Raw genomic sequence first — 56,653 nt, forward strand, 5'->3', positions numbered from 1 at the left:
CGTTGTTGTGTTGTGAAGGTGTGAGCGTTTCCGAAGGCCCTGAAGGGCTCTTGTGGATTCCGTGCGTTGCGGCTCCGGCGATGAGGATGACCGCTAGCCTTGCGATAATCAAGAGTCGTCGGGATGCTCGCAGTTGCGAAGGCTACGCTTGGGAACGAAGGCCAACCCCACCGCTGTCATGCCCCGGCTCGACCGGGGCATCCAGTACGCCGCAGCGGATAGGGTGGGAGCGTGCTCTTCAACGTAAGCCTCTGGAATACTGGATCGCCCGGTCAAGCCGGGCGATGACACCTTCGAATGGTTCGCGCATTCGCCGATCGCTCTCAATCTCAAAACAAAACCCCGGAGACGTCGCCATCTCCGGGGCTTCTCATTCTTTAGTCGTGTGCGCCGTTCAGTGCCTCAGGACTTCGCCCGCATCCGGGCCATGAAGCTGTCGTAGCTCAGCTCCGCCACCTGGGTCCACGGCAACGAGTCGTTGCGGAACGCCATCATGCTCGCATGCATCTTGCCGAAATGCGGATTGGTCTTGGCCAGGTCCGCATAGATCTCGTTGGCCGCGTTGTAGCAGGCCTCGAGCACTTCCTGCGGGAAGCCCTTGAGGATCGCCCCGTTCACGATCAGCCGCTTCAGCGCCGGCGCGTTCACCGCATCGTATTTGCCGGTGATCCAGGTGAAGGTGTCGCGCGACGCCGCATCGACCGCCGCCTGGTAGTGCTTGGGCAGCGTATTCCATTTGTCGATGTTGATGATGTTGTGGCCCTGGCTCGTGCCTTCCCACCAGCCGGGATAGTAATAGTACTTCGCGACCTTGGCGAAGCCGAGCTTCTCGTCGTCATAGGGGCCGACCCACTCGGCCGCATCGATCGTGCCCTTCTCCAGCGCCGGATAGATGTCGCCGCCGGCGAGCTGCTGCGGTACGCAGCCGAGCTTGGCGAGGATCGTACCCGCGAAGCCGCCGATGCGCATCTTCAGGCCCTTGAGATCCTCGGTGGTCTTGATCTCCTTCCTGAACCAGCCGCCCATCTGCGCGCCGGTCGATCCGGTCGGGATGCCGTAGACGTTGTGCTCCTTGAGGAGGTCGTTGACGAGGTCCTGTCCGCCGCCCCACAGCAGCCAGGAGATCTGCTGGCGCGTGTTCAGCCCGAACGGCAGCGCGGTCGCGAAAGTGAAGGCGGGATTCTTGCCCCAATAGTAATAAAGCGCGGTGTTGCCGATCTCGACGGTGCCGTTCGACACGGCATCGAGCACCTGCAATCCCGGAACGATTTCGCCGGCCGCAAACGGCTGGATCTGAAATTTGTTGTCGGTGATATCGGCGACCTTCTTGCAGAAATATTCGCAGCCGCCATAGAGCGTATCGAGTGCCTTCGGCCAGCTCGTGGCATACCGCCACCTGACCTCGGGCGAGCCTTGCGCGATCGCGGGTGCGGCGACGGCGGTGCTGGCAGCCAGGCCAGCGCCTGTCACCTTCAGGAAATCACGACGTTTCATGCGTATCCCTTCCATTGCATCGATGCGTCGACCAGGGAACGATCTTGGTGTCGTCTTGTCTTCGTCGAGGATCGACGTTCTCTTGTTGAGATTGTTTTGAGCGTTTCCGAATGGCCCTGATGGGCTCTTTTTGCTGGAAGCCGGGCGTTGCGGTTCCGGCCTGAGGATGACCGGGCGCCCCAGGAGAATCAAGCCTCATGCGGTCCTTGCAGCCGCGAATGCGGGCCAGACGCAAGTCGCGACGGCCGGGGCCCTGCTAATTCCTGAGGCAAAGAACAAGCAGAATGGGAGGCTCGCGCATGACGGGCAAGAAGGTCGTGGTCGCCGGGGCGACCGGCCTCGTCGGTAACGCGGTGTTGCGACACTTCGGCACAGACGAGCCTTGCGAGGTCGTCGCGCTGTCCCGCCGCAAGCCGCGCAACCTCTACGGCGCCCGACACGTCCCCGTAGATCTCACCAGCGAAGCCGATTGCGCCCGTGCCGCGGCCGGGCTCGACGGCGCTACGCACTTGGTCTACGCCGCGCTCTACGAGGCGCCGCAGCTCGTCGACGGTTGGCGCGACCCGCAGCAGATCAGGACCAACGATTTCATGCTGCGCAATCTGATGGGGGCGCTGCAGCCGGTGGCGCCTGATCTCAGGCACGTCGCCCTGTTGCAGGGCACCAAAGCCTACGGCGTCCACGTTCGACCGTTGACGGTGCCGGCGCGCGAAGGCCGTTCCGAGATGTACGAGCAGCCCAATTTCTACTGGGCCCAGGAAAACTTCCTGCGCGAGCTTCAGAAGGGTAAGGCCTGGCACTGGAGCATCCTGCGCCCCGTCCTGATCGTCGGCCTCGCCATGGGCGGCGCCATGGACCTGATCCCGCCGCTCGGCGTCTACGCCGCGATGCTGCGCGAGCAGGGCAAGCCGCTCGATTTCCCCGGCGGCGCGCCCCGCGTGTCGCAGGCCGTCGACGTCGATCTCCTCGCGCGTGCGATCGCCTGGTCGGGCGACGCCAGGGCGGCGCAGAACGAAGCCTTCAACGTGACCAATGGTGATGTCTTCACTTGGGACAACATCTGGCCTGCGGTCGCCGATGCCCTGGAGATGAAGCCCGGCAAGCCGGTGCCGCTGTCGCTGGCGAAGGAATTCCCGAGCTGGGTCACTCGCTGGGACACGCTCAGGCGGAAACACAATCTCGTGTCGCCCGATCTTGCCGACTTCGTCGGCCTGTCATTCCAGTACGCCGATTACAGCATGCGCTACGGCCAGACCGAGTCCGGCCCGCCCTCGATCGTCTCCACAGTGAAGATCAACCGCGCCGGCTTTACCGAGATGATGGACACCGAGGACATGTTCCGGAAGTGGTTCAGGCAGGCGCGGGACGAGCGGCTGTTGCCTTGAAGCGTGACATTCAGGTCGATCGCCTCCAAAAACCCGCAGTGGCGTGAACAACATCGCCAGGATGATGTGGGTGGGAGCGTTTTGTGTTGCGGTGCGGAACCGCTCGGCCACGGTGCCGGCGCACGATGCGCGAGAAGTCCGCCGCCCAAATTGAAAAATTAAGATGCTCGGAGCATCTTGATCCCATGATTTCGATTTTGATTCTTGTGCTGGCCATTGCCGCAATCGTGCTGACGGAACGCAGCCCTCAACATCTGCCGTTTGCGGTCGCAGCGCTTCTCTTCAACGCTGCCGTTCTGCTGGTCCTTCTTGGCGATGTCGAGAGAGCGATCCTGCTGTCTGGCATGCTGGCAGTCGCGATCGCCGGCATATCAATCGTCAAATTCAATCACAGCGCGCTCAAGCTGACCGTTTCCGATCTGCCTCTGGCGTTTGCGGGCACAGTGCCGTTTTTCGTGCTGCAATACCCGCGCATGATGCTGGGGGTTCTGGCAGGAAGCGCGGTGTTCGTTTTTGCGTCGAGCGCGGTTCTGCTCTACGCGGCTGGATCTCCGATTCCTGTCGCGTTTCGAATTCTTGTGTTCGCTCTCGCGCTCATTGTCTTTGCAAAGGCGTCCGCGTCGAAGGGCGCCACCTCTTTGCGGCTGAACCTGACGCAAGGGCGGTGCTTCTACGCGACCTTCATGGCCTCGCTGGGTGACCCCACCTGCTGGCGACAGTTCGGCGAATTGGCTCTGAGCGATATTGCGAACGAACGGCTGCCGCTGAGGGAGGCCACCCCTGCGCGTTCCGCCTGTTCTCCAGACATTATCGTCATCCAGCACGAATCCGTCTTCGACCCGCGTATTTTTGGGCTACCGGTCGAGCCAGTCGTCGAGAGCTTCCTGTCCCCGCCGGACGGGGAGTTCGGACGCCTGAACGTCGACATCTTTGGCGGAGGTTCATGGCAATCCGAATTCAGCCTGCTCACCGGTCTTTCAAGTGCCAGCTTCGGTTCGAGCGCCTACTACCTCTTCAAGAAGGGCGCCGGCCGTTTTCATAGCAGCCTGCCACGTTCGCTGGCTTCGCTCGGTTACAAGACAACCCTCATATCCAGCTGTCGCCGCGGATTTCTCAGTTACGACAAGTTCTACGGTTCGATCGGCATCGACGAGCGAATCTTCGTCGACGAACTTCCGCCGCCATTCGACGCCCAACGTTTCGAGACGACAAATTCCGATGCGATGTTTCTGGATGCGGTCATCGATGCGCATACCAGAGGGATCGCTGACGACCCGACACCGAGATTTCTCTATGCGCTGACCAACTTCAATCACGGTCCGCATGATCGACAGCTAGTGCCGTCAGGTCAATTTGAGCGGGAGCGGGCTTTTGCCACGGCGAGCCTCCCCGATGCCGGATACGCCGAGTACTACACGCGGCTGGCAGAGACCGCGTCCACCTGGCAAACGCTCAGAGCTCGGCTGGCAAGCAGCTTCCCCGAGCGGCCGTTTCTCATCGTGCATTACGGGGACCATCAACCCGTGTTGACGAAACAGATCGATCGACAGCTGAAACGCTCTGGCGACGGGCGGAGTCAGTTTGGTACATTCTATGCGATCGAAGCCTTGAATATCCCCCATTTCAGCCCCGGCATCGGCGCCGACCTCGATATCGCCTTTCTGGGAACCGTTGCCCTGCAACGGGCAGGCATCGCGCTTGACCCGATCTTCGCCACGCGCGCGAGCCTGCTGGATGATTGCGGAGAAGCCTACTTCGCGTCAGCCTCCGAACGGAAACGTCGCTTCCATCGCACCCTCGTGGATCTCGGCCTGATAGACCTGATGCCCAACGCCAGGCAAGCTCGCTAGCTCAGAGTGCTCCGCCGCGACACGAGGATGTTGGCAGCGCCCTCGGTCCCGTAGGGTGGGCAAAGGCGCGATAGCGCCGTGCCCACGATCTCACCGATGCAGGCAGAATTGGTGGGCACGCTCCGCTTTGCCCACCCTACGAGAGTTGCGCTCGGCGGGCTGCCTCTCCCGCAACCGGAAGAGGTGAGGCCGCCTCCAGCTCCAATCCTTTCCCTACCCCTCCTTCGCGAACGCGGTCTCCATCGCCTTCCTCGTCCTGATCGTCTCGTTGTTGGCGTCGAACTCGACGTCGCTCCAGCGCACGATCTCGCCATGGCCGACGTCGTGCTTCAGCTTGAGGCGATGGGCCAGCCCGATCGGCAACGCGTCCGCCTTCAGGCTCGCGGCCGCCGGGACCAGCTTGCCCCACACCGTGTAACCGCCCTCGCCATCGAGCATCTCGCCGGCGCGCAGATTGCGCTTTGCCACGGACGCGACATCGCCGCGGAAGCCGTAGGGCTGTCCCGTCGGTTCGCCCCGCAGCGCGGCCGAGAGCACCGAGATGTTCAGCTCGAGCCCGATCAGATGATAGGGCTTGTACATCGCAGCGAAGCGTCCGCTGCCGTCGGTCTTGAGGCCATATTGCTTGAAGCAGTCGGCGGCATAGTCGTTCGGTGCCTCCAGCACGACATAGACGCCCCAGCGCAGGTCGCGAAACACCGGCCTTCCGTCGCGCTCGAGGGACGACACCACTTCGACCACGCCTGATCGTTCCAGCACGCCGCCCTTGTCGCGAGGGCGCATGATATGCGGCAGATCGTCGACGCCGCAGGGCGGAAACAGCAAGCCGCCCGCGGGCACGTCGAGGGCGCAGGCGTTGGCGATTGCGGCCATCTCGATCGCGGACTTGGTGCCGTCGAGGAAGGAATTGAACATCTGGGGATTCATGCCGGCCGACTGCGCCTCGCCCGCCGTCAGTCCGTAATGCTGCCAGACGCCGTCGGGCGTCACGTCGTGATAGGCCGGCAGATATTTCGTGCCCTTGCCGGCGGCGACCACGCGAAACCCGGTGGCGCGCGCCCAATCCACCATCTCCGCCGTCAGCGCCGGTTGGTCGCCATAGGCGAGCGAATAGACCACGCCCGCCTTGCGGGCTTCTTCGGCGAGCAGCGGGCCCGCCAGCACGTCAGCCTCGACGTTCACCATCACGATATGCTTGCCCGCGGCGATCGCGGCGCGGGCGTGCTTGATGCCGACGGCGGGATTGCCGGTCGCCTCCACCACCACATCCATCGCGCCGCCGGCGATGGCGCGCGCGCCGTCATCGGTGAACACGGTCGCGGCGATCCGCTCGGCGCTCCAGCCGACCGTTCGGCACGCCTCTCTCGCGCGCGTGCGGTCGATGTCGACGATGATGGGCACCTCCAGCCCCGGCGTGTGCGGCACCTGCGCCAGAAACATCGATCCGAACTTGCCGGCGCCGATCAGCGCGACGCGAACAGGCTTGCCGGCGGCCGCGCGGGCCTGGAGGAGGCGGAAGAGGTTCATGTTGTAAATATCCTGCGGAATGACCGTGTCCCGGACGCGGTGCGGCGCGAAGTGCCGCTCCGCAGAGCCGGGACCCAGAGAAAAAACTATCCGTGTCGCATGGGCCCCGGCTCAGCAGCGCACCGCTTGCGCGCTGCGCTGCGTCCGGGGCACGAGACCTGTTTACTCCGCCGCCTGCCGCGGCGCCCGCGCAAGCCGCACCAGCGCATCATCCTCCACCGTCTGGATCGGCGCGAAATCGCGATGCGCGATGTAGTCCGGCCGTGTCGGGGTGCGGATGTAGTTCGAGACCGCGTTCAGCGTCAGGTACACGATCTTGCGCGGATAGGGCGTGATGTTGCCGCTGGAGCCATGCACGAGATTGCCGTGGAACATCAGCATGCCGCCGGGCTTCCCGGTCGGCGCGACGATGCCGCCCTGCTTGACGAGGCGCGTCACCGTCTCCTCATCCAGCGTCCACAGCGGATAGGACGTCGTGGCAAGGTCATGCGAGGCCTTGAGATCGCCGGCATTCTGGCTCTGCGGCACCAGCATCAGCGGACCGTTGATCGGCATCACCTCGTCGAGGAAGATCGCGATGTTCATCGCGCGCGGCTCCGGCATGCCGTCGTCGCGCTTCCAGGTGCCGTAATCCTGGTGCCATTGCCAGACGTCGCCGGTGAACGCCGATTTCGCATTGATCTTGAACTGGTGCATGTAGACGGGCTCGCCGAACAATTGCTCGACCGGGTCGATCATGCGCGGATGCGCGCCGAGCACGCCGAAGGCCTCGTTGTAGAGATGCGCGGCAAACGCCGTGCGCGGCGCGCCGCTCTTCTCGCGCCAGACCTCCGGCCGGTTGGCGTCATAGATGCCGACCGCCTCGCGCGCGAGGAAGTCGACCTCCTCCTGGCTGAACAGCTCGGGCAAGAACAGCCAGCCCTCGCGATGGAAGAACTCCAATTGTGCCTCGGACAGTTTCATGGGACATCCTCCTGTTTTTGTTTTGTTGTCTCTCTCGTCATGGCCGGGCTTGACCCGGCCATCCACGTCTTTGCTCCACGCTTCGGAAGAACGTGGATGCCCGGGACAAGCCCGGGCATGACGGCGAGTGCGTTTCTAGCTACGCCGCCGCCTCGTCCGTCGCCCTCAATCTCTCCTCGGTCATCCGTCCCGCCGTCTGCGCATGCGCCAGCGCGGCGCGTTCGGCGGCCTTCGCCTCGCCTGCGAGAATGTGTTTGGCGATGTCAGCATGCTCCGTCCAGGCGCTGCCGCGATAGTCGAGCTCGGAGAGCACCGTCGCCATCGAGCGGCGCATATGCGGCCATTGCGGCGTCATCGTCTCCTCGATCACGGGATTGCCGGCGAGCTGGTAGATCGCGCGGTGAAAATCGACATCGAGTGCGATCAGCTCGGCAAGCGACGTGGTGCGGTCGATGCGGCGTCCCGCGGCGAGGGCCGCGTCGAGCCGCGCGCGTCCCGCCGCGTCGGTGCCGGCGCGCTGGGCGGCGAGCCGCGCCGCGAGCGCGTCGATCGCGCCGCGCACTTCGTAGAGCTGGCGGATGCGCGAGGGATCGAGCTGGGTGACTTCAAAGCCGCGCTTGCCGCTCTCGGCGACGAGCCCCTGCCGGTGCAGCAGATGCAGCGCATGCGACACCGGCTGACGCGAGACGCCGAGCTTGTCGGCGAGTTCGTTCTGGCGGATGCGCTGGCCGGGCTGAAGCGTGCGATCGGAGATCGCCTCCAGGATCCGCGCATAGACCTGGTCGATCAGGTTCGGAAGCGGGTCGAGAGGGATCACGCCAGCAACTCCGAAAGTTAAAACGGAATACGGAATTCCGTATTCGAAAGTACTCCTTGAGGGAGTGGGCGTCAAGAAGAGGCGGGATCACTTCCAGGCCCCCTCCAAGCCATTGATATCGCTAGGCCCCTCTACTGTGCATGGGGTTGTTTTCGCGAAAAATGTGCGGCGTTGCCCGCTACGCCGCCAAAAACCTGCTCACGACGTCGCCGAACTCCAGCGGCGCCTGCTCGAACATCCAGTGGCCGGCATTCGGGATCACCGCCGTCTGGCTGCCTGCGATGTGCTCGGCCAGCACGCGCCACATCACCGACAGGCTGCCGGTGGTGGCGCCGCCGCCGATCAGCAGCGTCGGCGTCCTGATCGCTTGCGCATCCGCCAGCGTGTAGGGCCTGCGCTGCTCGTTGATCTGGCCGAGAAAGGTGAGCGTGTTGTCGCGCAACTGCTGCTTGGCCGCTGCCGGCACGCGCCGCCACGAGCCGTCACCCTCGATGCCCTCGTAGAAATTCTGCAGCGCGCCATCGAGGTCGCCGGCGCGGATCATCTCGACAGAGCGCGCCGTGCGTGCGGCGAGCGGTGGATGCGCGGGCGTGCCTTCGGGCAGGGGCAGGCTGGCATCGAGATCGCCGCCCGGCTCAGCCAGCACCAGCTTGCGCAACAAATCGGGCCGCGCCTGCGCGACACGAAACGCGATATGCCCGCCGCGCGAATGGCCCATCAGGTCGACCGGGCCGGGCTTGACCTGCTCGATGAAAGCGATCGTGTCGGCAACATGCTGGGCCATCTTGTAATCGTCGCCGACGGCATCCCACTGCTCGGGAAAGAAGTGCCGCAGGCTGACCGAGATCACGCGATGCTTCTTCGACAGTGGCCCGAGCACGGAATACCAGGTACGGAAATCCCCTAATGTGCCGTGCACGCAGACCAGCGGAGGGCCCTCGCCGACTTCGAGATAGGCCATGTCGTAACCGTTGACGTGAAAGCTCTGCATGATCAGCTCGCCAGGAAGTCGAGAACCACTTCGGAATATTTCTGCGGCGCCTGCTCGAACATCGGATGCGTCGCGTTCGGGATGATCGCGGTCTTGGAATAGGGCACGTGCGCGGCGAGCGCATGCAGCACCTTCGGCAGCAGGCCCTTGGTCCGAGCGCCCAGGATGAACAGCGTCGGCATCTTGATCGCTTCCGCATCTGCCTTCGAGAACGGTGGGCGGTTGTCGCGGACCTGGCCGATCAGCGTCGTGGCGTTGTCGCGCAAATTCTGCTTCACCATCGCCGGCAGCCGCGGCCAGGTACCGGGTCCCTCCAGCGTGTCGATAAAGACGGCAAGGCCGCCGTCGACATCGCCGGCCGCGATCTTCTCGGCCGAGGCGGTAAAGCGCGCCAGCAGCGGCGAGGGGCCGCCGACATAATCCGGATCGAGGCTGGCATCGAGCTCGCCGCCGGGCTCGGCCAGCACTAGCCGCCGGAGCAAATCCGGCCGTTGCTCCGCCACGCGGAAGCAGATGTGCCCGCCGCGGGAATGGCCCATGAGATCGACCGGGCCGAGGTCGAGCTTCCCGATGAAGGCGATCACGTCCTGGACATGCTGGGCGATCGAATAGGTGTCGCCGACACCATCCCATTGTGCCGGGAAAAAATGCCGCAAGCTGACAGTGATGACCCGGTGCCGCTGCGTCAGCGGCCCGAGCACGCAGCCCCAGATGCGGAAGTCCGAGAGCGATCCGTGCACGCAGACCAGCGGCGGGCGGTCTCTGTCCTCGCCCACGTCGAGATAGGGCATGTCGTATCCGTTGACGTGGAGGCTTTGCATTCTTGGTCTCGCGAAAAGGGAGGCGGAACTCCTGTGCAAGATTCCCGGAAACCGGGTGGATCGCAACTATTTCCAAGCCTAGATTGAAGCCGAGATCACATTGGGGGCATGCGACGAAGACGCCACCCAGGAACCACACCATGACCGACCAGCATTTTGCCCTGTTCGACACCAGGATCGGCCTCTGCGCCGTCGCCTGGGGCCCGCGCGGCATCAACGGCACGCAACTGCCGATGGGCGGGGAGGCAAAGATCCGCACCCGCATCACCCAACGCCAGGCCGATGCCACCGAAGCCGAGCCGACCGTCGAGGTGCAGCAGGCGATCGACCGCATCGTCAAGCTGCTCGCGGGCGAGCCTGACGATCTCACCGACATCCCGCTCGATCTCGACGGTGTGCCCGACTTCAACCGCGGCGTCTACGCGATCGCCCGCGCCATTCCGCCCGGCAAGACCATCACCTATGGCGACATCGCCAAGCAGCTCGGCGGCGTCCAGCTGTCGCGCGATGTCGGCCAGGCGCTTGGCCACAACCCGTGCCCGATCGTCGTGCCCTGCCATCGCGTGCTGGCGGCCGGCAACAAGCCCGGCGGCTTTTCGGCAAATGGCGGCGTGGTGACGAAGCTGAAGATGCTCGAGATCGAAGGCGCGCTGGTGAACCACACGCCGAGTTTGTTCGATTGAGATTTCGTAGGGTGGATTAGCCGAAGGCGTAATCCACCGCTGTCTATCTCTGCAGCAATAGAAGAGGTGGATTACGCTTCGCTAATCCACCCTACGAAGCCGACTAAATCTTCGCCGCCACCTTCGGCCAATATTTGTCGCGCAGATGCCGCTTCACCAGCTTGCCCGTGGGCGTGCGCGGCAGCTCGGGTTCGAAATCGATCGAACGCGGGCACTTGATCGCCGAGAGACGCGTCTTGCAGTACGCGATCAAATCGGCCTCCAGCTCCTTGCCCGCACGTTTCATGTCGTGCGGCTGCACCACCGCCTTCACCTCTTCACCCATCTCCTCGTTCGGCACGCCGAACACCGCGACGTCGGCGATATCAGGGTGGGTGATCAGCACGTCCTCGGTCTCCTGCGGGTAGATGTTCACCCCGCCGGAGATGATCATGTAGGACTTGCGGTCGGTGAGGAACAGGAAGCCGTCCTTGTCGAGATAGCCGACGTCGCCGAGCGTCGACCAGCCTTTGGCGTTGTAGGCTTTCTTCGTCTTCTCGGGGTCGTTGTGGTAGGTGAACGCAGGCGCGTCGGCGAAATAGACCGTGCCGATCTCGCCTGTCGGCTGCTCCTCGTCGTTCTCGTCCAGAATCTTGATCTTGCCGACCACGGCGCGGCCGACGCTGCCGCGATGCTCCAGCCATTGCTGCGAATTGCAGACGGTGACGCCGTTGCCTTCCGAGCCTGCGTAATACTCGATCAGGATCGGTCCCCACCATTCGATCATCTTCGCCTTGACGTCGACCGGGCAGGGCGCGGCGGCGTGGATCGCGCCCTTCAGCGTCGAGACGTTGTATTTCGCGCGGACCTCGTCCGGCAGCTTCAGCATGCGCACGAACATGGTCGGCACCAGCTGCGACTGCGTGACTTTGTACTTCTCGACGAGCTTGAGGAAATCCTCGGCGTCGAAATGCTCCATGATGATGGAGGTGCCGCCGAGCACGATCGCCATCATGTTGAAGCGCAGCGGAGCGGCATGATAGAGCGGCGCCGGCGAGAGATAAGTGCTCTCCGCGTTCATGCCGCACATGTCGGCGCAGAGCACGCGGAGGAACGCGTTCGGTACGTCGATCTTGTTGCCTTCGAAGGCCTTCTTGATTCCCTTGGGGCGGCCGGTGGTGCCCGACGAGTACAGCATGTCGTAGCCGGCAACCTCGTCCGCGACCGGCGTGGTCGGTTGCGCAGCGGCTTCCTTGTCGTAGGAACGGAAGCCGGCTTGCGGCTCGTCGACCATGTAGAAGATCGGCTCGCCCGGCGCACTCTTGACCAGATCCTTGGTCTGGTCGGCACATTTCGGCGTGGTGATCACGACCTTGGCGCCGCAATCGCCGATGATGTAGTCGATCTCGTCCTGCTTCAGATAGCGGCTGATCGCGGTGTAATAGAGCCCGCTCCGTTGCGCGGCCCAGCAGATTTCCATGAAGGCGAGCCGGTTCTCCATCAGCAGCGCGATGTGATCGCCGGCCTTCAGGCCGAGCGAGCGGAACAGGTTTGCGCCCTGGTTCGAGAGCTCGTCGAGCTCGCGATAGGTAATCGCCTTGCCGGTCCCGGCCATCCGGTAGGCGATCTTGTCGGGCGTGGAGCGGGCGTAGATGGAGGGGTGAGTCATGAAAGTTGGTCTCACAACAACAACGGTGTCATCCCGGCGAAAGCCGGGATCCATAGCCACCGAACCAAATTGTTGAAACGTGATGTCGCCCCAGCTCGCCTCAACCACGAACGTTTGTGGTTATGGGTCCCGGCCTTCGCCGGGACGACACCATTTCTGTAGTGACGTCTCGGCCTACAGCCGTTCCACGATCGTCACGTTGGCCATGCCGCCGCCTTCGCACATGGTCTGGAGGCCGTAGCGCTTGCCGCGCTGATGCAGGGCGTGGACCAGCGTCGTCATCAGCTTGGTGCCGGAGCCGCCGAGCGGATGGCCGAGCGCGATGGCGCCGCCATTGACGTTGAGGCGGGCCGGATCGGCGCCGGTGGTCTTCAGCCAGCCGGTCGGCACCGAGGCGAAGGCTTCGTTGACTTCGAACAGGTCGATGTCGTCGATCTTCATGCCGGCCTTTTCCAGCGCCTTCTTGGTGGCGTGCAGCGGCGCGTCGAGCATGATGACGGGATCGCCGCCGGTCATGGTCATGTGGTGGATGCGGGCGAGAGGTGTCAGGCCAAGCTGCTTGAGGCCGCGCTCGTTGACGACCATGACGCCGGAGGCGCCATCGCAGATCTGGCTGGCGCTGGCCGCGGTCAGCTTGCCGTTCTCGGCGATCAGCTTGACGCCCTTGATGCCGTCGAGTGTGGCGTCGAAGCGGATGCCCTCGTCGATGTGGTGGGTGTCCTTGCTGCCGTCGGCGCGGGTGATCTCGAGCGGCACGATCTCCTTCTTGAAGTGACCGGCTTGCGTCGCCGCGATCGCGCGCTGATGGCTGTTGTAGGAATATTCGTCGAGATCGTTCTTCGACAGACCGTACTTCTCGGCCATCATCTCGGCGCCGGTGAACTGGCTGAACACGATGTTCGGATATTTGGTCTCGATGCCCGGGCTCTTGTAATTGCCGAAGCCGTTCTTGGCCGGAAGCTGCGAGGACAGGCCCATCGGCACGCGCGTCATCGATTCCACGCCGGCCGCGATCACCACGTCCATCGTGCCGGACATCACGGCCTGCGCCGCGAAGTGCAGCGCCTGCTGCGAAGAGCCGCACTGGCGGTCGATCGAGGTGCCCGGCACGCTCTCCGGCAGCTTCGAGGCCATGATCGCGTTGCGCGCGACGTTGTTGGACTGTTCGCCGACCTGCATCACGCAGCCCATGATCACGTCCTCGACCAGTGCAGGATCGATCCTGGTGCGATCGACCAGCTCGTCCAGCACCTTGGCGGAGAGATCGGCCGGATGCCAGCCGGCGAGGCGGCCCCCCTTGCGCCCGCCCGCGGTACGCGCAGCGGCGACGATGTATGCCTCGGCCATTTCGGTCTCTCCCATGATTGTTCTGAATTGGGTTGTCGGGGCGGATTTAAGGGACGCGATATCGTTTAGTCAATCGATCAATTAACTCTTGTGATGAGGCGCTGCTTCGGCTTATCTGCGGCCGCTTCAGGCGGCGAGAGCAGGGATATCCGTGACTACCAGCGTACCGAACAGGCTCCCCAGCGCAAAGAATTCCACAGCAGAGAAATTGCTCGTGGCCGCGAGCGAGCTGATGATCGAACGCTCCTCGATCGAGATCTCGCTCTCCGACATTGCCCAGAAGTCGGGCGCCAACGCCGCGTTGGTCAAATATCATTTCGGCAACAAGGACGGCCTGCTGCTGGCGCTGCTCGCGCGCGACGCCGCGACCGAGATGTCCAATCTCGAGTATCTCCTGGCGCAGCCGATCGCATCGACCGCGAAGCTGAAGCTGCACATCGCGGGCATCATCCGTGCCTATCACCGGTTCCCTTACATGAACCGGTTGATCCACTATCTCCTGCACGAGAGCGTGGCGGGCTCCGCGGATGAGGTCTCGAAATTCTTCGTCGCGCCGCTGCTCGACTTTCATCGCCGCCTGCTCGCCGAGGGCGTCAGCCGCGGCGAGTTCCGTGCGACCGATCCGGTGCTGTTCTACACCAGCCTGATCGGCGCCTGCGATCATCTGTTCTTCGGCCGGCACGCGATGTCTCGTGCGACCGGCGTCGGCCCGGTTACCGACGACGTCTGCCGGCAATATATCAAGCACATGGAAACGCTGATCTGCGGTGGCATCCTCACGCAAGCCGGGGAAGCCGCCGCGGCCGGATAATCTGGCCCGAACTATCAAAGTCTAGAAAAGAAACGCCCAAGGAAAGGTAGCCTGTCATGGAATTGAAAGACGTAGCCGTTCTCATCACCGGTGGTGGTTCGGGTCTCGGTGAAGCGACCGCTCGCGCCATGGCCGCCAAGGGCGCCAAGATCGGCGTGATCGATCAGAACAAGGACAATGCCGAGAAGGTCGCCGCCGAAGTGAAAGGCGTTGCGCTTCATGCCGACGTCACCAGCGAGGAGCAGATCAAGGCCGCGATTGCCAAGGCGGAAGCCGCGCATGGCGTCGCCCGCGTGCTGATGAACTGCGCCGGTATCGGCGGTTCGCAGCGCATCGTCGGTCGCGACGGGGTCTATCCGCTCGAAAAGTTCGCGCGCATCATCAACGTCAATCTGATCGGCACCTTCAACTGTCTGCGTCTGTTCGCCGAGCGCCTCGTCACGATCGAGCCGGTCGGGGAAGAGCGCGGCGTCATCATCAACACCGCTTCGGTGGCGGCCTATGAAGGCCAGATCGGCCAGATCGCCTATTCGGCGTCGAAGGGCGGCGTTGTCGGCTTGACCCTGCCGGCCGCGCGCGACCTCTCCAGCCAGAAGATCCGCGTCAATACCATCGCGCCCGGCTTGTTCCTGACGCCACTGCTGATGGGCCTGAACGAAGAGTCCCGCAAGAGCCTCGGCGCCCAGGTGCCGCATCCGTCGCGCCTCGGCGATGCCAAGGAATATGGTTCGCTCGCGGTGCACATCGTCGAGAACGCGATGCTGAACGGCGAAACCATCCGTCTCGACGGTGCCATTCGTATGGCTCCGCGGTAAGCGGTGCTATTCTTACCCTCCCCTGGAGGGGGAGGGTCGATCGCGCGCAGCGCGAGCGGGGTGGGGTGATCTCTCCACTCGGGCACTGTTCGATGCGGAGAGACTGTCACCCCACCCCGTCTCACATTTCGCTGCGCGCAATGTGAGCCGACCCTCCCCCTCCAGGGGAGGGTGGGAGACGGTTTTCGTGTGGCACCAAAGTACGAGGCCTCGCATGTCCCAACCGCTGCTGATCGAGCACAACGACGGCGTCGACCGGGTGACGCTCAATCGTCCCGACAGTCTCAACGCGCTCGATCCCGCACTGATCGATGCGCTCAACGTCTATTTCCAGGGCCTGCAGCGCAACCGTGACACGCGCGTCGTCGTGCTCAGAGGCGCCGGCAAGAATTTCTGTGCCGGCCTCGACCTCAAGGCGGCAATGACACGCCGTGCCGGGCAGCAGGAGCCGCCTGGCGTCACGGAGTCGCTGGACTCGCAGCGGCGCATCGCCGACATCGTGATGCTGATGCGTCGCTGTCCGCAGCCGATCTTGTCGCTGGTGCAGGGTGCGGCAGCCGGCGGCGGCTTTGCGCTGGCGCTTGCGTCCGACATTCGTATCGCGACCAGGTCGGCGCGAATGAACTGCGCTTTCATCAAGCTCGGGCTTGGCGGCTGCGACATCGGCACCAGCTATTTCCTGCCGCGGCTCGTCGGCGTCTCCGTGGCGTCCGAGCTGATCCTCACGGGACGCTTCATCGGCGCCGAGCGCGCGCTTGCGGTCGGACTGGTCTCCGAGATTGTGGACGAAGACAAGCTCGATGCGGCAGCCGGGCCTTATGTCGATGCGATGATGACGGCTTCGCCCGTTGGGCTGCGCCTGTCGAAGGAATGTCTCAACATGAGCGTCGATGCCGGATCGTTGGAAGCTGTGATCGCGATGGAGGATCGCAACCAGGTCCTGTGCAGTCGCTCCGAGGAATTTTCGGAGGGCATCAGGGCCTTCCTTGAGAAGCGAAAGCCTGTCTATATCAAGCGCTGAACGACAAAGATCCGCCAAGGACAAAAATTCCGGGAGACGCAAAATGAGTGGGAGCGCGGCGGCGGTGATGACAAAGCCCGCCTTTCGCAAGGTCGAGTGGCTCGCGCGCGACATTGATGTCGAGCGCCGCGCCGACGGCACGGTGGTGCTGAAGTCGCGCATTCCGCTGCAGGCTTACGAGACGCATCTTCCGGCCTCGCTGGCGAAATGGGCCAAGGAGGCGCCCGAGCGCGTCTGGCTCGCGCAGCGTGGCGGTCCCAATCGCGATTGGCGCAAGGTCTCCTACGGCGAAGCCAAGCGCACTGTCGATGCGCTGACGCAGGCGCTGCTCGATCTCAAACTCGACGGACGCCCGGTCACGATCCTCTCCGGCAATTCGATCGAGCATGCGCTGATGACGCAGGCTGCGATGCAGGCGCGCTCGCCTGCGGCGCCGGTGTCGCCGGCCTACTCGCTGATGAGCCATGATCACGTCAAGCTGAAGTATCTGTTCGACCTGATCAAGCCGGCCGTGGTGATGGTGCAGGACGGCCCGACCTTCGAGAAGGCACTGAAGGCGCTGGATCTCACCGGCGTCACTGTCGTCCACGTCGTGCGCCCTTGCGAGGGGATCAAGAGCGTCAGCTTCGCAGAGTTTGCCGCAACGCCGGTGACGAAGGACGTCGAGGGGTCGATCGCAAAGATCACGCCCGACACCGTCGGCAAGCTGTTGTTTACGTCCGGCTCGACCGGCATGCCCAAGGCCGTCATCAACACGCAGGAGATGATGTGCGCCAACGCGGCGCAGATGATGCAGGTGCGGCCCCGCACCGCGAGCGGCCCGCTCGCCACTGTGCTCGACTGGATGCCGTGGAATCACACCATGGGCGGCAATGCCGCGTTTCATCCGGTGCTGGTTGATGGCGGTACGCTCTACATTGACGACGGCCGGCCGATGCCGGGGCAGCTCGAAGAGACCATCAAGAACCTCCGCGAGATCTCGCCGACCTATTACGCCAACGTCCCGGCCGGCTATGCCGCGCTCGCCGCCGCCATGGAGAAGGACGATGCACTCTGCCGCTCGTTCTTCAAGAACCTCTCGATCATGGCCTATGGCGGCGCGCGCCTGCCGGACGATCTCTACGACCGCATGCAGGCCCTCGCCGTGAAGACCACCGGCGAGCGCATCGTGTTCTATACCGGCTGGGGCTCGACCGAGACCGCGCCGACCTCGACCGGCACCTATTGGGACACCGAGCGCGTCGGCCTGATCGGCCTGCCGTTCCCCGGCGTCGAGTTGAAGATGGTGCCGTGCGGCTCGAAATACGAACTGCGCCTGCGTGGCGTCAATGTCACGCCCGGCTATTTCGGTCAGCCGGATCTGACGAAGAAGATGTTCGATGAGGAAGGTTTTTACTGCATCGGCGACGCCGGCATCTTCGTCGACGACGCCGATCCGGTGAAGGGCATCATCTTTGCCGGCCGCGTGGTCGAGGACTTCAAGCTCACCACCGGCACCTTCGTCCATGTTGGCTCGCTCCGAACCGATGCGATCGCGGCGGCAACGCCCGTCGTGCATGACGCGCTGGTTGCGGGGCAGGATCGCGCCTTCATCGGCCTCTTGGCCTGGCCCAATTTGCACGCCTGCCGCCAGCTCGTCGGCAATGCCGATCTCAGCTTCGAGGATGCGGTGAAGCATCCCGACGTGATCGCCTGCTTCAGGCGCGGGCTGGAAGCGCATAACAAGGAATGCGAAGGCGCCAGCAGCCGCATCATCGCCCGCGCGATGATGATGGCCGAGCCGCCGTCGATCGACGGCAACGAACTCACCGACAAAGGCTATATCAACCAGCGCGCCGGCCTCGAGCGCCGCGTGGCGCTGGTGGAGCGGCTGTATGCGGACAGACCGGATCAGGATGTGATCGTGCTGCGATGAGTGCACAACTCTCTCACGTCGTCATTCCGGGATGGCCCGAAGGGCCAGGCCCGGAATCCATAACCCCGGCTGGTGGCTATGGATTCCGGGCTCGCGCTGCGCGCGCCCCGGAATGACGGCATCAATGAAAACGACGAATAAACAAGGGTAAGCCGCCATGAATTTCGATTTCTCCGACGACCAGAAACAGCTCCGCGATCAGGCGCGCAAATTCCTCACCGAAAAATGCTCGCCCAAGGCGGTGCGCGTCGTGCTCGACGGCAAGGCGCCCTATGACAAGGATCTGTGGAAGGGCCTTGCTGAGATGGGCTTTCTCGGCGTCGCAATCCCCGAAGAATTCGGTGGCGCGGGCGCTGGCCATCTCGAGCTTTGCGTGATCGCGGAAGAGATGGGCCGGGCGAACGCACCTGTGCCGTTCTCCTCGACTGTCTATCTTGCCGCCGAAGCGCTGCTGATCGCGGGCAGCGACGCGCAGAAGAAGAAATGGCTGCCGGCGATTGCTTCGGGCGAGGCCATCGGCACGCTGGCGCTGTTCGAGGGCAAGGGCAATCCGTCGCCGAAGAACGTCAAGCTCACGGCCGCGAACGGCGTTCTCAACGGCGTCAAGAAGCCGGTCGCCGATGGCGCGATTGCCGACTTCGCGGTGGTCGCCGCGCGCACGGGATCGAGCGGGCGCGACGGTGACGTCTCGTTGTTTCTGGTTGATCTCAAGGCCGCGGGCGTCGAGATCAAGAGCCTTACCAATCTCGATCCGACCCGCGGGCAGGCCGAGATTACCTTCAAGGACGCTAAAGCAGAGCCGCTCGGTGCGGCCGGCGAAGGCTGGAGCATCTTGACCCAGGTGCTCGACCGCGCCGCGGTGTTGTGTGCGTTCGAACAGGTCGGTGGCTCCGACCGTGCGCTGGAGATGGGCCGCGACTACGCGCTCGACCGCATCGCTTTCGGCCGTCAGATCGGTTCGTTCCAGGCGGTCAAGCACATGCTCGCCGACATGTATGTGTCGGCGACGCTGGCCCGCTCCAACAGCTATTACGGCGCCTGGGCACTCTCCACCAACGCGGGCGAATTGCCTGAGGCCGCCGCTGCCGCGCGCATCAGCGCCACGCAGGCGTTCCAGCACTGCGCCAAGAACAACATCCAGGTTCATGGCGGCATGGGCTTCACCTGGGAGTTCGACTGCCACATGTACTACCGCCGCGCCAATGCGATGGCGCTCGGGCTCGGCAGCCTGTCTTACTGGGAAGACCAACTGATCGACCGCATGCGCAAGAAGAACGCGGCGTAATCCGCCGCTCGTGTCCCGGACGCGATGCGGCATGTAATGCCGCTTCGCAGAGCCGGGACCCAGGGGCCGCAATGGACCCCGGATCTGCAGCGCATCACTTCGTGCTGCGCAGCGTCCGGGGAACGAACCGAGAGATGAGACCATGAACTTCGACGACACCCCGCAGGAAGCCGAATTCCGCAGCCTCGCGCGCGCCTGGATCGGCGCCAATGCACCCAGGCAGTATGAGGAGGATCTGCGCAAATCCTCGCTCGGCCGCACCCAGCTCAAGAATGCCAACATTCTCGACGTCGCAAAGGCCTGGCAGAAGAAGAAGGCCGATGCCGGCTGGGCCTGCCTGCACTGGCCGAAGGAATATGGCGGCCGCGGCTCGTCGCCGATCGAACGCGTGATCTGGCAGCAGGAAGAAGGGCCGTTCGGCCAGCTGTCCCGCATGTTCATCATCGGCCACGGCATGTGCGGGCCGACCATGATGGCGTTCGCGCGCGAGGAGCATAAGCGCACCTATCTGCCGCCGCTCGCCTCCGGCGAAAAGGTCTGGTGCCAGCTGTTCTCCGAGCCCGCCGGCGGCTCCGACGTCGCAGGGCTCCGCACACGCGCCGAGAAGGATGGCGACGACTGGGTCATCAACGGCCAGAAGATCTGGACCTCGGGCGCGCATTATTCCGATTACGGCATTTTGCTCACCCGCACCGATCCGACCGTGCCCAAGCACAAGGGCCTCACCATGTTCTTCCTGGACATGAAGAGCGAGGGGGTCGAGGTGCGGCCGATCAAGCAGGCAAGCGGCGCGTCCGACTTCAACGAGGTCTATTTCACCAATGTCCGCATCCCCGATCATCAGCGCCTCGGCGAGGTCGGTGACGGCTGGAACGTCTCGCTGACCACGCTGATGAACGAGCGCAGCGCGATCGGCGCGGCGGTCTCGACGGGTTTCCCTGAGCTGTTCGAATATTGCTCCAGTGCGATGCTCGACGACGGCCCCGCGATCGAGGATCGCGCGGTGCGCTCCAAGCTCGCCAACTGGGCGGTGAAGGCGAGCGGGCTGAAATACACCAGCATGCGCGCAATCTCCGCGCTGTCGAAGGGCGAGCGTCCCGGTCCGGAAAACTCCATCGGCAAGCTGGTGGCGGGCTCGATGATCCAGGACGTCGCGACCTACGCGCTGGATTTGCAAGGCGCGAGCGGCGTGGTCAGCGGCGAGGATGCCGAGCTGGCCGGCCGATTCCAGGCGATGCTGCTGCGTGCGCCCGGCACCCGCGTCGAAGGCGGCACCGACGAGATCATGCGCAACATCATCGCCGAGCGGGTGCTGGGCCTGCCTGGCGATATCCGTGTCGACAAGGACGTGCCGTTCAACAAGATCCCGACCAAGGGAAGATGAGTTCGTGTCCCGGACGCGATGCAGCACGCAGTGCTGCTTCGCAGAGCCGGGACCCAGAAAGCTACAATGGGCCCCGGCTCTGCAGCGCACCGCTTTGCGCTGCGCAGCGTCCGGGGCACGAGAGAGGAGAGTTCGAAGATGAATTTCGACGACACCCCGCAGGAAGCCGCATTCCGCGAGACCGCGCGCAAATGGGTTGCGGCCAACGCGCCGAAGGAGTTCGAGGAGGAATTGTCAAAATCCTCGCTCGGCCGCATCCGGCTTGCCAAGCACGACATGGTTGAGGTCGGCAAGGCCTGGCAAAAGAAGAAGGCGGACGGCAACTGGGCCTGCCTGCACTGGCCGAAGGAATATGGCGGCCGCGGCGCCACGCCGATCGAGAAGGTGATCTGGCAGCAGGAGGAGGGCGTCTACGGCAAGTTGACCCAGCCGTTCCAGATCGGCGAGGGCATGTGCGGCCCGACCGTGATGGCCTGGGGCAGCGAGGAGCATAAGCGCCGCTATCTGCCGAAGCTCGCCTCCGGCGAGGAAATCTGGTGCCAGTTGTTCTCCGAGCCCGCCGGCGGCTCCGATGTCGCGGGCCTTCGCACGCGCGCGGAAAAGCAGGGGGACAACTGGACCATCAACGGCCAGAAGATCTGGACCTCCGGTGCGCATTACTCCGACTACGGCCTCCTGATCACCCGCACCGACCCGAACGTGCCCAAGCACAAGGGCCTCACCATGTTCTTCCTGGACATGAAGAGCAAAGGCGTCGAGGTTCGGCCGATCAAGCAGGCCAACGGCATGCAGGAGTTCAACGAGGTCTATTTCACCGATGTCGTGATCCCCGACAGCCAGCGTCTCGGCGCGATCGGCGAAGGCTGGAGCGTATCGCTGACCACGCTGATGAACGAGCGCATGTCGATCGGCGCACGGCTTGCGACCGGCCTGCCGGAGTTGTTTGAATTTTGCTCGAACCTCATGCTCGAGGACGGCCTCGCGATCGACGATCCCGCCGTGCGCTCGAAGCTTGCGAGCTGGGCGGTGAAGTCGAGCGGGCTGAAATACACGAGTTACCGTGCGATCTCGGCGCTGTCGAAGGGCGAGCGGCCCGGGCCCGAAAATTCCATCGGCAAGCTGGTGTCGGGCGTGATGCTGCAGGATATCGCGACCTACGCGATGGATCTTCAGGGCGCTGCCGGGTTGCTCACCGGGGATGCGGAGGAAACCGTCCAGGGCCAGTTCCAGCAGATGCTGCTGTCCTCGCCTGGCATGCGCATCGCCGGCGGCACCGACGAGATCCTGCGCAACATCATCGCCGAGCGCGTGCTGGGCTTGCCCGGCGACATCCGCGTCGACAAGGACGTGCCGTATAACAAGATCCCGACCAAGGGGCGGTGATGTGGCATTGTAGGGTGGGTTAGCGAAGCGTAACCCACCACTTTAATCTCCGCAGAGACAGAAGAGGTGGGTTACGCCTTCGGCTAACCCACCCTACGAAGAGAAGAACGCGAGCTGATCCATGGACGCTAAAGTCAACCAGAACGACCGCATCGGCGTGCTCGAAGAGCTCCTCAACGAGCGCTATTCCGTCCGCGCCTTCCTGCCCAGGCAGGTCGATCGCGCGACCATCGAGCATGTGCTGACCACCGCGCAGCGCACGGCGTCATGGTGCAACAGCCAACCCTGGCAGGTCCTGATCGCCAGCGGCGATGCCAAGGAACGGTTTCGCAAGGCGATCTATGCGGAGGCTGCCTCGGGCGCAGGCGATGATCACGATTTCACGCCGCCGCGCGAATATGTCGGCGTCTATCAGGAGCGCCGTCGCGAAAGCGGCTTCCAGCTTTACAACACGCTCGGAATCGCCAGAGGGGACAAGGCGGCTTACGGTAAGCAGGCGCTGGAGAACTACAATTTCTTCGGTGCGCCGCATGTCGCGATCATTCACACCAACGAGCCGCTCGGCATCTACGGCGCGATCGACTGCGGTGCCTATGTCTCCAATTTCATGCTGGCGGCGCAGGCGCTCGGGCTCGGCACCATTCCGCAGGCCGCGCTCGCACGCCATTCCGGCCTGATCCGCCGCCACTTCAACCTGCCGGACGACCGTCGCGTCGTCTGCGGTATCTCATTCGGCTACGCCGACAATGCGCACAAGGTCAACAGCTACCGCACCTCGCGCGCGAGCGTGGCCGACACGGTCACCTTCGCGGACGAGTGATTTCGGCACGTGAAAAGGCGGCCGCAGAAACGGCCGCCTTCACATCTTGTCTCGGATCGATTGACGCCGATAACTATCCGCCGCTGCCGCCGATCACGGCGCGGATGGTCTCGTCGGGTCCGAAATCCTCGGCGCCGTCGACATAGAGCAGGGCTGCCAGCTTCGAGCGCGCGCGATTGACGCGGCTCTTGATGGTGCCGACCGCACAGCCGCAGATCGAGGCCGCGTCCTCATAGGAGAAGCCGGAAGCACCGACCAGGATCAAGGCTTCGCGCTGGTCCTGCGGAAGCTTCTCCAGCGCACCGCGGAACTCCTCGAACTCGAGATGCGCATTCTGCGACGGCTGCGTCTTCAGCGTCTTGGCATAGTTGCCCTCGGCATCCTCCACCTCCCGCCGCCGCTTTCGATAGTCGGAGCGGAACAGGTTGCGAAGAATCGTGAACAGCCACGCCGGCAGGTTGGAGCCGGGCTGGAACGAGTCGATGTTGGCGAGCGCACGCAACAGCGTTTCCTGCACCAGATCGTCGGCGCGGTCCGCATTGCCGCTGAGCGAGATCGCGAACGCGCGCAGAGAGGGCACGGCCGCGAGGATATCGTCACGAAGGGAGTCCGTGAGAGGCATTAATCCCTCCCATTGTTGTTGTCGTTGGAGCCCCCGTCCGTTTCCACCTGGGGTGCGCCTCCCGGCGCATCAAGCTTCTTGATCAGTTCCGCGAACCGGTCCGGAACCCCCTGTCGCACCACGTCATCGTACATGGCACGCAGCTGGTGGCCGATCCGGGATTGAATTTCCGGAGTCAGGCCTCCCTTGCCGGGGGTCGTGCTTTTGCTGGCTTGAGACTTGAGATCTTTCATGACCTGTTCCACGTTTCCCCGAGTTAAGTAACTGTAAAATCGAGAAGTTCTCTCAACCGGGAGCCGTTCCCTGGACGAGTTCAATTCCAGGTTCGATAAAAAGTTCCGCTTGAAAGGGAACTTTTCTTATTCTGAGGCGTCGTCAGCCTCGGTAGGGGAACCCGGGCCTCCCCTCGCAGTTCCCGATTTTTAAGGTTTGGGCCCGAAATGAATGGAGTGGGGATGTCCCGTTCGCAGCTTGTTGCTGAGCACTTGCCGTTGTTGCGCCGGTATGCGCGCGCCCTGACGGGCAATCAGGCCTCGGGCGACGCCTATGTCGCAGCCATGTTGGAAGCCATGCTGGGCGATCCGGCCGTGCTCGACGAGAGTCATGGTCCGCGCGCCGGCCTGTTCCGGCTGTTCACGCAGATCTGGAATTCGGTCTCCGTCAACGACGACGCCGAAGTCGCGACCTTGCCGATGCCGCCGGAGCGGCGGCTGTCGAACATCACGCCGCTGCCGCGGCAGGCGTTCCTGCTGCTCTCGCTCGAGGGATTCTCGGAGGAGGAAGTCGGCTTTGTCCTCGGTACCGACGTCGCCGAGACGCGCCGGCTGGCCGACGCCGCGGGGCGCGAGATGGCGGCCGAGATCGCCACCGACGTGCTGATCATCGAGGACGAGACCTTCATCGCCATGGACCTTGAGAGCCTGGTGAAGAATCTCGGCCACAACGTCGTCGGCGTCGCGCGCACCCATGCCGATGCGGTGGCGCTGGCCAAGAACAGGCGGCCGGGCCTGATCCTTGCCGACATCCAGCTCGCCGACGGCTCGTCGGGCCTCGACGCGGTCAACGAGCTGTTGCGGACGTTCGAGGTGCCGGTGGTGTTCATCACCGCCTATCCCGAGCGCTTCCTCACCGGCGAGCGGCCGGAGCCGGCGTTCCTGATCTCAAAGCCGTTCCAGCCCGCAATGGTGTCTGCGGTGGCGAGCCAGGCGCTGTTCTTCCAGCGCAACTCCCGCAACCGCACGCCCAAGGCGCCCGCAGCCTAATAAGGCGCCCGCGGCCTAATAAGGCGCCGGCGGCCTGACAAGGCGCCGGCGGTGTAGGCAGGCGCCGTTTGGCGCAGTGATTTGATCCGGCGTGCTGCAAGGCACGCCGGATTTTGTCGTGCCGGTTGCTGCGCTTGACGGCCATCGTTTTCGCCGCTCATACCTCCTGCATTGTTCCCAGCCGGAGATGTGTCCATGGACCAAGCGCTGCTCGATCGCCTCGCCATCCGCGACCTCGTCGAGAACTGGGCCGTCTGGCGCGACGCCGGCGATTGGGAGCGCTTTGCCACCGTCTGGCACGAAGAGGGCTGGATGTCCGCGACCTGGTTTCAGGGGCCGGCGCGGGATTTCATGCGTGTCAGCCAGGAAGGGTTTGCCAAGGGTGTGCGCATCCTGCATTTCCTCGGCGGCACCAGCATCGACCTTGCGGGCGAACGGGCCATTGCCCAAACCAAGATGACGATCTCGCAGCGTGCGCCGGTGCATGACGTGGTCTGCGATGTCGTCTGTACCGGCCGCTTCTACGATTTCCTGGAGAAGCGGCATGACCAATCAGGCAATGGAAAATGGGGCATCGTCCGCCGCCAGCCGATCTACGAGAAGGATCGGATCGACCCGGTCGATCCCGCCGCAGAGCTGCAACTCGACCAGACGGCGCTCGCCGTGCTCCCCGAAGGCTACCGTCATCTCGCCTACATGCAGGGATTGATCGGCTACAAGGTCAAGCGCGACATGCCGGGCCTGACCGGTCCCGAGGTCGAGAAGCTCTATGGCGAAGGGCGGGACTGGCTGGCGGGGAAGGCGAAGTAAACGCCAGACAAAAGTAAGGCGCGACTGGCATCACCACAGTCGCGCCCTACGTCGCCGGCTTATGGGGCAGGGGGGAATAGCCGGCTGTTGAGACGACTCGCATGCGCTGGAGTCGTTCCAGCGAGTTACGAATTTTTTTCGTACGATCTTCATATGCGGCCTGCGGTGCTTTGCGCACACGGTTAAGTGATCTTAACCCTTGAGAACTTGCTGTCGTCTCCCCGGTTGTTCCCGCGATCGCCATGGGGCGAGGGGTCGACAGCCATGTCACAGATTCAAAAGGTATTTTTGGGCGCCGTCGCGATCGCCGCGACGATTGGCGCCGTTCAGGTTGGTGCCGTGCAGCTGGCCTCCGGCCATGATCTGGCTGACCGGTGGCAGGCGGTCGCCGTCACGGCGGACAAGTCCGGCCAGAATGTAAATCGCACCGGCAAGTCCGACCGTCTGGCCGACATCAAGCAGGGAGTTCCCACCCGCACCGTGTCGATGCGGCTGAACGACCTTGCCGACACCTCGGTGCTGCTGCGCGTCCCCGCGGTGATCGAGACCGGCAACGCCAAGCGGCCGTTGACGCTGCAGAACCAGACGCAGGGCCGTAAGAGGCCGACGATAGCCTGCGAGCCGATGGTCAGCTCCCTGACCGAGGTCGCAAAACTGCTCCAGCCCGGCCGCTGCGTGACCTGATCCGCCTGGCGAGCTCACGGACAATCGCCCTCCTTCCGGGAGGGCGATGTTTCCTGTCCACTTGATCCCCATCCCATCGCGTTATATCCCCGGCTTTCTTCCCCTTTTGGATTGACCGGGTAAACGCATGACGACGTCAGACACGGCCGCGCATACGCAGCCATTCCAGGCCGAAGTTTCCGAGCTGCTGCACCTGATGGTGCACTCCGTCTATTCGGAGACCGACATCTTCCTGCGCGAGCTGGTCTCCAACGCCTCGGATGCCTGCGACAAGCTGCGCTATGAGGCGATCGCCAGCCCGGCGCTGCTGGGCGAGGGCGACGCGCTCAAGATCCGGATCATCCCGAACAAGACGGCCGGGACTTTGACGATTGCCGACAACGGCATCGGCATGGAGCGGCAGGAGCTGATCGACCATCTCGGCACCATCGCCCGCTCCGGCACCAAGGCTTTCGTGTCGAAGCTGAAGGAGGCCAAGGACGGCCTCGGGCTGATCGGCCAGTTCGGCGTCGGCTTCTATTCCGCCTTCATGGTTGCCGAGAAGATCGTCGTCGTCAGCCGCCGCGCCGGCGAGAGCGACGTCTGGACCTGGACGTCCTCCGGCGGCTCCGGCTTCGAGATCGCACGGGCCGGTGACGAGGATGCGGCGCGGGTCGCACGCGGCACCGAGATCGTCCTGCACATGAAGGACGATGCGAAGAAATATCTCGAAGCTTTCGAGATCGAGCGCATCATCGGTGCCTATTCCGACAACATCCTGTTCCCGATCGAGCTGGTGCCGGAAGAGGGCGAGCCGCGCCAGATCAACTCGGCGAGCGCGCTGTGGCAGCGCTCGAAATCCGAGCTGACGCCGGAGGACTACAAGAAGGCCTATCAGCAGATCGCCTCCGCCTTCGACGATCCCGCGATGACGCTGCACTATCGCGCCGAGGGCCGATATTCCTATGCCGTGCTGCTGTTCGCGCCCTCGACGAAGCCGTTCGACCTGTTCGAGCCCTCGCGCAAGGGGCGCGTCAAGCTCTATGTCCGTCGCGTTTTCATCACCGACGACGCGGATCTGCTGCCTGGCTATCTCCGCTTCGTCCGCGGCGTCGTCGACAGCGAGGATCTGCCGCTCAACATCTCACGCGAGATGCTCCAAAACAATCCGCAGCTCGCGCAGATCCGCAAGGCCGTGGCGACGCGCGTCGTGTCGGAGCTCGAAAGCCTCGCCGACAAGGATCCGGAGAATTTCGCCAGGATCTGGGACGCATTCGGTGCGGCGCTGAAAGAGGGCATCTACGAGGATTTCGAGCGGCGCGAAAAGCTGCTGGCGCTGTCGCGTTTCACCACGACTTCGGGCGAGAAGCGCTCGCTGAAGCAAATCATCGCCGATTTCAAGCCGAACCAGACCGAGATCTATTATCTCGTCGGCGACAGCATCGAGCGGCTGAAGTCCAACCCGCGGCTGGAAGCTGCAACCGCGCGCGGCATCGAGGTGCTGCTGCTGTCCGATCCAGTCGATGCGTTCTGGACCTCGATGCCGACGGAGTTCGACGGCAAGCCGCTGAAGTCGCTGAGCCAGGGCGACCTCAACCTCGAGCTGATCCCGCGCACGGACGAGGCGGAGGACGCGAAGAAGGACGAGCCCGAAGCCGACGAGGCCGCCACCATCGCGGTGATCAAGGCTGCGCTCGGCGAGCGCGTCAGCGACGTCAAGGCCTCGACGCGTCTCACCAGTTCGGCCTCCTGCCTCGTCGCCGACAGCCAGGGCCCGAGCCGCGAACTCGAGCGCATCCTCTCGCAGCAGAACCGCGGCATGCGCACCAAGCCGATCCTCGAGATCAATCTGCGCCATCCGCTGGTCACGGCGATCACGAAGGCACAGGCCGGCTCGCAGTCTGTCGACGATCTCAGCCTGCTCCTGCTCGAACAGGCGCAGATCCTGGACGGCGAATTGCCGGAAGACCCGGCCGCGTTCGCGGCGCGGTTGAACCGGCTGGTGTTGCAGGGGCTCGGCTAGCGCCGCTGCGTTCGGTCGTTATGCGCAGGGGGCGAAGGTGAGTGCGTCGCGACAGCGCACCTCACCTTGCCGTCATCTGTCCTCAGGAACAGTCGCCTCCGGCGTGGTGTTATGTCATAGGAAGCTGCCGGCATCAGATCTGCCGACGCCACCGATTCGAGGATGAAGTCCATGCGTTTGCCGATTCTGACCCTGACCGCGATTGCCACACTGTTCGTCGCGGCAGACGCCAGCGCCCAGACCTACGATCCGCGCTACCCGGTGTGCATGCATGTTTACTCGCTGGGCGGCCGCGGTGGTGGCGGCGAGTTCTTCGACTGCTCGTTCACCTCGATCCCGCAATGCCAGGCCACGGCGTCGGGCCGCTCCGCGAGCTGCGACCTCAATCCCTATTACGCCTTCGACGAACCGCCGCCGCCCCCGCGCAAGCGCCACAAGAAGCCGCAGCACTGATCCATGCGGCGGCGGGCGGGAGCATTCGTCATGCGTAGCTCACTCGGCCTCACCATGGCGGTCGGCGCGTTGTTCGTCGCCGCGCCGTCGCATGCGCAGACTTTCGATCCCCGCTATCCCGTCTGCATGCACGTCTATTCCGGCGCGAGCGGAGGGGGCGGGGACTGGTACGACTGCTCCTTCACCTCGCTGCCGCAGTGCCGGGCCACGGCCGCAGGACTCTCCGCGAGCTGCGATCTCAATCCGTACTATCCGCTCAACGTGCCGCAGCCGCGCGTGCGCCACAGGCGAAGCGGCTAGCAGCGGGCGACTGCTCGCCCGGAACGATCGGTCGCCTTGCGAACCGACACTCGTCCTTCCTGACCCCCGACAGCTCCACCACCTTGCGCCAGCGGTCGGTCGCGGCCGTCAGCATGCCGCCGAATTCGCCTGCGTCGATGCGCATGCCGATCCCATCAGCCTGGTAAAGGATCACTAGAGTTAATCGCGTCCTAACCGGGTTTTACCTTGTCTCTTAACACCTGGGCAAAGCGCGCCGACTAAGCTGCCGGCAACCAGCAGACACGTTCCGAAAGAATGAACGACATGACCACCGGCGTCATCGAGCAACCGAAGGCCGCGCGCGCACCTTCAGCGTCAAAGATCTGGCTGAAGGCGATCGAGCTCACCGCGCGGATCGAGACGCTGCCCGGCCGGTTGTTCGCCGACGTCGTCGACGATTGGGCGCGGCGTCAGCCGGACCGCATGGCGCTGGTGACGGATGACGCAAGCCTTGGCTATGACGGCCTCTCGAGGCGCATCAATCGCTACGCGCGCTGGGCGCGCTCGGCCGGTGTGGCCAAGGGCGATGCGGTTGCGCTGATCATGCCGAACGGCGTCGATTATGTCGCGGCCTGGCTCGGCATCAGCCGCGTCGGCGGCGTGGTGGCGCTGATCAACACCAAGCTGGTGGGACAGTCGCTCGCGCACTGTATCGACGTCGCCAAGCCGTCGCATGTCGTCGTCGCGCATGAATTGACGGACATGCTGGAGAGCGCCACGCCGCATCTGACAGCGCAGGCCAAAGTCTGGACCCATGGCGACGCCCGCAGCGAGCGCGCCATCGACGTCGCACTTGCCGCCCTCGACGACGGTCCGCTCCAGCCGGAGGAGCGCGGCAACGTCACGATCAACGACCGCGCCTTGCTGATCTACACATCAGGGACCACCGGCCTGCCGAAAGCCGCCAGCATCAGCCATCGCCGCATCCTCAATTGGGGCTTCTGGTTCGCCGGTCTGACTGGAGCCACGCCGCAAGACCGGCTCTACGACTGCCTGCCGTTGTTCCATTCGGTCGGCGGCATTGTCGCGCCGTGCAGCATGCTTGCCGCGGGCGGCACGGTGGTGATCGCGGAAAAATTCTCGGCCTCGAATTTCTGGCCCGACATCGTGCGCCACGACTGCACGCTGTTCCAGTATATCGGCGAGCTCTGCCGCTATCTCCTCAAGGCGCCGCCGTCGGAATATGAGAACCGGCATCGGCTGCGGATGGTCTGCGGCAACGGCCTGCGCGGCGACATCTGGGAGGACTTTCAGGGCCGCTTCGCCATTCCGCGCATCCTCGAATTTTACGCCGCGACCGAAGGCAATTTCTCGCTGTTCAACGTCGAGGGACAGCCGGGCGCGATCGGGCGTATTCCGCCGCTGCTTGCGCATCGTTTCCCGGCCAATCTCGTCAAGCTCGATCCTGACAGCGGCGCGCCGCTGCGCAATGACGAAGGCTTTTGCCTCGCCTGCGCCCGGGGCGAGGCCGGTGAAGCCATCGGCCGCATCGGCCTAGCGGACGAGGGCGGCGGCCGCTTCGAGGGCTACACGGATGCGGGCGAGACCGAGAAGAAAATCCTGCGCAATGTCTTCGCGAAGGGCGATGCCTGGTTTCGCACCGGCGACCTGATGCGTCTCGACGACAAGGGTTTCTTCCATTTCGTCGATCGCATCGGCGACACCTTCCGCTGGAAGGGCGAGAACGTCGCGACCTCGGAGGTCAACGACGCCGTGCGCGATTTCACCGGCGTGATCGACGCGACCACCTACGGCGTCGGCATCCACGGCACCGACGGCCGCGCCGGCATGAGCGCGATCGTCGTGAACGAAGGCTTTGATATTGCGGCCTTGCCCGTGCATCTGGCGCAGCGCCTGCCGGCCTATGCCCGCCCGGTCTTCGTCCGCATCTCGCGCGAGCTCGATGCGACCGAGACCTTCAAGCAGAAGAAGGGCGATCTGGCCCGCGAGGGCTTTGATCCGTCAGTGATCATCGATCCGCTGTTCATGCTCGACCCGAAGTCCGGCACCTATGTTGCACTCGATTCAGAGACGTTTACGAAGATTATCGACGGCACGACCCGGCTCTAGCCGCGCGAAAATACAGAGATAGGTCCAATTTTATCCGAATTGTCCAAGAAGCCATTTACTTCTGTCGGGTAAACAAACGGCATTGGGGAGGCGGTCATCAAGAACCGCCGTCACACGAATATCGATAACAAGAGCGAGCCAGCCATGTCGGTACGGTCCAAGGTCATTGAAGCGATCCAGCAGATCGCCAAAGAGCAGCACGTCACGCTTCCCGCCCTCTCGGACGATCTGTCCCTGCACGAGACGGGCTTCGACTCGCTCGCCTTCGCCATTCTCGTCGCGCGTCTCGAGGACGAGACCGGTGTCGACCCCTTCACCATCTCCGAGGACGCAGCGTTTCCAGCCACCGTGGGCGATTTCGTGCGGGCCTACGAAAATGTCCCCGCGTGAGATCTTCGCGCTTCGCGACTATCTGAGCCCGGAGCTCGAGGGCCGCACGATCTCCGACACCCATCATGTGGTGTCGCTGACGGGCGTCCTGTCGCATACGGTTCTGGGCGGCCGCGTGCATGAACTGGCAGGCCGTTCGGTCCTGCTGAAATTGTCGGACCAGCTCCGCTCGGGCCTGGCCATGATCGAGCTCGACGGCATTGCCCGTCGCATGCTGCTGTGTCCACCCGATCTCAATCCGGCGCATCTCGACGCGCTGATGGCCGATGCCGGGGTCGATGCCGTCGTCACCGACGAGCCCGGTCGCTGGGACGCGACCGGCGTACCGCTCGTCGTTACCGCTCAATTGCCGCTTCAGGCCACTGCGCCGGCGAAGACCGAGCGCGCCACCGAATGGCTGATGCTGACTTCGGGCACCTCAGGCGTGCCGAAGATCGTCGGCCATACGCTGGAAGCGCTCACCGGCGCCATCGTCGCCGAAGGTCCCGCGCGCGGGCCCGCACCGGTCTGGGCGACGTTCTACGACATTCGCCGCTATGGCGGCCTCCAGATATTCCTGCGCGCCGTGCTCTCCGGCGGCTCCATGGTATTGTCCGATCCGCATGAGGCGCTCGGCGATCATGTCACGCGGCTGAACGCACGCGCCGTCTCGCACATTTCCGGTACGCCCTCGCACTGGCGCAAGCTTTTGATGAGCGGTTCGGCCGCGCAGTTCGCGCCGGGTTACGTCCGTCTTTCCGGCGAGATCGCCGACCAGGCGGTGCTCGACGGTCTCAAGGCTGCGTTCCCCAATTCTTCCGTCGGCCATGCCTACGCCTCGACCGAGGCCGGCGTCGGCTTCGCCGTCAATGACGGGCTTGAAGGCTTTCCGGCCGACTATCTCGGCAACCGCAACGGCGTCGAGATGAAGGTCGTCGACGGTTCGCTGCGTATCCGCTCGACGCGCACGGCCCACGCCTACATTGGCCGCAACGCGGCCGCGCTCACCGATGGCGACGGATTCGTCGACAGCGGCGACATCGTCGAATTGCGCGGCGACCGCTATTATTTCGTCGGCCGCCGCGGCGGCATCATCAATATCGGCGGGCTGAAGGTCCACCCCGAGGAAATCGAGGCGGTGATCAACCGTCACCCTGACGTACGGATGTCGCGGGCGAAATCGCGGAAGAGTCCGATCACCGGCGGCATCGTCGTCGCCGATGTGATCCTCACTGCGGGCACCGATCAGGGGCGGGTCAAGGAAATCCGCGACCAGATCCTGGATCAGTGCCGCACGCAGCTCGCATCCCACAAGGTGCCGGCGGTGATCCGCTTCGTCGAGAAGCTCGACGTCACCCCGGCCGGCAAACTGGCGCGCACCGATGCATAATGTTCTCGTCACCGGCGGCAGCCGCGGTATCGGTCTTGCGATCGGCAAGCGGCTGGTGGATGCCGGCTATAACGTGATTGCGGCCGCGCGCCGTGAGAGCGACGAGCTCAAGGCCGCGATCGCCGCCTCCGAGGGCCGGCTGCATTTCCGCGCCTGCGACCTTGCCGTGATCGACGCGATCCCGGCCTACGCTAAACTCGTGCGCAACGAATTCGGCCCTACCTACGGCCTGGTCAACAATGCCGGCCTCGGCACCGAAGGCCTGCTCGCCACCATGCACAATTCGGAGATCGAGGCGCTGGTGCAGCTCAACGTGCTGTCGCCGATCATTCTCACAAAGTATGTCGCGCGGCAGATGATGGCCGATGGCGCCGGCCGCATCATCAACATCTCCTCGATCATTGCGACAACGGGTTATAACGGCCTGTCCGTTTACGGCGCGACCAAGGCCGCCGCCACTGGCTTCACCCGTTCGCTGGCGCGCGAGGTCGGCAAGCTCGGCATCACCGTGAACGCGATCGCCCCCGGCTTCATCGACACCGAGCTCACGCATAATCTCTCCGACGAAAGCCGCAAACGCATCGCCGGCCGCAGTGCGCTGCGCCGCCTGCCGGAGACCGACGACGTCGCGCGCATGGTGGAATATCTGCTGGGCGACGGCGGTCGCAACGTGACCGGCACCGTGTTCACGGTCGACGCGGGCAACACGGCGTAAAACGGAACCCGGCCGCGACAATTGCGTTGATCCGGGTCAATGTCATTTCGCCGGATTTGGTCGTAAGATGCTCCGCAATCGATTGGGTTATGTCAATCGATCTGCCCCAATTGACAGGGAGCAGTCCATGACCACGCCGCACATGACCGCTTCAAATCAGAGCCGGACCGAGCAATCTCGCGCGAAGCCTGATGATGTCCACTGCCCGCCGATGGCCAATCAGAATTCCGGCAGTCACGGCTACGAAATGTATCCGCAGCAATTTGTGCGGCTGGTCGGTTGCGATGACGCCGCTCTCGAGGCCCTGCGCAAGCGCGAGGACGAGAAGCTGCATTGAGGCGCGCCGAGTTGCTTCGGCAGGTCAATCCGTTCGTTTAGAGGTCCGGCGGCCCTGGTGCGGTGTTGCCGCGCCGCGCGATCTTGTTGTCGGACGCCATTTCAGACAATGATCGGGAATTGAAAGGTGCGCCGCCCGGCGAACCCGGATCGATCCTGCCTCGTACCTTCCTCGGACGCGCTTCCCAACCATCCGGCCTCACCCGATGACATCTGGCGACTCCTTCTACGGCGGCATTCTCGTCTTTCGCGGCTTCACCAGCCTGATGGATCCCGCGCTTTATGCGCCGCTGCCGGACGACTGGAGTGTCGGCGTTGCCGACATCGTCGATTCCACCAAGGCGATTGCGGCGCAGCGCTACAAGGCGGTCAACATGGCCGGCGCCGCCGTGATCGCGGCGGTGACCAATGCACTCGAAGGCCGCGAATTTCCCTTCGTGTTCGGTGGCGACGGTGCGAGTTTTGCCGTTGCGCCTGATGATCTCGCGTCCGCCCGCGAGGCGCTGGCCGCGACCGCGACCTGGGTGCGGGAAGACCTCGATCTGGAGATGCGCGTCGCGCTGGTGCCGGTGAGCGCGATCCGCGCGCAGGGCCTCGACGTGCGCGTCGCACGCTTCGGCCCCTCGGCCAATTTGTCCTATGCGATGTTTTCCGGCGGCGGCCTTGCCTGGGCCGACGCCGCGATGAAGCGCGGCGAGTTCGCGATCGCCGAGGCGCCCGACGGCACGCAGCCCGATCTCTCCGGCCTGTCCTGCCGCTTCGAGGTCATGCCGGCTGCGCGCGGCCTGATCCTGTCGGTGCTGGTGATGCCGGCGCGCGGCGCCGATCCGCATGCTTTCCGCAAGGTCATTGAGGACATCATCCATCTCGTCGAACGCAGCCCGGATGGCGGCCGCCCGGTGCCGCTGCAGGGGCCGCCGCTGACATGGCCGCCGCAGGGCTTGGAGTATGAGGCCCGCACCAAGCGCGGTGGTCCGCTGGTCGTGCGCCGCGCCCGCGTGCTGGCCTATACGCTGTTCGTCTATCTGATCATGCGGTTCGACCTCAATGTCGGCGGCTTCGTGCCGAACATCTACAAGCGGCAGGTGGTCGAGAACTCGGACTTCCGCAAATTTGACGACGGCCTGCGCATGATCCTCGACTGCACACCGCAGCTCGAGCGCGCCCTGAGCGATCGTCTCGCCGCGGCTGCACGCGACGGCATCGTGCGCTACGGCATCCACCAGCAGGATGCGGCGATGATGACCTGCTTCACGCCGTCGGCGCTGCGCAGCGACCACGTCCACTTCATCGACGGCGCGCGAGGCGGCTATGCGTCGGCTGCGACGGCGTTGAAGGCGATGATGGCGTAAGAGCGACTACCGTCCCGTGCGCGTCCAGGTCTCGCCGCCGCAGAGCGCGCCGACGCAGCCTTCGACCCGCAGCGAATCCGCGCCTGTCACGCTGACGCTGCTCGCATAGGTGCTGCCGTCGTCGGCATTGTAGATCTGGCCCGACCATTTGTTCGGCCCTGAGGGCTGCATGCCGCTGAACAGCGGCAGGCCGATCATCGGACGCCTCGCCAGCGCGGGATTGGGATTTTTGCTGTCGGTTGCCGGCTGGCCGGTCGCGGTATCGTGAGGCTCGCGCAGCCAGACGATGTTGCCGCAGATGCCGGCGCCGCATTTGCCGATCTTGACGCGGGCATCGCCGGCCTGGGTCAGCCAGGTCCCGTCGGCACTTTGCGCACGGGCGGAAGTCGCGCCGGACAGCGCAGCCAGGATGACGGAGAGAAGCGCGAATCTGCTGAACATGAAGGAGAGCCCCGAAAATGGAGGCGCCTCCATAGCAGCCTAGCGGGATAGTGCAACGCCGGATGGAATCACATTCCCGCGCTCGCCTGCGCTCATTTGCCCCAGCGCGCGAAGGCGACCGAGCCCGCGGTCGAGAGCCCGAACACGACCATGGCGCCGCCGACCAGCGCGAACAACGTCCAGGCCGGTGCCTGCGCCATCATCAGGCCGACGCCGCCGATCGCGACGATCAGAAGCCGCGCGGTGGAGGCGAGCACGGGCCCGCCGACGCGCGCCGCGCCTTGTGAGGAGAAATACAGCGATACGCCCATGCCGAAGAACACGAAGGCCGGCCCTGCCCAGTGGAAGTAGCTGTGTGCGGCGGCGGTGACGCCGGGATCGCTGGTAAACAGCGACACCCACAACGCGGGATCGAGCGCGATGATGAGCCCGATCAGGCCGACGGTGATCCCCGAGGCTGCTGCTGCCGTCCACGCCACGCGCCGCGCGCGCTTGATCTGGCCGGCGCCCATCGCCATGCCGACCATCGGCACCGAGGCGATGCCGAAGGCGAAGGTGATCGGAATCAGCAAAAACTCCAGCCGCGAGCCGATGCCATAGCCGGCCAGCATCTCGGTGCCGAAGGTCGCGAGGATCTTCGTGAAGATCAGAATGGTGAGCACGGTCTGGAGCGGCGACAGGCAGGCGAGCGCGCCGACCTTGAGGATGTCCAGGAACATCGCGCGCTCGAAACGGAATGCGCGGATCTCCAGCGGCAACCGGCTGCGGCCGGACAGCAGATACCAGAGGAAGAAGATCGCAGCGCAGCTGAACGCGATCAGCTGGCCGGCGGCAACGCCGGGCATGCCGAATTGCTTCACGCCGAACAGGCCGAGCCCCAGCGTGCCGCCGAGCGCGATCTGGAGTGTGCTCATCCAGATCAGAATCATCGAGGGCAGGCGCATGTCGCCGGTGCCGCGGATGATCGAGGCCAGCGTGTTGACGAGCCAGATCGCGACCGCGCCGGAGAACAGCATGTGCGAATAGCCGCTGGCCTCTTCGAGCACGCGGTCGCGGCCGCCGAGCAACGTGAAGAACGAGCGGCCGAAGCCGAGCATCATCACCGTGAAGAACAGTCCGCCGCAGAGGCCGATGATGGCGGCATGCAGCGCCAGTGTCGCGGCCCGGTCGCGATCTCCGGCGCCGAGCGCGCGGCTGATCGCGGACGAGACGCCGCCGCCCATCGCGCCCGCGCTCATCATCTGCGTCAGCATCGCGAACGGAAACACCAGCGCGATCGCGGCGAGCGGAATCGTGCCGAGCCGGCCGATATAGGAGGTCTCGGCGATCGCAACGAGGGTGCTGCCGACCATCGCGATCATGTTGGGGATCGCGAGCCGCAGCAGCGTCGGCAGGATCGGCGCCGTCAGCAGGCTGGCAATGGGGGAGGCGACCGGTGCACGCGATGGGACGGTGTCTAGCGGGGCGTCGATCGTCATGTCTCACCGGGCGGAATATTGAATGATGATCGACATGCTACAGGGCGTGAGCGGCCGGCGCCAGCCGGTCGTCACACAGGGCTCACCAGGGCAGACCGCAGAGGTCGATGGTGCCCAGCGTCGGCGCGCGGACGATGTTGAAGACATAGGGCGCCATGTCGTCGAAGCGGATGCGCCCCTCCGGCTGTTCGCAATAGACCTCGCCCTCGAAGGGCAGCCAGCTCCGGGTCTGGTAGAACGCAAAATTGTGTGGTTCGCAGAACAGCAGTGCGAAGCGAACGGCCTCGTTGGCGCGCATGGTATGCACGGCCGCGTCGATCGCCACTGTCGCATAGCCGCGGCCGCGCCGGTCCTCGCGCGTGCAGACCCCGCCAATGCCGCCGATATGGACCTTCTGCCCGTTCCAGGTGACGGTGCGGAAATAGATGCCGACATGGCAGACGAGCCCGTCCTCGGGCGTCTCGATCAGCACACGCAGATCGGCATTGGCCCATTTGACGTTGGCCCAAGGCTTGTCCCCGACCATTTGCGGTCCGAACACCGCCTGATGCAGCGGCTCCGCGATCCGCCACGAGGCGTCGCCGTTGAGAATGTCGATCTCGATGCTCATGGGGCTCTCTTCCGCCTCTCCGCGCCGTGGTGCGTTCGTTCTGCCATAAGCGCCTCAAAGGCAATGATATTTTGCGGCGGTTCGAAACGCTGCACACGCTCGCGTCGATTTTATGCAATCCGGCCAAACGTCTGCATCAGGCATTTTCGCAAATTGGCGGTATTTAACGGCCGCGGAACCTTCTATAAGGGGTGACCGTTAAGCCTCGTTCCCCATCAGTTGCGGACAAGAACCCATGACATTCACGCTGCCCCCCCTCCCTTACGCCTATGACGCCCTCGGCCAGTTCATGTCGAAGGAGACGCTGGAATTCCACCACGACAAGCATCATCAGGCCTACGTCACCAACGGCAATAACGCGCTCAAGGGCACCGAATGGGAAGGCAAGTCCCTTGAGGAGATCGTCAAGGGCTCGTTCGGCAAGAACCCCGCGGTGTTCAACAACGCCGGCCAGCACTACAACCACATCCACTTCTGGAGCTGGATGAAGCCCAATGGCGGCGGCACCAAGCTGCCGGGCAAGCTCGAGAAAAAGATCAACGAAGACCTCGGCGGCTTCGAGAAGTTCAAGACCGATTTCCAGGCGGCCGGCGTCGGCCAGTTCGGCTCGGGCTGGGCCTGGCTCCAGGTCAAGAACGGCAAGCTCGAGATTGCCAAGACCCCGAACGGCGAGAATCCGCTGGTGCACGGCGCCACCCCGATCCTCGGCGTCGACGTCTGGGAGCACTCCTACTACATCGACTATCGCAACCGCCGTCCCGACTATCTCAAGGCGTTCGTCGAGAACCTCGTGAACTGGGAATACGTCGAGTCCCTGTTCGACAAGGCCTGAGTTAGCCTCATCGGAATAACGAAAGGCGGTCGCCTGTGCGGCCGCCTTTTTGCTGTGCGGAATTGCGTCCGCAAAGTTGGTGCGCTCCCTCTCCCGCTTGCGGGGGAGGGTTGGGGTGGGGGTGTCTCCCCGGAGAGATTCCCAGTGTGGTGAGAGCCCCGCCGCGCTTCGCGCGTCGACCTCCCCCGCAAGCGGGAGAGGTTGACCGAGCCTGCGGCACCCGCCGTTGCCCAGAGCCATTTTGCGCAAGTCCTGCACGGCGCGCGCACGGGTCTGTCATCGTACCGTTTGCATCGATCGGGCGGCGCCCTTAATCAGGATGGGCATCACCCTCGAGCCGACCCAGCCCGTTGTCAGAAACGCCCCCGAAAAGTCCTGCGCCTGTCGAGGACGTGGAGTCCGAGCCGCGGCCGGGGCGCGTGCGCAAGCCGATCGGCTGGTCCACGATCATCATCGCGGTGCTGGTGGCAGTGAGCGCGGGTCTGGTCTGGCGGCGTGACGGCACCGACGGCGTCCTCGACATTCTCACCCACGATCTCTCGCTGTTCGGCGGCATCCTCCCGCGCGTGCTGGCTGGCTGCCTGCTCGGCGCGTTCATTTCCGAGATCCTGCCGCACGAAAAAGTCTCGCGCTCGCTCGGGCCGAAATCCGGCCTGAAGGGCCTTCTGATCGGCACCGCTTTCGGTGCGATCCTGCCGGGCGGTCCCTTCACCGCCTATCCGGTCGCGAGCGCGCTGCTCGCCGTTGGCGCCGATTTCGGCGCCACCATCGCCATGGTCGTGAGCTGGACCCTGATCGGCTACGGCCGGGCGGTGGCTTGGGAAATCCCGATCATGGGCACCGATTTCACGCTGTGGCGGATCCTGATCTCGCTGCCGCTCCCGGTGCTCGCCGGTGCGCTCGGCCGCTTCGTCTATGTCCGGCTCTATCCGGCACAAGCCGCGAAGGACGACGAGAGTTGAGCGCCGCGCTTCTCATCGACATCCTGCTGTGGGGCTCGGTCTTCGGCGTCGGCCTCATCGCCTTTCGCCGTGGGCCTCCGGTGTTCAGGGCCTCGCTGCGCGAAGGCTCGATGGACTTCATCAACATCGTGCCGCGCATTGCGCTGGGCGTGATCGGCTCCGGCTACATCGCCGCCATCATCCCGCAGGAGGTGATTACCGGTTGGCTCGGGCCGGACAGCGGCTGGCTCGGGGTTGCGACCGCCGTGGTCGCGGGCGCGGCGACGCCCGGCGGACCCGTGATTGGCTTCTCCATCGGCACGGTCGCGCTGAAGTCGGGCGGCGGGGTGCCCCAGGTGGTCGCCTATGTCGTCGCCTGGGCGCTGTTTGCGTTCCAGCGGGTGATCCTGTGGGAAATCCCGTTCATGCCGGCCCGCTTCGTCTGGTTCCGCTGCGCCGTCTCGGTGCCGTTCCCGTTCGTTGCGGCCGCCATCGCAATGGTGATCGGCAAGCCCTGAGCCGGACGCCCAAGCCGTGGACAGGGGTAATGTTATAATATAACGTCTATGGCATGGTTCCCGCCGCGTCTCACGCCCATCTTCACGACCATTCCCAAGGTCATTCTCCTGACCACGGGCACTCGCACGGGCACGACCACAGCCATGCCCACGTCCACGATGCGGCCTCGCCGCATCCGGCCCAGGACGCGCCCTGGTCGATCCTGCGCATGACCATGGCCGGACGCCTCGCGGCCGCATTGGCCGTCTGCGCCGTGCTCTGGGGCGTGGTCTTCCTGGCGATGAGGTGACCATGGCGGCGCTGCACTTCCACAATGTCACGCTCGGCTACGACCGCCATCCGGCCGTGCATCATCTCAACGGAGAGGTCGCACCCGGCGCACTGGTCGCCGTGATCGGCCCGAACGGCGCCGGCAAGTCGACGCTGCTGCGCGGCATCGTCGGCATTCTCAAGCCGCTCGACGGCAGCATCCGTCTCGGTGGGCTCGACAGTCGCGACATCGCCTATCTGCCGCAGAGCGCGGAGATCGACCGCACCTTCCCGATCTCGGTGTACGATTTCGTCGGCACCGGGCTGTGGCGCGGGACCGGCCTGTTCGGCGGCATCGGCAAGGCCGCGCGCGAGAAGATACTTCGCGCCATTGGCTCGGTGGGGCTCAACGGTTTCGAGAACCGGCCCATCGGGACACTTTCGGGCGGCCAGATGCAGCGCGTGCTGTTCGCGCGCGTGCTGCTGCAGGACGCGCGCCTGATCGTCCTCGATGAGCCCTTCAACGCCATCGATAGCAAGACCACGACTGATCTGCTCGCGCTGGTGAAGCACTGGCACGGCGAGGGCCGCACCGTGCTCGCCGCCCTCCACGACATGGAAATGGTGCGCAACCATTTCTCCGAGACGCTGGTGCTGGCGCGCGGCCCCGTGGCCTGGGGACCGACGGCGGAGGTGCTGACGCCGGAAAACCTGTTGGTCGCGATGCGGATGTGCGAAGCCTTCGACGACAGCGCCACGGCGTGCGCGGCCGATGATGCCCGTTCGCGGGCGGCGTGATCGCAGATGCTCTATGACGCGCTGATCGGTCCGTTCACCGAATTCGAGTTCATGCGGCGGGCGCTCGCCGCCGTGATCGCGCTGTCGCTGGCGGGCGCGCCGATCGGCGTGTTCCTGATGCTGCGGCGGATGAGCCTCGTCGGCGATGCCATGGCGCATGCGATCCTGCCTGGTGCCGCCGTCGGCTTCCTGCTCTCCGGCCTCAATCTGTTCGCGATGACGGCCGGCGGCCTGATCGCCGGCTTTGCGGTCGCGATCCTCGCCGGCGTGGTCGCGCGCTCGACCGGGCTGAAGGAGGACGCCTCGCTCGCGACCTTCTATCTGGCCTCGCTGGCGCTCGGCGTGACCATCGTCTCGATCAAGGGCACCAATATCGACCTGCTGCACGTGCTGTTCGGCAATATCCTCGCGATGGATGACCAGACGTTGCTGGTGGTCGCCTTCAACGCCACAGTCACGTTGCTGGTGCTCGCGGTGATCTACCGCCCGCTGGTGATCGAGAGCGTCGATCCATTATTTTTGCGCACCGTGAGCCGCGCCGGCGGCCCCGCGCATCTCGCCTTCCTCGCGCTCGTCGTGATCAACCTCGTCAACGGCTTTCAGGCGCTCGGCACGCTGCTTGCTGTCGGCCTGATGATCCTGCCGGCGGGTATCGCACGGTTCTGGTCGCGCGATCTCACCGTCATGATGTCTATCGCTGTTGTCGCCGCGGCGGTCTCGGGCTATGCCGGCCTCGTGCTGTCGTTCCAGACCCGCGTGCCCTCAGGCCCTGCGATCATTCTCGTGGCGACGGTGATCTACATCGTCTCCGTGCTGTTCGGCCGCGTCGGCGGCATTGTCCGGCAGCTGTTTCCAGGCCGGCATCTGGAGGCGTGACGATGCGCGCCCTCCTGCTCTCTGCCTTGCTGCTGTTCGCCTCGCCGCTCCAGGCGGCCGAGCAGCTCAATGTCGTCGCGAGCTTCTCGATCCTTGCCGACTTCGTCCGCAATATCGGTGGTGACCGCGTCAATCTGACGACGCTGGTCGGCCCCGACAGCGACGTCCACGTCTACACGCCGGCGCCGGGTGATGCGAAGCGGGTCGCGAACGCGAAGCTCGTGATCGTCAACGGGCTGGGCCTTGAGGGCTGGCTGCCGCGCCTCGTGCAGTCCGCAGGCAGCAAGGCGCAAATGGTCACCGCGAGTGCCGGTATCACGCCGCTGAAGCTTGGTTCGGCGGCCGATCCCCATGCCTGGCAATCAGTCCCGAATACCAAGGTCTATGTGACCGACATCGCCAACGCGCTGGCCGTCGCCGATCCCGATAATGCGGACTTCTTCCGCGCTCAGGCAAAAGCCTATCTGGAAAAGCTCGAAACGCTGGACCGTGAGGTCCGCGACGCCGTGGCCAAGATCCCGCCCGAGCGGCGCAAGGTGATCTCGACCCACGACGCCTTCGGCTATTTCGCCGCCGAATACGGCGTCCAGTTCGTCGCCCCCTTAGGGGTCTCAACCGAAACCGAGCCCAGCGCGCGGGACATCGCGGCCATTATCGGCCAGATCAGGGCCCAAAAAATCCCGGCCGTCTTCTTGGAAAATATCAGCGACGACCGGCTGATCCGGCGGATCGCGGCCGAGACGGGCGCAAAGGTCGGCGGGACCCTGATTTCGGACGGTTTGACCGGCGAAAAGGGGCCTGCACCCACTTACATTGATATGGTCAGGCACAATATAAAGGCCCTGACCAGCGCGCTTGACCACTAGGGCAGGGGCCACCCCGCCTCGCGTCGCGCGACAAGCCCGAAGTCGGAGTTGTTATGTCTGAAGCGACCTCCCAGAAGATTCCCGTGACCGTCCTGACCGGCTATCTCGGTGCCGGCAAGACCACGCTCTTGAACCGCATCCTGTCGGAAAATCACGGCAAGAAATACGCCGTCATCGTCAACGAATTCGGCGAGATCGGCATCGACAACGACCTCATCATCGGCGCCGATGAGGAAGTGTTCGAGATGAACAACGGCTGTATCTGCTGCACCGTGCGCGGCGACCTCGTCCGCATCATGGACGGGTTGATGAAGCGCAAGGGCAAGTTCGACGCCATCATCGTCGAGACCACCGGCCTTGCCGATCCGGCGCCGGTCGCCCAGACCTTCTTCGTCGACGAGGACGTGCAGAAGAACGCGCGCCTCGACGCGGTGGTCACGGTCGCCGACGCCAAATGGCTGTCCGACCGTCTCAAGGACGCGCCCGAGGCCAAAAACCAGATCGCGTTTGCCGACGTCATCGTGCTGAACAAGACCGATCTCGTCACCAAGCCCGAACTCGCCGAAGTCGAAGCCCGCATCCGCGCCATCAACCCCTATGCCAAGCTGCACCGGACCGAGCGCTGCTCGGTGGCGCTGGCCGACGTGCTCGATCGCGGCGCGTTCGACCTCGACCGCATTCTCGACATCGAGCCTGATTTCCTGAATGCCGATGATCATGACCACGATCATGATCATCACGGCCACGACCATCATCACCACCATGATCATGGTCACGGCCTGAAGCACTATCACGACGAGGACATGCAATCGCTGTCGCTCAAAACCGACAAGCCGCTCGATCCGAACGTCTTCATGCCCTGGCTCCAGAATTTGGTGCAGGTCGAGGGCGGCAAGATTCTGCGCTCCAAGGGCATCCTCGCCTTCCACGACGACGACGACCGCTACGTGTTCCAGGGCGTCCACATGATGCTGGAGGGTAACCACCAGCGGAAGTGGAAGGACGGCGAGGCGCGCCAGAGCCGCCTCGTCTTCATCGGCCGCGAATTGCCGGAAGAGCTCATTCGCACCGGCTTCGAGAGCTGCATCGTCTCGTGATGAAAGAGTTTACGCCGGCTCCCGATTCCGCCTCGATCGTCTCCGTCACCGATCGCGTCAAGCCGCTTGCGCTCGGCATGGGCGTGACCTCGGTGCACTTCCTTGGGCCCCGCGCCGCTTTCGTCGGCGCCGAGGAGAACGTCGCTTTCGCCGATGCCAAGGGCGAGATCTCCACGGTCGCCGTGCACAGCGGCGGCATTCTCTCGACCGCCTCCGATGGCAAGCGCCTCATCATGGGCGGCGACGACGGCAAGGTCGTCTCGCTCGATGCCAAGGGTGAAGTGACGCTGCTCGCCACCGATCCGAAGCGGCGCTGGATCGACGCGGTGGCGCTGCACGCCGATGGCGCCTTCGCGTGGTCGGCCGGCAAGGTCGCGACCGTCAAGAGCGGCAAGCAAGAGGAGAAGTCGCTCGAGGTGCCCTCGACCGTCGGCGGTCTCGCGTTTGCGCCGAAGGGCCTGCGGCTCGCGATCGCGCATTACAATGGCGCGACGCTGTGGTTTCCGAACATGGAGGGCTCGGCCGAATTCCTGCCCTGGGCTGGCTCGCATCTCGGCGTCACCTTCAGCCCGGACAATAAATTCCTGGTCACGACGATGCATGAATCGGCGCTGCATGGCTGGCGGCTCGCCGATAACCGGCACATGCGCATGACCGGTTATCCCGGTCGTGTCCGCTCGATGTCCTGGAGCGCGGGCGGCAAGGGGCTGGCCACGTCAGGCGCCGACACCGTCATCATCTGGCCGTTCGCCAGCAAGGACGGCCCGATGGGCAAGGAGCCCGCGATGCTCGCGCCGCTCCAGGCCCGCGTATCGGTGGTCGCCTGCCATCCGAAAAATGACATTCTCGCCTGCGGCTACAGCGATGGCACGGTGCTGATGGTGCGCCTCGAAGATGGCGCCGAGATCCTGGTCCGCCGTAACGGCACGCCGCCGGCGGCTGCGATCGCCTGGAACGCCAAGGGCACGCTGCTGGCGTTTGCCGACGAGAACGGTGACGGCGGACTGCTGGAGTTGTGAGGCGCGCCGTCCACAGCCTCTCCCATTATGTTATTTGTTGTTAACTCGTAACATAACCGACAAGCAGCCCCTGTAGGGTCGCGGATGTAGAGCGCACGGCGTGCAATTTCGAATTGTTGCCGCGCGATCAGTTGCGCCTGGCGTCGGCTTGTCCGGCGACGGTGCGCAATTCGAATCCTCGCATCAAGGCGCCACGCCAGGGAATCCCCATGCCACTCATCCCCGTTCTTCCGACGCTCGTCAGCATCACCGGCACCGATCCGTCGTCGACCGACGCGTCCGTCGTGCACTACACTGTCACCTTTTCGAAGCCGGTGTCCGGCGTCACGGCCGACCAGTTCACCCTCGCCACGACGGGAAGCATCAACGGCGCTGGCATCACGGACATCACGCCGGTGGCTGGCAGCAACGGCGCGAGCTACACGGTCACGGTCAACACCGGCTCGGGCAGCGGTTCGCTGGGGCTGCAACTGACCGGCACCAATGTGCACGATTCCAGCGGCTATTATGTCGGACCATTCCAGTCCGAAACGCAGATGGCCGGCCCGCGCTTCAGCATCATCAACACGGCGGCGGTCGGCGACGTCAACGGCGATGGCAAGCAGGATATGGTGTATATCCGAACCGTCAGCGCTTCCGCATACTTTCTCGATGTCAGGACCAATGACGGCACGGGCCAGTTCACGCAAACCTCGCTGACCGGAGCTTCGGAGCTGGAATCGTCGATTCGGCTCGGCGACGTCAACGGCGACGGCAAGCTGGACGTCCTGATGGGCAACATCTTCACCGGGACCCTGGACGTCAGGCTGGGCAATGGCAACGGCACGTTCGCGGCGGCGACGAAGTATGCGACGGGTGGCAGTACTGGCGGCAATATCAGGGCGTTTGCCGACTTCAATGGCGACGGCAAGGCCGACGTGATCATCTCGAACAACATCGGCACGTCGCTGCTGCTCGGTAACGGCGATGGCTCTTTCGGATCGCCCGTTGCCACGAATGCCTCCAACGCCTTCGCGAGCGGAGATTTCAACGGCGATGGAAAGATCGATCTGCTCGTGCAGGACTCGTCAAGCTCGCCGGTTGTCGTGCGGCTTGGCAACGGGGACGGCACGTTCCAATCTCCGATCACAGCCGGCGCCTCATCTAGAACGATCAGCGGCGACTTCAACGGCGACGGCAAGCTTGATCTCGCACTCGGAACCAACAACTCCATTGCGATCCTGCTCGGCAACGGCGACGGCACTTTCGCATCGCCCCAGACCTTCCTGACGCCGGCACCCATCTGGAACTTGGCAGCCGCGGACTTCAATGGCGACGGCAAAACGGACCTCGCCGTGGTCGCTACCAGCAACAATACGCTGTCGACCTTCTATAGTCGCGGTGACGGCACGTTCGGCCCGGCGGTGACGTTGCCGCTCGCTTCGGGCGCCAACGGAATCACCGTCGGTGATCTCAATGGAGACGGAAAAGCCGACGTGGTGGTGGAGTGGACAACGAGCAACTCCTCGACCGGCGAGGATGTTTTCCTCACCGCGCCGAATTCGACCACCACGCAATATACGATCAGCCGCACGCCTCCGGCTCTGGACCATCATCGATGCGGACGTAACCCCGGGCTCCGACGGCAACAATTACATCAACGCGGCGCATTTCCACGCCGGGGCCACGACCCTGTCGGGCAGCGGCAACGCCGGAGATACCATCACGGTGACGAACGCGGGCGACAATTCCGTCGTCGGCGTCACGGCGGTCGGCAGCGACGGCAACTGGAGCCTCGGCGTCTCCGGCCTGCAGGACGGCTCGACCTACAGCTACATCGCCACCGCGACGGATGCGTTGGGCCAAAGTGTGTCCGGGCCGGCCTTCACTTTCGCAGTCGATATCACGGCTCCCGGACTTGCGATCACCGGTATTGCGAATCATGACTCCACGTCCAATCTGGTCGACATCCAGGGGACACTCGATCTCGCCGACGCGCCGGCGACGCTGACGCTGTCGTTCGGCTTGACCGATATCGCCGTCACCAGCAGCGACGGCAGCTGGCACGTGGATAGCCTGTTTCCTGCATCTGGGCTTTCCTATGCGACGGCCAGTCTGCGCGACGCAGCCGGCAATATCGGCGTATCGCAGGCCATCCCCTTCGTTTACGGCTACGCGATGCCCAGTGGCACCACCCTTGCGAATGCGATCGTCGTGGCGGCGCCATTCTCCGCCTTCCCGCCGAGCGTCACGGTCGGCACCGGGGCGACCCTGGTCGCGGCGACGGTTCTTCGCAACGGCGTCGAAGATGACTACGGCATTTCGATCGGATCGGTGGTCAAGAGCGGCGGCGTGCAGCACGTTAACGGCGTCGGCACAAGCGCGGCGACGATCGAAGCCGGCGGCTATCAGGACATTGGCGCCCGCAGCCCCGGCCTCGCGACCGATACAGTCCTGTACGGCTCACAATACGTCTTCGGCGGCGGCACCGCGGCTCATACCATCGTCAAGGCGGGAGCCAGCCAGTTCGTTTCCAGCTTCGGCCATGCAACCGACACGGTGGTCGAACTCTCGGGCGTTTCGCAGATCGGCGTGAGTGCGGACGAGCACGGCGCGACCATCTTCGGTACGCAATATCTCAACGGCAGCAGCTTCGATGCGACCATTGGTGCGGGCGGCGTTCAGTACGACTACGGCACCTCGCGCGGCGCCCTCGTCCAGAGCGGCGGCGTCCAGCATGTCTATCAGAACGGCACTGCCGATGGCGCCAACGTTGCGGCGGGCGGCTACCAGGATGTCTATCAGGGCACCGTCACCAATACCGTGCTCGACGGTAGCCAGCAGGTGCTCGCCGACGGCCACGCCGAAGGCACGACCATCAATGCCGGCGGCCGGCAGTATGTCGGCTCGGGCGGCGCGGCCACTTCCACGACGATCGCAGCCGGGGGCTTCCAGTATGTCGATGTTGGCGCTACCGACAGCGGCGCGACGATCGATGGCGGCTGGCAATATGTCGCGGGCTCGGCAACTGGTGCGATCGTCAGCGGTCTCGGCCAACAGGACGTCGCCGCCGGGGGCACGGCCACCAACTCGCATCTGGATGGCGGCACCGAGCATGTCTATGCCGGTGGCACCGCCCAGAACGTCGATTTCGACGGTTCTGCCGGCTCGACGCTGGTGCTCGACGCCCCAGTGGGGCTGATCGGCACGATCGCCAATTTCGGCAGCGACGACTACATCGACTTCCGCAACACCGTGATCTCCAGCGTCGATGTCGACGGCGCCAACAACCTGACGGTCACGACCGACGGCGGCCAGAGCTACTCCTGGGCGCTGCTCGGGCAGTACGCGGCCTCGTCCTTCGTGCTGGCGTCCGACGGCAACGGCGGCACGGCGCTGAGCTATGTGCCGCAACAGCAGACCCTGCTCGCGGCTGCGCACTGACGCGAACGACCCGGGCGGGCACCGGCTTCCACAGGAGCCGATGCCCGTTCAAATTGACCTCGTCGGCACTCTCGCATAGATCGTTTGCCAACCCATGCGAGGGACTATGCGGTTTCTGACGACCTTCCAACTTGCCGACTTCGCGGACACGCTGGTCAGCCTGACCACGGCCTTCGTGCTGGGCACGCTGATCGGCGCCGAGCGGCAGTATCGCCAGCGCACCGCGGGCCTGCGCACCAATGTGCTGGTCGCGGTCGGCGCGGCCGCCTTCGTCGACCTCGCCATGCATCTCGACGGCGCCGACGGCGCGGTGCGGGTGATCGCCTATGTCGTCTCGGGCATCGGCTTTCTCGGTGCCGGCGTCATCATGAAACAGGGCATGGACGTTCGCGGGCTCAACACCGCCGCGACGCTGTGGGCCTCGGCCGCGGTCGGCTCCTGCGCCGGGGCCGACATGGTCGCGCAGGCGACGGCGCTGACCGTGTTCGTCATCGCCGGCAACACCATGCTGCGCCCGCTGGTCAACGCCATCAACCGCATCCCGCTGAACGAGAAGGCGTCGGAGGCGACCTACTACTTCAAGCTTGCGGTCGTGGCGGACGCCTTGCCCGATATGCGCGACCGTCTCGTCGACAAGCTCGAGGCCGCGAAATATCCGGTGGCTGATGTCAGCGTGGTCGAAATCGGCGAGGACATGCTGGAGATCGTCGCCAAGCTGGTCGCGACTGCGGTCGACCCGAACGAGCTGAACGTGGTAGCGACTGATTTGCAGCATCTGCCCGGCGTGCGTCACGCGACGTGGGAAGTCAGCACCACGGAGTAGCGCGGCGTTTTGGCACGCAAACGGGCGGTTCCCGCGTCACAGGGGGCGGAACCGCAGCCGTGCGACTTCGTTGATCCCGCGGACAAATGCGGTGATCGACATGACCAGCAATGACAAGCGCAGACTGAAACTGGACTTCATGATTGCCTGCTCGCTGTTTGCGGCCGGCATCGTGATCTCAGGCGTCTCGATCGCGCAGATCCGCGCCGAGGGCCGGGTGCAGCTGGCGCAGGCGACGCCGCCGCTCCAGGGCACGCCGTCCGACGATCAGAACAAGCCAGCGGAAGCCAAGCCCGGAGGCGACCGGCCGACCACGCCCGCACCGGAGCCCGCGCGCCCCGATCCGCAGACGCAGGGCGCGGCCAAGCCGGCATTGCCGCCGGCACCTGCCGAGAAGATCGCGCCGCCGATCAAGGAGAAGTAACGTCCGTCGTCGTCCGCCGGAATGTTATTTTTTCAGGGCGTTCATGGCGTCAAATGCCTCGTTTGCGGGACCCAGCCTTTCATAGATTGCGGCCGAATCGCTCATCACCTGGAAGACTCGCTGTGCGTCCGCGTTGCTCTCCTTGCCGCTGAACGCCGCGAGACCGGCCAGGGCGACCAGGTAGTTTCCGAAGGCTGTCCGTTCCGCAATGAGCCGCGATTTGAGACGAGGCGTGCGCTCAAAGAAATCGGAGACGGTCTTCCTGATGCCTTCGTCCTGCACAGATAGCGAGCTTAACGACCACATGGCCGTCGCCAGCGTAAGAACGCGAAGTAGCTTCGCCGGATCGGATTTGCACTGGTATCTCTCGCAACCTGCCTGCATCGTGACCGCTGTCCGCCCCTCCGGGGTGAGATCGGGACCAAATTTGCCAATCATCAGGCCGATCCGCATGCCATCGCTCGCCATTGCGTCGTCCGCGCTGGCATAATTGTCGAGAATTCGCCGGATCAAGGCTGTGTCGCCCGAGGCCAAGTAGGCTCCGGTCAGGATGTCGTTGTCGGCTGGCGTCGCAAACGGCTTGATCTGTTCCAGCGGCACAATTGGTGTGGCGTGCAGCCTGTTCACCAGGTCCGAGAGATTGTTGGAGGCCGCAAATGTCTGCGCCTCAGTCGTCAAACCAGCCCTGTACAGGCCCACAAGCATGATCGACTTCGTATAGTTCGACGCTTCCGATTTGAGCAGGCGGGCGCGAGAAGGTTGATCTCTAAAGATCTGCGCCAGAAACCCGATGATCGTATTGGGATCCTGCTTATTCGTTTCTTGCAGTTCGGCGAGCGTCTGCTCCACACAGGCCAACGACTTCGAGCGGTAGTAGGGCGCTATGCACTCCCGATCGATGGCGAAGGCGATGTTGGAGCAGAAAAGCGCTGGCATCAGCGCGCCAACGACTGCCGCTAGAATTCGGATGCGACGGCTGCAAGCTTTCAACGGGCGGGCGGGCGGGGTGCGGTGCATGACGTGTCCATTCCAAATGAAGCGCCCATCCGGGGCACCGTTGAAATGATACACGTCTTAGTTGCCAAGTGTAGCGGTTATGCAACTGAGGCGGCCGGTGTCACCATAGGTGCTGTCGCGCCGCCCCGGAATGACCAGTCGCGAGACCCCGCCTCACCGCACCAGAATATTCCGGAACTGCCAGGGATCGCTGGTGTCGATGTCCTCCGGAAACAGTCCCGGACGATCCGTCAGCGGCGTCCAGTCGGTGTAGAAACCCCTCACCGGGCCGAGATAGGGCAGCTGGATTTCCAGCAAGCGATCGAAATCCATCTCGTCGGCTTCGACGATGCCTTCGTTCGGGTTCTCCAGCGCCCACACCATGCCGCCGAGCACGGCGGAGGTCACCTGCAGGCCGGTCGCGTTCTGATAGGGCGCAAGCGCGCGGGTCTCTTCGATGGAGAGCTGCGAGCCGTACCAATAGGCGTTGTTGTCGTGGCCGAACAGCAGCACGCCGAGCTCGTCGATGCCGTCGACGATCTCGTTCTCGTCGAGGATGTGGTGCTTCTCCTGCATCTTCGCGGCGCGGCCGAACATTTCATGCAGCGACAGCACGGCATCGTCGGCCGGATGATAAGCATAGTGGCAGGTCGGCCGGTAGACCGCCGTGCCCGCTGCGTCACGCACTGTGAAGTAATCGGCGATCGAGATCGATTCGTTGTGGGTGACGAGGAAGCCATATTGCGCGCCGCGGGTCGGGCACCAGGTGCGCACGCGCGTATTGGCGCCGGGCTGCATCAGATAGATCGCAGCGCCGCAGCCGGCCTGGTGGGTGTGCGCATTCTCGGGCATCCATTTTTCATGGGTGCCCCAGCCGAGTTCGGACGGCTGCACGCCTTCCGACAGGAAGCCTTCCACCGACCAGGTGTTGACGAACACGTCAGGCTCCTTTGGCGTCTTGGAGCGCTGCGTGTCGCGTTCGGCGATGTGGATGCCCTTGATGCCGGCCTGCCGCATCAAATCCGCCCATTCGGCCTTGGTCTTGGGCTTGGGGGCATTGAGCTTCAGATCGGCGGCGACATTGAGCAGCGCCTGCTTGACGAAGAAGGAGACCATGCCGGGATTGGCGCCGCAGCAGGAGACGGCCGTCGTCGAGCCCTTAGGCCGCGCCTTCTTGGCGGCCAGCGTCACTTCGCGCAAGGCGTAGTTGGAGCGCGCTTCCGGGCCCTTCGAGGAATCGAAATAGAAGCCGAGCCAGGGCTCATTGACGGTGTCGATATAGAGCGCGCCGAGCTCGTTGCAGAGCTCCATGATGTCGGTCGAGCCGGTGTCGACCGAGAGATTGACGCAAAAGCCCTGGCCGCCGCCTTCGGTCAGCAGCGGGGTCAGCAATTCGCGATAATTGTCTTTTGTCACGGCCTTCTGGATGAAGCGCACATTCTGCTTCTCGCAATGCGCCTTGCGACCCTCGTCCTTGGGATCAATCACGGTGACGCGCGACTTGTCGTAGTCGAGATGCCGCTCGATCATCGGCAACGTGCCTTTGCCGATGGAGCCGAAGCCGACCATGACGATGGGACCGGTGATCTTCGCGTAGATCTGCGAGGCGGGGCTCATGGGATGGTTTCTCCGGAAAGTGCTGGTGGATGGATCAGGCGCTGCGGCGCTTTTCAGACGCTGCGGCGCTTGGCGGTGACTTCGATCTCGACCTTCATCTCGGGCTTGTAGAGCGCCGGGACGGCGAGAAGCGTTGCGGCCGGGCGGATGTCGCCGAGGACTTCGCCGCAAACCGCGAAGTGGGCGTCCGCATCCTTGATGTCGGTGAGGTAGTAGGTCACGCGGACGATGTCGGCCATCTCGAAACCGCCCTCCTTCAGGGCAGCTTCGATGGTCTTGAAGCAGTTGCGTGACTGGCTCGTGACATCGGCCGGCATGGTCATCGTCGTGTAGTCGTAGCCGGTGGTTCCCGCGACGAAGGCGAACTCGCCATCGATCACGGCGCGGCTGTAGCCGGCGGTCTTCTCGAACGGGGAGCCGGTGGAGATCAGGCGACGGGACATGGGTTCGGCCTCGACTGAAACGGGGAATTTCGTGGGGTTAAAGGGCGTTTCCGGGGTTCGCGCAACCCCAACGAATAGAGGCTGGCGCAGGCGCGGCCGGGCGTTGCCGCTTAATGCGGCTTGGGTCGCCTTGATGGGGATCCCTTAGGCCGCTTGCGCTTGGAGGCCGCGAACCGACCTCCGTTTGGGCAAGGCCGCTCCGGTCGGAACGATCATCCCGGTGGCGCCATCGAGCGCGCCGTCGGTGAACTCGATCGCGAGCAGGCGGTCGCGCTCGAACGGGCCGGGCAGCGACAGCGCGCCGGTGTTCTCGGCCGAGAAACCGATGCGGGCATAATAGCGGGCATCGCCGAGCAGAATCACGGCGGCATGCCCGCGCGCCCGGGCGGCGGCCAGCGCTTGTTGCATCAGCGCGGCGCCGATCCCGAGCTCGCGGCAGGCAGGGTCCACCGCCAAGGGTCCGAGGACCAGAGCGGGCCTCCCTCCGGCGCTGACGTGCCACAGCCGCACGGTTCCCACGAGTGTCCCCTCGCGCACAGCCGACAGGGCAAGGCCTGCGGCTGGTGCGCGTCCGTCGCGCAGGCGCTGGCAGGTGCGGCCATGGCGGTTCTCGCCAAAGCTTGCATCCAGCAGCGCTTCACGCATCGCAACGTCGGCAGCACGCTCCGCACGGATCGCGAACGGAGCGGCATTCGAAGTGAGGGCAACCTGTGTATTCCGATGAGCAGTCATGGCGCGTCAGTCCCCGCTTGAACCCGCGTGCGAGAAGCACGCCGGCTCAAGACGTCGTCAGATCGAAATGATGGGTAAGGAGCCGGCAAGCCGGCTCCCGGGTTCGTCAGGCCTCAGAAATAGAGGCTGCCTAGATGTGGTACGTCTTCAGCGGCGGGATGCCGTTGAACGCCACCGCCGAGTAGGTCGACGTATACGCGCCGGTGCCTTCGATCAGCAGCTTGTCGCCGATCTCCAGCGTGACGGGAAGCGGATACGGGCTCTTCTCGTACAGCACGTCGGCGCTGTCGCAGGTCGGACCCGCGAGCACGCACGGCGTCATGTCCGCGCCGTCATGTGGCGTGCGGATGGCGTAGCGGATCGACTCGTCCATCGTCTCGGCGAGACCGCCGAACTTGCCGATGTCCAGGTAGACCCAGCGCACCTCGTCCTCGTCGCTCTTCTTCGAGATGAGCACGACTTCGGATTCGATGATGCCGGCGTTGCCCACCATGCCGCGGCCCGGCTCGATGATGGTCTCCGGAATCTGGTTGCCGAAATGCTTGCGCAGCGCGCGGAAGATCGAACGGCCGTAGGTGACGACCGGCGGCACGTCCTTCAGGTACTTGGTCGGGAAGCCGCCGCCCATGTTGACCATGGTCAGGTTGATGCCGCGCTCGGCGCAGTCGCGGAACACCTGCGAGGCCATCGCCAGCGCACGGTCCCACGCCTTCACCTTGCGCTGCTGCGAGCCGACATGGAACGAGATGCCGCACGGCTCCAGGCCCAGGCGCTTGGCGACGTCGAGCACGTCGACGGCCATTTCCGGGTCGCAGCCGAACTTGCGCGACAGCGGCCACTCGGCGCCGGCGCAGTCATAGAGAATGCGGCAGAACACCTTCGCGCCGGGAGCGGCACGGGCGATCTTCTCGACTTCGGCGGTGCAGTCGACCGCGAACAGCCGAATGCCGAGCGCGAAGGCGCGCGCGATGTCGCGCTCCTTCTTGATCGTGTTGCCGAAGGAGATGCGGTCGGGCGTAGCTCCGGCGGCCAGCGCCATTTCGATCTCGGCAACCGTCGCGGTGTCGAAGCAGGAGCCCATGGACGCGAGCAGCGAGAGCACTTCCGGCGCCGGGTTCGCCTTGACGGCATAGAACACGCGACTGTCGGGCAGCGCCTTGGCGAAGGTCTGGTAATTGTCGCGCACGACCTCGAGGTCGACCACGAGGCACGGCTCGGTGTCCTGGCCCTCGCTGCGGCGGTTGCGCAGGAATTCCTGAATACGTTCGGTCATAGCACTCTCCCAAACGGCCCAGCGACGGGGATCCGTTCAAAAAAATTGCGTCGGATAAGAGCTCTCCGGCCAGATCGCGCGATGGAGGCGCGACGAGCCAAAGACTCAGATCAGACTGTGCTGCCGTGGATTGGTTGGGAATTTCCCGCCCGCACACCTGGCAATGAAGGACAAGCCTTTTCAGTAGCCCGCGCCGGCGTTGGAATGCCGGTAGAGACCAAAAAAGCCCGATCCGTCGTTGCTTTAAGTCGCGTCCCCCGTTGAGAGCGGGGTGCGCCGGTTCGCCTCCGGCTGCCAGTCACGGTTGCAAAAAGTGAAGTCACCTTCGACAAGGCATCTCTTTGAGAGAGATGCTGGACGCTCCGGGTTTGCTTCGTCGTCCAACCTCTCGGTCTTTCGACTTCCGCACTTCCGAAGAGCCCCTCGGCTTCTTCACCCCTTGGCGGCTGTCCGGCCTCTTGTCCGGATACCTACCGACTGACACACGACCACAGGCACGTGCGAAATTGGGCAAGAGCGCACATAAGCGTTTTGACTCTGCTTCGCAAGAATTTTTTTAGGCTGCGGACAGAATTGCCTAACATCTGCTTGCGCAGTGTTGCGCGAGCGCAGCGGAAGATGAACAGGCGTTAAGTTTTTAAGCGTGTTGCGCGCGTGTCTCGCGCGCGAGACGCGTCAGCCGCGCTTGGTGAAGGGCTCGACGCGCTGGGCGGCGCGAATGAAGGCCGTCATCACGAGCACGCCGAGTGCGAACAGCACCGCCTGGAGGATGTGCGTGCCCTGTTCGCCGAGCCCGAACAGGATCGCGAGCGCCCAGCCGCCGGCAAACGCCGCGCCGAACACCTCGGCGCCGATCAGGATCGCGGCGCTGATCACGGTGATGACGCTCGACCAGACGATCTGACGGGAGGACGAGGAGGGCGCGTTCATGAGCTCAGGGATCCCAAGGCTTCGAGGTAAGGCTTCGAGGCAAGGCTTCGAGGCAAGGCTTCGAGGCAAGGCTTCGAGGGCCGCAATCTCCTCGAAAAGGCGGCCGGGAGCAAGGGCAAATGGCCCAAAAAAGCCCCATCGCGTGCTATAGCTGGCCCCAACAAATCAGGCTCAAAAAACGAGACCAGCGATGTCAGACCCCCGCCAAACTACGGACTCCGAGACCAATCCGCTGCTGAAGGCCTGGGTGACGCCGTTCGCGACCCCGCCGTTCGACGAGATCAAGCCGGAGCACTTCCTGCCGGCCTTCGAGCAGGCCTTCGCCGACCACTCCGCCGAGATCGCGGCGATCACCAACGATCCGGCGGCCGCCGACTTCGCCAACACCGTCACGGCGCTGGAGCGCTCCGGCAAGCTGCTGAACAAGGTCGCGGCTGTCTTCTACGACCTCGTCTCGGCGCATTCCAACCCGGCCATTCTGGAGATCGACAAGGAAGTCTCCTTGCGGATGGCGCGGCACTGGAATCCGATCATGATGAACGCCGTGCTGTTTGGTCGCATCGCCCATCTGCACGAGAACCGCGCCGCGCTCGGTCTCAGCCCCGAGCAGCTCCGCTTGCTGGAGCGGACCTACACCCGCTTCCACCGCTCCGGCGCCGGCCTCTCCGAGGAGGCCAAGACGCGCATGGCCGAGATCAACGAGAAGCTCGCCCAGCTCGGCACCGGCTTCAGCCACCATCTGCTCGGCGACGAGCAGGAGTGGTTCATGGAGCTGGGGGAGGCCGACCGCCAAGGGCTGCCGGAGAGTTTCGTCGCAGCCGCCAAGGCTGCGGCGGAAGAACGCGGCATGGAAGGCAAGGCCATCGTGACGCTGTCGCGCTCCTCGACCGAGCCGTTCCTGAAGAGCTCGGCCCGGCGCG

The 56,653-nt window shown here is 64.3% G+C and carries 55 protein-coding genes and 1 pseudogene (1 of these 56 running past the window's edge); 37 read left to right on the forward strand and 19 right to left on the reverse strand.

What is annotated here, in order from left to right; genetic code table 11:
- Positions 1-402: 402 nt before the first annotated feature.
- The gene (locus tag AB7532_RS04635; protein ID WP_441233650.1) at positions 403-1,494 is read right to left on the reverse strand and encodes a TRAP transporter substrate-binding protein; all 1,092 of its coding nucleotides are present in this window, start codon (positions 1,492-1,494) and stop codon (positions 403-405) included.
- 299 nt (positions 1,495-1,793) lie between these two features.
- Between AB7532_RS04635 and AB7532_RS04640 the strand changes: the two genes are divergently transcribed.
- Positions 1,794-2,879 (forward strand): SDR family oxidoreductase, encoded by a 1,086-nt coding sequence (locus AB7532_RS04640; protein WP_441233651.1) that lies wholly within the window; start codon positions 1,794-1,796, stop codon positions 2,877-2,879.
- A gap of 125 nt (positions 2,880-3,004) precedes the next feature.
- Positions 3,005-4,729: a sulfatase-like hydrolase/transferase gene (locus AB7532_RS04645; protein ID WP_441233652.1), complete on the forward strand. Its 1,725-nt coding sequence runs from the start codon at positions 3,005-3,007 to the stop codon at positions 4,727-4,729.
- A gap of 213 nt (positions 4,730-4,942) precedes the next feature.
- Here AB7532_RS04645 and AB7532_RS04650 read toward each other — a convergent pair whose 3' ends face one another.
- The 5 genes from AB7532_RS04650 to AB7532_RS04670 form a co-directional block, all read right to left on the reverse strand.
- Entirely contained in the window at positions 4,943-6,256 is a 1,314-nt protein-coding gene (locus AB7532_RS04650) for an NAD(P)H-dependent oxidoreductase (protein ID WP_441233653.1), read from the reverse strand.
- A 162-nt stretch (positions 6,257-6,418) separates the two neighbouring features.
- The gene (locus AB7532_RS04655; protein ID WP_441233654.1) at positions 6,419-7,219 is read right to left on the reverse strand and encodes a phytanoyl-CoA dioxygenase family protein; all 801 of its coding nucleotides are present in this window, start codon (positions 7,217-7,219) and stop codon (positions 6,419-6,421) included.
- A gap of 139 nt (positions 7,220-7,358) precedes the next feature.
- Positions 7,359-8,036, reverse strand: a complete 678-nt coding sequence (locus tag AB7532_RS04660) for a GntR family transcriptional regulator (protein ID WP_441233655.1) — start codon at positions 8,034-8,036, stop codon at positions 7,359-7,361.
- A gap of 178 nt (positions 8,037-8,214) precedes the next feature.
- Positions 8,215-9,027 carry an alpha/beta fold hydrolase gene (locus AB7532_RS04665; protein ID WP_441233656.1) on the reverse strand — a complete coding sequence of 271 codons (813 nt, stop codon included), beginning with the start codon at positions 9,025-9,027 and terminating at the stop codon, positions 8,215-8,217.
- Between the two features lie 2 nt (positions 9,028-9,029).
- Complete coding sequence (locus AB7532_RS04670) at positions 9,030-9,848, reverse strand: alpha/beta fold hydrolase (RefSeq protein ID WP_441233657.1); 819 nt, start codon at positions 9,846-9,848, stop codon at positions 9,030-9,032.
- Between the two features lie 140 nt (positions 9,849-9,988).
- Here AB7532_RS04670 and AB7532_RS04675 point away from each other — a divergent pair, with 140 nt between their 5' ends.
- Positions 9,989-10,531: a methylated-DNA--[protein]-cysteine S-methyltransferase gene (locus tag AB7532_RS04675; protein ID WP_441233658.1), complete on the forward strand. Its 543-nt coding sequence runs from the start codon at positions 9,989-9,991 to the stop codon at positions 10,529-10,531.
- Positions 10,532-10,634: 103 nt separating this feature from the next.
- On the opposite strand, the gene AB7532_RS04680 is transcribed toward AB7532_RS04675, so the two are convergent.
- Positions 10,635-12,179, reverse strand: coding sequence for an acyl-CoA synthetase (locus AB7532_RS04680; protein WP_441233659.1), 1,545 nt, complete (start codon positions 12,177-12,179; stop codon positions 10,635-10,637).
- 174 nt (positions 12,180-12,353) lie between these two features.
- Positions 12,354-13,526 carry an acetyl-CoA C-acetyltransferase gene (locus tag AB7532_RS04685; RefSeq protein ID WP_441233660.1) on the reverse strand — a complete coding sequence of 391 codons (1,173 nt, stop codon included), beginning with the start codon at positions 13,524-13,526 and terminating at the stop codon, positions 12,354-12,356.
- A 208-nt stretch (positions 13,527-13,734) separates the two neighbouring features.
- Here AB7532_RS04685 and AB7532_RS04690 point away from each other — a divergent pair, with 208 nt between their 5' ends.
- The 8 genes from AB7532_RS04690 to AB7532_RS04725 all read left to right on the forward strand — a co-directional run bounded on the left by AB7532_RS04690 (position 13,735) and on the right by AB7532_RS04725 (position 22,960).
- The gene (locus AB7532_RS04690; protein WP_441233661.1) at positions 13,735-14,337 is read left to right on the forward strand and encodes a TetR family transcriptional regulator; all 603 of its coding nucleotides are present in this window, start codon (positions 13,735-13,737) and stop codon (positions 14,335-14,337) included.
- Positions 14,338-14,393: 56 nt separating this feature from the next.
- Entirely contained in the window at positions 14,394-15,152 is a 759-nt protein-coding gene (locus AB7532_RS04695) for an SDR family NAD(P)-dependent oxidoreductase (RefSeq protein ID WP_441233662.1), read from the forward strand.
- A gap of 214 nt (positions 15,153-15,366) precedes the next feature.
- On the forward strand, positions 15,367-16,173 hold the full coding sequence (locus AB7532_RS04700; protein ID WP_441233663.1) for an enoyl-CoA hydratase/isomerase family protein: 807 nt from the start codon (positions 15,367-15,369) through the stop codon (positions 16,171-16,173).
- Between the two features lie 43 nt (positions 16,174-16,216).
- The gene (locus AB7532_RS04705) at positions 16,217-18,088 is read left to right on the forward strand and encodes an AMP-binding protein (protein ID WP_441233664.1); all 1,872 of its coding nucleotides are present in this window, start codon (positions 16,217-16,219) and stop codon (positions 18,086-18,088) included.
- A gap of 157 nt (positions 18,089-18,245) precedes the next feature.
- Positions 18,246-19,373 carry an acyl-CoA dehydrogenase family protein gene (locus AB7532_RS04710; RefSeq protein WP_441233665.1) on the forward strand — a complete coding sequence of 376 codons (1,128 nt, stop codon included), beginning with the start codon at positions 18,246-18,248 and terminating at the stop codon, positions 19,371-19,373.
- Between the two features lie 142 nt (positions 19,374-19,515).
- Positions 19,516-20,757, forward strand: coding sequence for an acyl-CoA dehydrogenase (locus AB7532_RS04715; RefSeq protein ID WP_441233666.1), 1,242 nt, complete (start codon positions 19,516-19,518; stop codon positions 20,755-20,757).
- A gap of 138 nt (positions 20,758-20,895) precedes the next feature.
- Positions 20,896-22,140, forward strand: coding sequence for an acyl-CoA dehydrogenase (locus tag AB7532_RS04720; RefSeq protein ID WP_441233667.1), 1,245 nt, complete (start codon positions 20,896-20,898; stop codon positions 22,138-22,140).
- A gap of 121 nt (positions 22,141-22,261) precedes the next feature.
- Positions 22,262-22,960 (forward strand): nitroreductase, encoded by a 699-nt coding sequence (locus AB7532_RS04725; RefSeq protein ID WP_441233668.1) that lies wholly within the window; start codon positions 22,262-22,264, stop codon positions 22,958-22,960.
- 73 nt (positions 22,961-23,033) lie between these two features.
- Here AB7532_RS04725 and AB7532_RS04730 read toward each other — a convergent pair whose 3' ends face one another.
- Positions 23,034-23,582 (reverse strand): sigma-70 family RNA polymerase sigma factor, encoded by a 549-nt coding sequence (locus tag AB7532_RS04730; RefSeq protein ID WP_151644595.1) that lies wholly within the window; start codon positions 23,580-23,582, stop codon positions 23,034-23,036.
- Positions 23,582-23,815: a NepR family anti-sigma factor gene (locus tag AB7532_RS04735; RefSeq protein WP_080135209.1), complete on the reverse strand. Its 234-nt coding sequence runs from the start codon at positions 23,813-23,815 to the stop codon at positions 23,582-23,584. Before AB7532_RS04735 ends, AB7532_RS04730 begins: the two co-directional genes overlap by 1 nt.
- A gap of 222 nt (positions 23,816-24,037) precedes the next feature.
- Between AB7532_RS04735 and AB7532_RS04740 the strand changes: the two genes are divergently transcribed.
- The 12 genes from AB7532_RS04740 (at position 24,038) to AB7532_RS04795 (ending at position 35,346) form a co-directional block, all read left to right on the forward strand.
- Positions 24,038-24,844: a response regulator gene (locus AB7532_RS04740; protein ID WP_441233669.1), complete on the forward strand. Its 807-nt coding sequence runs from the start codon at positions 24,038-24,040 to the stop codon at positions 24,842-24,844.
- A 195-nt stretch (positions 24,845-25,039) separates the two neighbouring features.
- Positions 25,040-25,654 (forward strand): nuclear transport factor 2 family protein, encoded by a 615-nt coding sequence (locus AB7532_RS04745; protein ID WP_441233670.1) that lies wholly within the window; start codon positions 25,040-25,042, stop codon positions 25,652-25,654.
- Positions 25,655-25,918: 264 nt separating this feature from the next.
- Positions 25,919-26,338, forward strand: coding sequence for a hypothetical protein (locus tag AB7532_RS04750; protein ID WP_441233671.1), 420 nt, complete (start codon positions 25,919-25,921; stop codon positions 26,336-26,338).
- 127 nt (positions 26,339-26,465) lie between these two features.
- Positions 26,466-28,340 (forward strand): molecular chaperone HtpG, encoded by a 1,875-nt coding sequence (htpG, locus tag AB7532_RS04755; RefSeq protein ID WP_441233672.1) that lies wholly within the window; start codon positions 26,466-26,468, stop codon positions 28,338-28,340.
- A 171-nt stretch (positions 28,341-28,511) separates the two neighbouring features.
- Positions 28,512-28,793 (forward strand): DUF3551 domain-containing protein, encoded by a 282-nt coding sequence (locus AB7532_RS04760; RefSeq protein WP_441233673.1) that lies wholly within the window; start codon positions 28,512-28,514, stop codon positions 28,791-28,793.
- A 30-nt stretch (positions 28,794-28,823) separates the two neighbouring features.
- Positions 28,824-29,093 (forward strand): DUF3551 domain-containing protein, encoded by a 270-nt coding sequence (locus AB7532_RS04765; protein WP_441233674.1) that lies wholly within the window; start codon positions 28,824-28,826, stop codon positions 29,091-29,093.
- A 276-nt stretch (positions 29,094-29,369) separates the two neighbouring features.
- Positions 29,370-31,184: a long-chain-acyl-CoA synthetase gene (locus AB7532_RS04770; protein WP_441233675.1), complete on the forward strand. Its 1,815-nt coding sequence runs from the start codon at positions 29,370-29,372 to the stop codon at positions 31,182-31,184.
- A 144-nt stretch (positions 31,185-31,328) separates the two neighbouring features.
- Positions 31,329-31,574, forward strand: a complete 246-nt coding sequence (locus AB7532_RS04775) for an acyl carrier protein (protein ID WP_015688794.1) — start codon at positions 31,329-31,331, stop codon at positions 31,572-31,574.
- The gene (locus AB7532_RS04780) at positions 31,561-32,943 is read left to right on the forward strand and encodes a class I adenylate-forming enzyme family protein (RefSeq protein ID WP_441233676.1); all 1,383 of its coding nucleotides are present in this window, start codon (positions 31,561-31,563) and stop codon (positions 32,941-32,943) included. Before AB7532_RS04775 ends, AB7532_RS04780 begins: the two co-directional genes overlap by 14 nt.
- Positions 32,936-33,658 (forward strand): SDR family NAD(P)-dependent oxidoreductase, encoded by a 723-nt coding sequence (locus AB7532_RS04785; protein WP_441233677.1) that lies wholly within the window; start codon positions 32,936-32,938, stop codon positions 33,656-33,658. The genes AB7532_RS04780 and AB7532_RS04785 overlap by 8 nt, the downstream gene beginning before the upstream one ends.
- Before the next feature lie 127 nt (positions 33,659-33,785).
- Entirely contained in the window at positions 33,786-33,995 is a 210-nt protein-coding gene (locus AB7532_RS04790) for a hypothetical protein (protein ID WP_441233678.1), read from the forward strand.
- A 205-nt stretch (positions 33,996-34,200) separates the two neighbouring features.
- Positions 34,201-35,346, forward strand: coding sequence for a DUF3095 domain-containing protein (locus AB7532_RS04795; protein WP_441233679.1), 1,146 nt, complete (start codon positions 34,201-34,203; stop codon positions 35,344-35,346).
- A gap of 6 nt (positions 35,347-35,352) precedes the next feature.
- Here the strand turns inward: AB7532_RS04795 and AB7532_RS04800 are convergent, their stop codons facing one another.
- From AB7532_RS04800 to AB7532_RS04810, 3 genes are all read right to left on the reverse strand, one after another.
- On the reverse strand, positions 35,353-35,787 hold the full coding sequence (locus tag AB7532_RS04800; RefSeq protein WP_441233680.1) for a DUF2147 domain-containing protein: 435 nt from the start codon (positions 35,785-35,787) through the stop codon (positions 35,353-35,355).
- A gap of 92 nt (positions 35,788-35,879) precedes the next feature.
- The gene (locus tag AB7532_RS04805) at positions 35,880-37,265 is read right to left on the reverse strand and encodes an MATE family efflux transporter (protein WP_441233681.1); all 1,386 of its coding nucleotides are present in this window, start codon (positions 37,263-37,265) and stop codon (positions 35,880-35,882) included.
- 82 nt (positions 37,266-37,347) lie between these two features.
- Positions 37,348-37,875: a GNAT family N-acetyltransferase gene (locus AB7532_RS04810; RefSeq protein WP_441233682.1), complete on the reverse strand. Its 528-nt coding sequence runs from the start codon at positions 37,873-37,875 to the stop codon at positions 37,348-37,350.
- Between the two features lie 235 nt (positions 37,876-38,110).
- Here AB7532_RS04810 and AB7532_RS04815 point away from each other — a divergent pair, with 235 nt between their 5' ends.
- From AB7532_RS04815 to AB7532_RS04875, 13 genes and pseudogenes are all read left to right on the forward strand, one after another.
- Entirely contained in the window at positions 38,111-38,707 is a 597-nt protein-coding gene (locus AB7532_RS04815; protein WP_063985730.1) for a superoxide dismutase, read from the forward strand.
- A 350-nt stretch (positions 38,708-39,057) separates the two neighbouring features.
- Positions 39,058-39,669, forward strand: coding sequence for a permease (locus AB7532_RS04820; RefSeq protein ID WP_441233683.1), 612 nt, complete (start codon positions 39,058-39,060; stop codon positions 39,667-39,669).
- On the forward strand, positions 39,666-40,166 hold the full coding sequence (locus AB7532_RS04825) for a hypothetical protein (RefSeq protein ID WP_441233684.1): 501 nt from the start codon (positions 39,666-39,668) through the stop codon (positions 40,164-40,166). The genes AB7532_RS04820 and AB7532_RS04825 overlap by 4 nt, the downstream gene beginning before the upstream one ends.
- 53 nt (positions 40,167-40,219) lie before the next feature.
- Positions 40,220-40,456 (forward strand): hypothetical protein, encoded by a 237-nt coding sequence (locus tag AB7532_RS04830; RefSeq protein WP_441233685.1) that lies wholly within the window; start codon positions 40,220-40,222, stop codon positions 40,454-40,456.
- A gap of 2 nt (positions 40,457-40,458) precedes the next feature.
- Positions 40,459-41,214 carry a metal ABC transporter ATP-binding protein gene (locus tag AB7532_RS04835; RefSeq protein WP_441233686.1) on the forward strand — a complete coding sequence of 252 codons (756 nt, stop codon included), beginning with the start codon at positions 40,459-40,461 and terminating at the stop codon, positions 41,212-41,214.
- Between the two features lie 6 nt (positions 41,215-41,220).
- Positions 41,221-42,090 (forward strand): metal ABC transporter permease, encoded by an 870-nt coding sequence (locus tag AB7532_RS04840; protein ID WP_441233687.1) that lies wholly within the window; start codon positions 41,221-41,223, stop codon positions 42,088-42,090.
- A gap of 2 nt (positions 42,091-42,092) precedes the next feature.
- Positions 42,093-42,956, forward strand: a complete 864-nt coding sequence (locus AB7532_RS04845) for a metal ABC transporter substrate-binding protein (protein ID WP_441233688.1) — start codon at positions 42,093-42,095, stop codon at positions 42,954-42,956.
- Between the two features lie 53 nt (positions 42,957-43,009).
- Positions 43,010-44,053, forward strand: coding sequence for a CobW family GTP-binding protein (locus tag AB7532_RS04850; protein ID WP_441233689.1), 1,044 nt, complete (start codon positions 43,010-43,012; stop codon positions 44,051-44,053).
- A complete protein-coding gene (locus tag AB7532_RS04855) occupies positions 44,053-45,072 on the forward strand; it encodes a WD40 repeat domain-containing protein (RefSeq protein WP_441239189.1) in 1,020 nt (339 codons plus the stop codon). Before AB7532_RS04850 ends, AB7532_RS04855 begins: the two co-directional genes overlap by 1 nt.
- Before the next feature lie 536 nt (positions 45,073-45,608).
- A pseudogene (locus tag AB7532_RS04860) lies at positions 45,609-46,544 on the forward strand (FG-GAP repeat domain-containing protein); the annotation flags it as partial.
- A 235-nt stretch (positions 46,545-46,779) separates the two neighbouring features.
- Complete coding sequence (locus tag AB7532_RS04865) at positions 46,780-48,495, forward strand: hypothetical protein (RefSeq protein ID WP_441233690.1); 1,716 nt, start codon at positions 46,780-46,782, stop codon at positions 48,493-48,495.
- Between the two features lie 106 nt (positions 48,496-48,601).
- Positions 48,602-49,318 (forward strand): MgtC/SapB family protein, encoded by a 717-nt coding sequence (locus AB7532_RS04870; RefSeq protein ID WP_441233691.1) that lies wholly within the window; start codon positions 48,602-48,604, stop codon positions 49,316-49,318.
- Between the two features lie 100 nt (positions 49,319-49,418).
- Positions 49,419-49,742 carry a hypothetical protein gene (locus AB7532_RS04875; RefSeq protein WP_441233692.1) on the forward strand — a complete coding sequence of 108 codons (324 nt, stop codon included), beginning with the start codon at positions 49,419-49,421 and terminating at the stop codon, positions 49,740-49,742.
- A gap of 24 nt (positions 49,743-49,766) precedes the next feature.
- Here AB7532_RS04875 and AB7532_RS04880 read toward each other — a convergent pair whose 3' ends face one another.
- From AB7532_RS04880 to AB7532_RS04905, 6 genes are all read right to left on the reverse strand, one after another.
- Positions 49,767-50,759, reverse strand: a complete 993-nt coding sequence (locus tag AB7532_RS04880) for a hypothetical protein (protein ID WP_441233693.1) — start codon at positions 50,757-50,759, stop codon at positions 49,767-49,769.
- A gap of 153 nt (positions 50,760-50,912) precedes the next feature.
- Entirely contained in the window at positions 50,913-52,355 is a 1,443-nt protein-coding gene (locus AB7532_RS04885) for a homospermidine synthase (RefSeq protein ID WP_441233694.1), read from the reverse strand.
- 53 nt (positions 52,356-52,408) lie between these two features.
- The gene (locus tag AB7532_RS04890; protein ID WP_441233695.1) at positions 52,409-52,798 is read right to left on the reverse strand and encodes a RidA family protein; all 390 of its coding nucleotides are present in this window, start codon (positions 52,796-52,798) and stop codon (positions 52,409-52,411) included.
- A 144-nt stretch (positions 52,799-52,942) separates the two neighbouring features.
- Positions 52,943-53,530, reverse strand: coding sequence for a GNAT family N-acetyltransferase (locus AB7532_RS04895; protein ID WP_441233696.1), 588 nt, complete (start codon positions 53,528-53,530; stop codon positions 52,943-52,945).
- Positions 53,531-53,660: 130 nt separating this feature from the next.
- The gene (locus tag AB7532_RS04900) at positions 53,661-54,803 is read right to left on the reverse strand and encodes a type III PLP-dependent enzyme (protein WP_441233697.1); all 1,143 of its coding nucleotides are present in this window, start codon (positions 54,801-54,803) and stop codon (positions 53,661-53,663) included.
- Between the two features lie 675 nt (positions 54,804-55,478).
- Positions 55,479-55,733, reverse strand: a complete 255-nt coding sequence (locus tag AB7532_RS04905; RefSeq protein WP_441233698.1) for a hypothetical protein — start codon at positions 55,731-55,733, stop codon at positions 55,479-55,481.
- A 190-nt stretch (positions 55,734-55,923) separates the two neighbouring features.
- Between AB7532_RS04905 and AB7532_RS04910 the strand changes: the two genes are divergently transcribed.
- Positions 55,924-56,653, forward strand: partial view of a M3 family metallopeptidase gene (locus tag AB7532_RS04910; RefSeq protein WP_441233699.1) — the start only. 1,352 nt of this gene lie beyond the right edge of the window; only the first 730 of its 2,082 coding nucleotides appear in the window; its start codon is at positions 55,924-55,926; its stop codon lies beyond the right edge, outside the window.

The organism is Bradyrhizobium sp. 930_D9_N1_4 (assembly GCF_052076015.1).
Taxonomy (GTDB): Bacteria; Pseudomonadota; Alphaproteobacteria; order Rhizobiales; family Xanthobacteraceae; genus Bradyrhizobium.

Coding starts and splice junctions, on each gene's coding strand:
- AB7532_RS04710 (WP_441233665.1), top strand. CDS start 18,246: ATGAATTTCGATTTCTCCGACGACCAGAAACAGCTCCGCGATCAGGCG.
- AB7532_RS04770 (WP_441233675.1), top strand. CDS start 29,370: ATGAACGACATGACCACCGGCGTCATCGAGCAACCGAAGGCCGCGCGC.
- AB7532_RS04845 (WP_441233688.1), top strand. CDS start 42,093: ATGCGCGCCCTCCTGCTCTCTGCCTTGCTGCTGTTCGCCTCGCCGCTC.
- AB7532_RS04670 (WP_441233657.1), bottom strand. CDS start 9,848: ATGCAAAGCCTCCACGTCAACGGATACGACATGCCCTATCTCGACGTG.
- AB7532_RS04725 (WP_441233668.1), top strand. CDS start 22,262: ATGGACGCTAAAGTCAACCAGAACGACCGCATCGGCGTGCTCGAAGAG.
- AB7532_RS04875 (WP_441233692.1), top strand. CDS start 49,419: ATGACCAGCAATGACAAGCGCAGACTGAAACTGGACTTCATGATTGCC.
- AB7532_RS04645 (WP_441233652.1), top strand. CDS start 3,005: ATGCGCGAGAAGTCCGCCGCCCAAATTGAAAAATTAAGATGCTCGGAG.
- AB7532_RS04830 (WP_441233685.1), top strand. CDS start 40,220: ATGGTTCCCGCCGCGTCTCACGCCCATCTTCACGACCATTCCCAAGGT.
- AB7532_RS04665 (WP_441233656.1), bottom strand. CDS start 9,027: ATGCAGAGCTTTCACGTCAACGGTTACGACATGGCCTATCTCGAAGTC.
- AB7532_RS04840 (WP_441233687.1), top strand. CDS start 41,221: ATGCTCTATGACGCGCTGATCGGTCCGTTCACCGAATTCGAGTTCATG.
- AB7532_RS04795 (WP_441233679.1), top strand. CDS start 34,201: ATGACATCTGGCGACTCCTTCTACGGCGGCATTCTCGTCTTTCGCGGC.
- AB7532_RS04765 (WP_441233674.1), top strand. CDS start 28,824: ATGCGTAGCTCACTCGGCCTCACCATGGCGGTCGGCGCGTTGTTCGTC.
- AB7532_RS04870 (WP_441233691.1), top strand. CDS start 48,602: ATGCGGTTTCTGACGACCTTCCAACTTGCCGACTTCGCGGACACGCTG.
- AB7532_RS04835 (WP_441233686.1), top strand. CDS start 40,459: ATGGCGGCGCTGCACTTCCACAATGTCACGCTCGGCTACGACCGCCAT.
- AB7532_RS04655 (WP_441233654.1), bottom strand. CDS start 7,219: ATGAAACTGTCCGAGGCACAATTGGAGTTCTTCCATCGCGAGGGCTGG.
- AB7532_RS04880 (WP_441233693.1), bottom strand. CDS start 50,759: ATGCACCGCACCCCGCCCGCCCGCCCGTTGAAAGCTTGCAGCCGTCGC.
- AB7532_RS04815 (WP_063985730.1), top strand. CDS start 38,111: ATGACATTCACGCTGCCCCCCCTCCCTTACGCCTATGACGCCCTCGGC.
- AB7532_RS04740 (WP_441233669.1), top strand. CDS start 24,038: ATGTCCCGTTCGCAGCTTGTTGCTGAGCACTTGCCGTTGTTGCGCCGG.
- htpG (WP_441233672.1), top strand. CDS start 26,466: ATGACGACGTCAGACACGGCCGCGCATACGCAGCCATTCCAGGCCGAA.
- AB7532_RS04775 (WP_015688794.1), top strand. CDS start 31,329: ATGTCGGTACGGTCCAAGGTCATTGAAGCGATCCAGCAGATCGCCAAA.
- AB7532_RS04850 (WP_441233689.1), top strand. CDS start 43,010: ATGTCTGAAGCGACCTCCCAGAAGATTCCCGTGACCGTCCTGACCGGC.
- AB7532_RS04685 (WP_441233660.1), bottom strand. CDS start 13,526: ATGGCCGAGGCATACATCGTCGCCGCTGCGCGTACCGCGGGCGGGCGC.
- AB7532_RS04705 (WP_441233664.1), top strand. CDS start 16,217: ATGAGTGGGAGCGCGGCGGCGGTGATGACAAAGCCCGCCTTTCGCAAG.
- AB7532_RS04760 (WP_441233673.1), top strand. CDS start 28,512: ATGCGTTTGCCGATTCTGACCCTGACCGCGATTGCCACACTGTTCGTC.
- AB7532_RS04855 (WP_441239189.1), top strand. CDS start 44,053: ATGAAAGAGTTTACGCCGGCTCCCGATTCCGCCTCGATCGTCTCCGTC.
- AB7532_RS04800 (WP_441233680.1), bottom strand. CDS start 35,787: ATGTTCAGCAGATTCGCGCTTCTCTCCGTCATCCTGGCTGCGCTGTCC.
- AB7532_RS04750 (WP_441233671.1), top strand. CDS start 25,919: ATGTCACAGATTCAAAAGGTATTTTTGGGCGCCGTCGCGATCGCCGCG.
- AB7532_RS04780 (WP_441233676.1), top strand. CDS start 31,561: ATGTCCCCGCGTGAGATCTTCGCGCTTCGCGACTATCTGAGCCCGGAG.
- AB7532_RS04790 (WP_441233678.1), top strand. CDS start 33,786: ATGACCACGCCGCACATGACCGCTTCAAATCAGAGCCGGACCGAGCAA.
- AB7532_RS04805 (WP_441233681.1), bottom strand. CDS start 37,265: ATGACGATCGACGCCCCGCTAGACACCGTCCCATCGCGTGCACCGGTC.
- AB7532_RS04635 (WP_441233650.1), bottom strand. CDS start 1,494: ATGAAACGTCGTGATTTCCTGAAGGTGACAGGCGCTGGCCTGGCTGCC.
- AB7532_RS04720 (WP_441233667.1), top strand. CDS start 20,896: ATGAATTTCGACGACACCCCGCAGGAAGCCGCATTCCGCGAGACCGCG.
- AB7532_RS04640 (WP_441233651.1), top strand. CDS start 1,794: ATGACGGGCAAGAAGGTCGTGGTCGCCGGGGCGACCGGCCTCGTCGGT.
- AB7532_RS04895 (WP_441233696.1), bottom strand. CDS start 53,530: ATGACTGCTCATCGGAATACACAGGTTGCCCTCACTTCGAATGCCGCT.
- AB7532_RS04885 (WP_441233694.1), bottom strand. CDS start 52,355: ATGAGCCCCGCCTCGCAGATCTACGCGAAGATCACCGGTCCCATCGTC.
- AB7532_RS04810 (WP_441233682.1), bottom strand. CDS start 37,875: ATGAGCATCGAGATCGACATTCTCAACGGCGACGCCTCGTGGCGGATC.
- AB7532_RS04695 (WP_441233662.1), top strand. CDS start 14,394: ATGGAATTGAAAGACGTAGCCGTTCTCATCACCGGTGGTGGTTCGGGT.
- AB7532_RS04745 (WP_441233670.1), top strand. CDS start 25,040: ATGGACCAAGCGCTGCTCGATCGCCTCGCCATCCGCGACCTCGTCGAG.
- AB7532_RS04675 (WP_441233658.1), top strand. CDS start 9,989: ATGACCGACCAGCATTTTGCCCTGTTCGACACCAGGATCGGCCTCTGC.
- AB7532_RS04900 (WP_441233697.1), bottom strand. CDS start 54,803: ATGACCGAACGTATTCAGGAATTCCTGCGCAACCGCCGCAGCGAGGGC.
- AB7532_RS04735 (WP_080135209.1), bottom strand. CDS start 23,815: ATGAAAGATCTCAAGTCTCAAGCCAGCAAAAGCACGACCCCCGGCAAG.
- AB7532_RS04905 (WP_441233698.1), bottom strand. CDS start 55,733: ATGAACGCGCCCTCCTCGTCCTCCCGTCAGATCGTCTGGTCGAGCGTC.
- AB7532_RS04890 (WP_441233695.1), bottom strand. CDS start 52,798: ATGTCCCGTCGCCTGATCTCCACCGGCTCCCCGTTCGAGAAGACCGCC.
- AB7532_RS04715 (WP_441233666.1), top strand. CDS start 19,516: ATGAACTTCGACGACACCCCGCAGGAAGCCGAATTCCGCAGCCTCGCG.
- AB7532_RS04730 (WP_151644595.1), bottom strand. CDS start 23,582: ATGCCTCTCACGGACTCCCTTCGTGACGATATCCTCGCGGCCGTGCCC.
- AB7532_RS04650 (WP_441233653.1), bottom strand. CDS start 6,256: ATGAACCTCTTCCGCCTCCTCCAGGCCCGCGCGGCCGCCGGCAAGCCT.
- AB7532_RS04700 (WP_441233663.1), top strand. CDS start 15,367: ATGTCCCAACCGCTGCTGATCGAGCACAACGACGGCGTCGACCGGGTG.
- AB7532_RS04785 (WP_441233677.1), top strand. CDS start 32,936: ATGCATAATGTTCTCGTCACCGGCGGCAGCCGCGGTATCGGTCTTGCG.
- AB7532_RS04680 (WP_441233659.1), bottom strand. CDS start 12,179: ATGACTCACCCCTCCATCTACGCCCGCTCCACGCCCGACAAGATCGCC.